The organism is Facklamia sp. P12950, assembly GCF_050409465.1.
In the GTDB taxonomy this organism is placed as follows: Bacteria; Bacillota; Bacilli; order Lactobacillales; family Aerococcaceae; genus Facklamia.
Map to the genome: position 1 here is coordinate 1 of NZ_JBNUPK010000005.1, position 57671 is coordinate 57671.

A 57671-nucleotide genomic window follows, 5' to 3' on the forward strand; every position below is an offset into this window, starting at 1 on the left:
ATAGAATTCTTTTAATATCAAGATTATATGTGTCAGGAAGAAAAGAAAAGGAGACCAAGCAACCGTTAATTGCTTAATCTCCTTAGATAGCATAACCCTATTTGACATAGAGCCAAAATCAAAAGACTAGTTACTAACTCGCCTCTTACCTCAATCAGGGGTTTGTTCTTTAACTAGTCTTTTATTTTCTTCTATTATTCTTTATTCCCAGTGGTTAGCCACTATTTATAGCATCAAAACAGTATCATGAACCACTCGTACCCTTAGAGTAGTTAGTAAAATCAAGGGTTACAAAATCTCGGGACCTATTCCCACTCAATCGTTCCTGTCGGTTTTGGTGTGAAGTCATAAAGTACACGACTCACACCTGGCACTTCGTGGGTAATGCGATCAACAATCTGTTGCATAAGATCGAATGGAATGTTTTCGACGGTTGCTGTCATTGCATCTTTGGTATTGACAGCACGCACAATGACTGGCCAATCGTAAGTACGCTTACCGTCTTTGATACCAGTTGATTTAAAATCAGGTACCACGGTAAAATACTGCCATACTTTTTCAGCCAGACCGTTCTTAGCAAATTCTTCGCGTAAAATTGCATCTGATTCTCTGACTGCTTCTAAACGGTCACGAGTAATTTCGCCCAAACAACGAACGCCTAAACCTGGTCCTGGGAAGGGTTGACGGTAGACCATCTCATGAGGGAGTCCCAAAGTTTCACCAACTATACGCACTTCATCCTTGAAGAGAATCCGCACAGGTTCTACTAATTCAAAGTTCATGTCTTCTGGTAAACCCCCCGCATTGTGGTGAGCTTTGATGCCGTCTTCACTTTCTAAAATATCGGGCCAGATAGTTCCTTGAGCTAAGAAGTCTACGCCTTCTAACTTGCGCGCTTCTTCAGCAAAAACTTCGATAAATTCATTACCGATAATCATCCGTTTTTCTTCAGGATCAGTTACGCCTTCTAATTTCGTTAAGAAGCGCTCCACACTATCTGAATAAATTAAGTTGGCATCCATTTGGTTTTTAAAGACTTCAACCACTTGTTCTGGCTCGCCTTTACGCAATAAGCCATGATTGACATGGACACAGATTAATTGTTTGCCAATGGCTTTAATTAATAATGCAGCTACTACAGAGGAATCCACGCCTCCCGATAATGCTAATAGAACTTTCTTGTCGCCTACTTGTTCTCTGATTAAGGAAATTTGTTCTTCAATAAATTTCTCAGCCATCTCTGGGCTTGAAATACGTTCCATAGCTTCAGGTCTTCTTACTTCTACCATTGTATTCCTCCTAAATTTTATCTCTTGCGTTTATTCTATCATGCTTCAGCGAATGAAAGTATGTTTTTACAAGTTTTTATTCGGAATTTATCCTTTTTGTTCGCCTTTTAAATCTATTCGGCCAAAAGATAAGTTTTAGTATTTTTTAACGTGAATATGGTCAATATAGTGATTAACCGACTTATGCAAGACCACATCCGCTCGTGAACGAGTTGGCTTAATATGTTGGATTAAGTTAGGCAAGTTGATGGTAAACCAAACATTATCTGCATAAGCGATGGCTTCTTCTCGACTCATATTACTCATTTTATGATAATAATTAGAAGAATCTGTTTTCGCCATTTGTAAGTGAACCAAGAATCGCTCAACAAACCACTTATGGATTAGTTCTTGTTCAGCATCCATATAGATCGAAAAATCAAAGAAATCACTGACATAGATTTGTTGATTGGAAGGAAGTTGCAAAACATTAATCCCTTCCACAATTAAAATGTCCGGATTATTGATGATTTGATACTGACCTTTGACAATGTCATAACATAGATGGGAATAGGTCGGTACTGAGAAAGGAGAAGTCTGCGTCTTAATATGAGTCATAAATTCTAAGAGTAAGGACATATCATAGGACTCTGGAAAACCTTTACGGTGTAGCATCCCTCTTTGTTCTAGAACCTCATTTGGATAGAGAAAACCATCGGTAGTGATTAACTCCACTTTCCGTTTAGGGAAGGTCTCACTTAGCAATTGATGGAGCAAACGAGCCGTCGTTGATTTGCCAACAGCTACTGAACCTGAAATTCCAATGATGAAAGGCACCTTGCGGTATGCAAATGGGTCCACTTCCCCCATGGCAAAAAATTCCTGTTTAGCCATATTGTATTTCATGGTATGTTGAAAATCTGCTTCAATATAATGTAATAACGGACCATAAATTTCTCTAACATCTGTTTGCGTCAAACGGTCTTGGAGCGACACTAAACTAGCCAGCTCATCAATCGGTAAAATCTCTAAATTTTCCGATTGGAAAGCTTGCCATTCTTTACGATTATAGGTGGCATAATAATCATTCATTGCAAAATACATATCTTCCTCCTACTGAAGTCTCATAATGAATTAATACAAACTTCTTGTAATATGTGTTAAAATACTCCAATGAAACAGTATTTTTTAATGGTTAATTTGGCTCTTATTTTAGCATAAGCGCTACCATTAATATATATCTTTTACAGAAAGGAGCTAGTTCATGAACCATTCATTCGGTAAACCTCATTATTCTTTGAAATCAACTTCAAGCAAAAAAAATAAGCTGGGCCTTGGATTTGCTCATTCTAAAATTATTTTAATGGGTGAACATGCCGTGGTTTATGACTATCCGGCCATTGCCATTCCTTTCAAACCCTGTCAGGTAAAAGTCCAAGTGACACCTTCTGCTTACGCTTATTCAACCATTGACTGTCCTTATTATAAGGGAGCTTTTGAACAAGCACCGGATCATTTAAATAATTTAAAGATGGCTTTAAAACTAACCTTAGACTCCAAACAACTACCCAAAAGACCACTTCATATTGAAATTCTATCTGAAATACCACAAGAGCGTGGTATGGGATCTTCAGCAGCTGTTTCTGTGGCTTTAATTCGAGCAGTTTGTGACTATTATGGTAAGACCATCAAGGATTATCACTTACGCATGATTACAAATGAAGCAGAAGTGATTGCCCATCAATCAACATCGGGGATAGATACCCTAGTAACTTCTTCCAATCGATCTATTATATACTGTAAGAGTCAGCAAGCTCGTGATTTTGATTTGGGCTTAGAAGCTTATTTAGTAGTGGCTGATTCCGGTCAAGTTGGCCAGACCAAATTAGCTGTCAATCACGTTGCCCAACTAAGACAAAGTAAGGCTAGCTTTGTTAATGGCGCTATGGAAACGATTGGGTTTTTTGTTCGTCAAGCCTTCCTAGCGATTCGTAAAAAAGATCCACTTGAACTAGGGCGTTTAATGACTTACAACCACTATTATCTCAACCAATTAGGTGTTTCCAACCCTTCCCTTGACCACATCGTCAATGCCGCTTGGTTAGCTGGCGCTTTAGGAGCTAAATTAACCGGTGGTGGCATGGGCGGTTGCGTGATTGCCTTGGCTAAAGATCAAACTCATGCCCAAATGATTGCTGAATCGATGGAACAAGCCGGTGCAGAAAAAACATGGCTACTTAACCTTTCAAAAGCAGAACAAGCAAAGGAGTCACATCATGACTAAAGATTTTATTGCTAATTTTCAAGCCCATACTAATATTGCTTTAATCAAGTATTGGGGCAAACGCAATCAAGACTTGATGTTGCCAGTTACCTCTAGCCTTTCTTTAACGCTAGAGGCTTTTTATACGCAAACACAAGTGCATTTTTCTAAGAGTTATGACGAGGATCAATTTATCCTAAATGATCAAACTCAATCTATCCAAGAGCGGCAAAAGATTTCGCGCTTTTTAGACCCGTTTCGTCAAATCAAGAACACGGATTTAAAAGCACGAGTAATTAGTTACAACCACGTCCCCACTGCAGCGGGTCTAGCTTCATCGGCCTCAGCCTTTGCTGCTTTAGCCTGTGCCTGTAATGAGGCCTTAAATCTCAATCTATCTCAAGAAGAACTTTCAATCATGGCCCGCTTTGGTTCAGGCTCTGCCTCTCGCTCTTTATTTGGCGGCTTTGTGGAATGGGAAAAAGGACAAGGTGAGGACTCTCAATCGAGTTTTGCTCGTGCTTTTGATGATGCCGATTGGGACATTGGCATGATTGCTTTAGTAGTCAATCATAAGGCTAAAAAGTTTTCCAGCCGTCAAGCCATGCAACACACCATTGAAACTTCCCCTTTCTACGCTTTATGGGCAGAGGAAGTAGCTAAAGATTTAGCATTAATTAAGGCAGCCATTAAGGCTAGAGATATTCAAAAAATCGGTCAAATCGCTGAACATAATGCCATGAAGATGCACGCAACCATGTTGGCAGCTAATCCAAGCTTTAGCTACTTTCAAGCGGAATCCTTAAAGGCCATGGAAGCCGTTCGCCAACTGAGAAAGACTGGCTTAACTGCCTACTTTACCATGGATGCGGGACCGAATGTTAAAATCATCTGTCCCTACAGTCAAATTCCTGCCATTCAAGAAAAGTTGAGGCAAGACTTTCACCCGCAAACAATTATTGTCTCTCGCCCCGGACCTCAACCCTTCTCAATTCCGCTTATTAATCATTAGGAGGATCGTCATGAATCCTAGGCATTGCCTTCAATCATCACAAACTCAAACCATAAAAATCCCTGGCAAACTCTATATTGCTGGTGAATACGCTGTTTTGGCGCCTAAGCAAGCAGCTATCTTGATTGCGGTCGACCAGTACCTTGAGCTGACAATCCGTCAAAGGACTAAGAAAGGCTGGCTGATTGAAAACCATCAAGGAGGCTATGCGCCCCTTTGCTTAGAAACAGATGATTCGCACTTGAGAGTTGCAGAAGACTATTCCCTAGAAGAAGATCAACTGGACCAGTGGCGTTACGTGATAGAAGCAGCTAAGGTGACCCACACCTTCTTACAAGAATCGAACTTTAATAGTCGAAACTTTCATTTACACATTCGATCACAACTATTAAGTGACTCGGGTAAAAAATACGGTCTAGGCTCTAGCGGTGCCGTAACAGTCGGTACCATCCAAGCTATACTTAACTTTCACAAAATCAAGCTTTCAGCTGAGAGGCTCTACCGCCTAGCCGTTATCAGTCAACTGCGTCTAGGAGCTTCTGGTAGCTTTGGCGATATCGCTGCTAACGCTTTTGGTGGTTGGACCTATTATATGGCACCTGATCGCAAGCTTTTAAAAGAAATGATCGCTAACGCTCCTTCGATTACGGCTTTATTAAAGCAAGAATGGCCAGATTTAATAATTGAAAACTTAGCCGTTTCTAAAGACTTGCAAGTCCTGATTGGCTGGACTCAGCATACGGCTTCTACCGACAATTTGGTCAAACAATTAAAAGACCAAATATCTGCTCAGCCACAAGCTTTCCAAGCCTTTATAGATCAAGCCCCTGCAGTCGTTCGTCAATTAAAAGATGGACTAATTAATAATCAAGCAGACCTAATCCAACAAGCCATCAGTAATTACCGTAACTTACTACTTGGCTTAGGTAAGGCTTATAACCTATCCATTGAAACGGCTGCTTTAAATCAGCTGATTGAAATTGGTAATCAACATGGCTATGCTAGCAAGAGTTCAGGGGCTGGTGGTGGAGATTGCGGTATTGCCTTAGGTTATGATATAAATACCAAGGAGATCATTCTCAAGCAATGGAAAGTTCAAGGAATTGTGCCCCTAAATCTTCAAGTGGCCCCACAATCAAGCTCAGAAAGGATTGAATAGATAATGACTTCTTCTTTATCGACCAATCGTAAAGATGACCACCTGCGTTATGCTTTAGACCAACAAAAGACTAGAAAAAATAATTCCTTTGATGACGTCCGTTTTGTCCACCATTCACTGGGTCGTCTTCATATCCATCAAATTGATTTATCCACTCAATGGGCAGGTAAAAAACATTCTTTACCTTTTTATATAAATGCTATGACAGGTGGCAGTCCTAAAACAAAAAGTTACAATCAGCATTTAGCCCAAGTTGCTGCAAGTACTGGTTTAACCATGGCGGTCGGCTCTATTTCAGCTGCCCTTAAAGACCCTCAAGTGGCTGATTCCTTTACCATTATTCGTCAAATGAATCCCCAAGGCTTTATCTTAGCCAACCTGGGAGCCCATCATGATCTGGAAAATGCCAAAAGAGCCGTCGACTTAGTTCAAGCCGATGCCTTACAGATTCATTTAAATACCGCTCAAGAGGTTGTAATGCCAGAGGGGGATCGTGATTTTTCAAACTGGAAAGAAAACATTCAAAAAATCGTTGATGACCTAGGGTTGCCTGTTATTGTTAAAGAAGTTGGCTTTGGTATGAGTCAAGAAACCCTTCAAGAACTAAAGGAATTAGGGGTCCAAACGGTGGACCTAGGTGGACGTGGTGGCACCAACTTTGTTCAGATTGAAAATCAGCGCAATGACCAGCTAGACTTTTCAAGCTTGACCAACTGGGGGCAAACCAGTGTAGAAGCTTTGCTAGAATCGCTGAATTTTCAAGATCAAATCAACATTTTAGCTTCGGGTGGTATCCGCGACTTTTTAGACATCGTCAAAGCTTTAGCTTTGGGCGCTAAAAGTTGTGGGATTGCAGGCAAGTTTCTGCATTCGGTGGACCAATTAGGTGTTGATGCGACCGTTGATTGGGTAGGTGATTGGGCCTCAGCCCTTAAACGAACCTTACTCCTCCTATCGTGTCAATCAATTGAAGATTTGCGCAAAACAGATTTAATCCTCAGTGGCGAAAGTTACCATTGGGCTACAGCCAGACAGCTTGATATCAACGCTCTTGCCCAACGCAGTCGAAAAAGCGAAACTTTCAAGACTTAATTTTTTTAATGTTTATTTTTGTTAGACGCTAAGACATAAGCATGCCCATTTTAGAAGCACCTTGTGTAACATATGTTTGACAACTCTAGAGTTTTCTTAATAGTTTTTATTCATCTAATTCCCAATATCCATTATTACCACTTCCAATATATCTTAGGTTTTCTATTTCTTTTATTCGTCTTTCAATGGTTTTTTCACTTACACCAGCTTGTTCAGCTATTTCTTTTCTTGTTATCTTATTGTTAGCTCTTATCTTATCTATAATAAAGTCTATTAAATCTTCCTTGGACTGAACGACATCGTGAACGACATCGTGAACGACACCGTGAACGACAGTCCCCCCACCCACTTTTTTCGTGGCAATTTCCTTTAGGGGAATGATGGTTTTAAAAATATCTCCTTCTTCAAAAACAGGTTCGGCTCCTGAATAAAGTTTTGCGTATTTATAGGTGTTTCTCATACCAGAGCCTAGTTCATCAGCAATTCCAATTTCTCGAAAGACTTTTGATATAGGTGGGTTTTTTGGAAAGGGTTTAAATCTTTTTATATCCAAAACACCTAAACCATGGGCTAGATTACTATTTTCAACTAAAATCTTTTCATCATCTATAATCATCTTGGCTGGAAAGCCACTAGAATAATCCCTATGGGCTAGGGTGTTGGATATTATCTCCCTTAAAATCATATCTCTTGCATTAACATTTAAAGTCCCGTCTAGAACAAATAAATCATTTAGATGTTTTTGCCCAAAGGCTAAAAGTCGATCATAGGAATCAATGAGGTTGGTTATCACCACATCTCGATCATCATAACGGTCTTTATTTACAACTCGAAAGATGGCATCTGTCTTATGTTGAGGTAAAACAGACATAATAGTAGAATCCTTGCCGAATAAAAGGATTCCTGCCAAAGTAATCCCCTCTTGGTTACTTTCAGGGTCAAGCAAGATTAAATTGGTGCTTCTTAAGAGTTCTTCATTATCCATGGTATCCCATAGGTGGTTTTGATTACGACTTAGGGCTTTTGTCCTAGCCTTGTTTATGACTTCTTCATCTAAATGCTCTAAACCTATCTTGGGATAGACCTTATTTACAAAATAAGACCCTTGCTTTCTAGCATAGAGTTTGTAAACCTGTTCTGACTGGTCTGTGATGTTGATATCTCCTTCATGTGACCTGTCCCAAATTCGCCCATTATGCCTACATACTTGAGAGCCTCTTGGTACTCTGATATAAATTAAGGTCTTACCATCGATATCCATTGTTTTGGGAACTAAATAAAGGGGTGGATTTATTTTTTGAGGATTATTGATGGCAGTCGTAAAATCCTTGATGATCTTATCAACTTTTCCTGGATTGACACCAATCATTTCTCGATTATCTTTTACCCCTAAGATGATGTAACCACCATCTCGGTTATTAAAGGCACAGACAGAGTTAAAGACATCCTTATTCAAGTCATTTTTAGCTTCCTTGAATTCAACATTTATGGTTTCTCCCTTATGAATTAGTTCTAGTATCTCATCAGGACTCATCTTCTTCCCCTCTGCTTTCTTCTTTTATCATATTTTCTTCATAGGCTAACAAATAATCCTTAGAGTTTATTATTTGAACCTTTCCTTGATTGACTAGAAAGCTAACTCGATCACCAGGAGCAATTCCCATAAGATCCCTTACTGCCTTTGGAATCGTCACCTGTCCCTTAGCCATTACCTTTGCATTTTCAATAAAATTATCCATTAGATCCCTCCTACTTTTCCTACTTTTAATTATACTGAATATATAACAAAAAACAAGAAGGTCTTATTGTTCATTAGCTTTATTTTTTCTTGTTTAACTATCTCATTTACTATGACTTCCAATACATCTACCACAATTGAATTACCAGCTTGTTTATATAAAATACTTGAAGTGCATTTTTTCTTCTTGGATGGGTCTTTTCAAGTATATCTATATCCTTATCATCAAATCCCATTAATCTTAAACATTCTCTTTCTGTTAAATACCTAAATTTTCCCTCCTATCCTTTTCATCATTTATTATAGAGGATAGTGGGACATTTTGATTTGTGTTCTCTTGAGACATTATCATTTACGTTTAACAAATAATTTTTTTAATGTTTATTTTCCTATTGACAATTCCTTTGATTCATTTTATACTCTTAACAATTTGAAACGATCGCTTTAAACATGTTCAGAGAAGCATGAAAGAAGATCCACACCCTGAGTATGCCTTTGGGCATGCTTTTATGGATATATCTTTTATGCCTAACCGAATATGTGGTTAGGCGTTTTTTATTAGAAAGGTGGACTTTATGGAACTCAATCCTCAACTACCCATTATTGCGCTTGATTTTGCCAGTGATCAAGAAATCTTAGACTTTTTAAAGCTTTTACCCCAAGGTCCCCATAATATAAAAATAGGCATGGAAGTTTTCTATTTGGGAGGCCCTCAACTTTTAGAAACCATTTCCAGTCAGGGTCATGCTGTTTTTCTTGACCTTAAACTCCATGACATCCCTAACACCGTGATGAGATCCATGCGAATTCTCGCTCAATTGGGTGTAGCCATGGTTAATGTCCATGCGGCAGGTGGACTTAAAATGATGGAAGCAGCCAAAGAAGGTCTGATACAAGGGACACCTTCTGGTCAAAAAGAACCCCTTTTGATTGCAGTCACTCAACTGACTTCTACTTCTAACCAACAAGTGGAAGAAGAACAACTGATTACTGCCGGTTTAGAAACTTCAACCTTACACTATGCCAAATTAAGTCACCAAGCAGGCCTTGACGGTGTAGTTTGCTCACCCCATGAAGCTAAGGCGATCAAAGAGGTCACTCATACTAACTTCCTAACGGTTACACCAGGAATACGCCCACAAACGATAAATTGTACGGATGACCAGCACCGTATCGCTGATGTCCAAACTGCTGTTAAAAATCTCAGTGATTATCTCGTGATTGGTCGTCCAATTACCCAGGCAGATAATCCAAAAGCGGCTTACATGGACATAGTTGAAAAAATAGCTGAAGCACAAAAATTATTAAAATAGGAGGTCATCATGGAAAACGTTCATCAAACCAGCAGTAAAGAAAAGATTGCTAATATCCTCTTGGATATTGAAGCAGTTAAAATCAGCTTAGATCCCCCTTTTACCTGGTCAAGCGGTTTAAAATCACCCATTTATTGTGATAACCGCCTAATTATTAGCCATCCGCAAAGCCGGCAGCTTTTAATTGAAGCTATGGTAGCAGCCGTTAAAGAAAACTTTGCACAGGTCGAAGTGATCGCGGGTACAGCTACTGCTGGTATTCCTCACGCTGCTTTCTTGGCACAAGAATTAAACTTACCAATGATTTATGTGCGGTCTAGTCCTAAAGGACACGGCATGCACAATCAAATTGAAGGCCACTTAAATCCAGGACAAAAAGTCCTAATGATTGAAGACTTGATTTCAACCGGTGGGAGCGTCATTAAAGCGGCTCACGCCGTTCAAAATGCTGGTGGTCAAGTGATTGGGGCCCTAGCTATCTTTAATTACTTATTAGATACCGGTCGTCAAAATTTTGCTAAAGAATCTTTCCCGCTAGTCACCTTGAGTGATTATGCCACTCTGATCGATACGGTTACCCAAAAACCTGATTTTGCAAGTCATAAGCAAAGCTTAGCCAATTGGTACAAAGATCCTCAAGCTTGGAGTCAAGCTTTTAACTAAAGTCAAAATATTAATTAAAAAAGTCCGTGAACTTTTATTAAGGAGAGTTGTTATGAAAACTATAAATTATGATCGTCGTGCCCTCATTACTTCAATGATTGCCTCTGGTTTAGATGATGTCAATGTGATGTTTTTGGCCTTTTCCCTATCCTCTATTATTGCTGATTTGAATATTTCCTCTACTCAAGCCGGTTGGATTGGAACCATTACTAACTTCGGAATGCTGTTTGGGGGACTTGTCTTTGGGGTCTTAGCAGACCGCTATAACAAATATAAAGTATTAAAATGGACCGTCGCAATTTTTTCTGCAGCCACAGCCCTTATCTTCTTTAGTCAAAGCATCAATAGCCTTTTAGCTTTACGCTTCTTAGCTGGTATTGGAGTTGGTGGTGAGTACGGTGTTGCCTTAGCAATCATGGCGGGTATTGTACCAAGCAACAAAATGGGTCGTATCTCCTCACTGAATGGTGTCATGGGACAAATCGGTTCGATTACATCCGCTGTTTTAGCCAGCTTAATTGCACCCGTCTTTGGTTGGAGAGGACTTTTCGCTCTAGGTGTTCTGCCGTTAATCTTAGTGGCTTACATGCACTTTATGATTAAAGAAGATCAAATCACTGATCGTGGTAGCCAGAAAGTCGACCGTCAACAAGCAGGTAAAATCTCTGACCTCTTCAAAACACCTGCTCTAGCCCATCAAACCATTGCTTTAATGGTGATGACTTCTGTTCAAATTGCTGGTTACTTTGGAATGATGAACTGGTTACCAACTATGATGCAAGGTAAATTAGGGATCAGCCTGGGTAACTCTAACCTTTGGATGATTACTACTATTGTAGGAATGTCGATCGGTATGTTAGTCTTCGGTTATTTTCTAGATATGTTTGGTCCACGTTTAGTTTATGGCATTTTCCTCATCCTATCAGCTATCTCGGTTTTCGCTTTTACTTATGTCCATTCTGCCTTAAGCCTTTTACTTGGCGGTGCTTTAATGGGCTTCTTTGTTAATGGAATGTTTGCCGGCTATGGCGCCATGGTTACGCGCTTATACCCCCTTCAAGTCAGAGCAGTAGCTAATAACATCATTTTAAATGTTGGTCGTGCAATCGGTGGTTTCTCTTCTCTCATCATTGGAATGATTTTAGAAAACTATGCGATGCGTGCAGTTATGTTTTTCCTAGCCAGTCTATATATTATATCCTTCTGCTTTATGATTTCGATTAAAAACCTCAAGCAAGAGAGATATCAAACCATCCATACAAACAGCCCTGCACTTGAACCAGCTAAAGTTTAAGACAATTTAGTAAAGCCCTCGACTTAAAGCGTCGAGGGCCATTAAATTTTACCAATTAAAAAGGTTCAGCCTTAAAGACTGAACCCCAAGTGGTAAATTTACTCACCAATTGTATGATAGCGTTGGAAAATTTTCTTTAAAGGGAAATATAAAACTGGCACTAAAATTGCTGTAACAAGTCCTGTAAAAAGACTGGCTGGCATGGCTGAAATCGCCATCGCAATTGCTGCAGAAGATGTGGCTCCTAAGATCATTTGATTGATAATATGCTTACCAAAGATTAATACAATCTTAGTTAATGCTCCTACGATTCCTAATGTCACAATATGACTCATACTATCCTTTTTATGGAAGAATTTATTATATATGAATGAGACCATAATCAAAACCAAGAGGTTTTCTAAAAGGGTAAAATGAACGACATAGAAATAACCATTCAAGCTATCAAAGAGGAAAAGCCCTATTAAAGCAGCAGCCGTACCACGTTTGAACCCCATTAGTAAAACTGCTAAAATCACCAAGGCATTCCCTGGATGAACAAAAGAATTAGAGATGGCGGATGGCATCGGGACACGGATAAAGGTAATCGCAGCGATGATTAAAGCAGCATAAATCCCGATTTGAACATACTTAAACGTTTTGTTATTTGACATAGTAACTTCCTTCTTCTTGCGTATTTTAATCAATTGTTTTATAAATTAGAGGTAATTCTTTAGCTGTATCAGCGATTTGAATAGCTTGGTCTAGTCGCTTCAAGCAGTCATCAATATCTTCCCGATTGGAATGGATGATTGCGAGTGGATCTCCTTCTTGAACAGGATCTCCTACCTTAGCTTTTAAGACAATGCCTACTACTGGATCAATTTCATCTTCTTTAACCGCACGACCCGCTCCTAAAACCATCGCTGCTTCACCCACTAAATCGGCTACCCAGTGACTAACTACACCTGATTTTTTAGCTAAATACGGAATTTGATACTTGGCTTTACCTAATTGTTCCGGATTATCAATGAATGAAGCATCTCCTCCTTGAATCTCAATAAATTCACGGAATTTTTCTAAGGCTGCTCCTGAGTCAATCTGCGCTTGCAACATTTCAATACCTTCTGGCAAACTTTTTACTTTCTCAGCAGACAAGAGCATTTGTGCTCCAAGATTCAGACAAAGCTCCGTTAGATCTTGCGGACCTTTACCTTTTAAGGTTTCCACAGCTTCATTGACCTCTAAGGTATTACCAATTGCAAAGCCTAATGGCTGATCCATATTAGATAAGATGGCTACTGTTTTACGACCTAAATGATTGCCTATTTCAACCATGGTGTTGGCCAACTCTTCGGCCATCTCGATTGTCTTCATAAAGGCGCCATCGCCTACTTTTACATCTAGGACAATTGCATCAGCACCCGAAGCAATTTTCTTAGACATAATGGAAGAAGCAATTAAAGGAATAGACTGGACAGTAGAAGTGACATCTCTTAAAGCATACAGCTTTTTATCAGCTGGGGTTAAATCGCCAGTTTGTCCGACCACGGCCACTTGGTGTTGGTTTACTTGAGCAATAAAGGCAGCTTCAGCGATTTCAAAATTAAAGCCCTTGATTGTTTCAAGTTTATCCAGCGTACCGCCCGTATGGCCTAAACCACGCCCTGACATCTTAGCCACCGGAACACCACAAGAAGCTACTAAGGGAGCTAGGACTAGAGTGGTTGTATCTCCAACACCTCCGGTCGAATGTTTATCTACTTTGATGCCTTTGATAGCAGAGAGATCGATCTGATCGCCTGATTCAACCATAGCCATGGTCAAATAACTAACTTCTTTAGCATTCATGCCATTAAAGTAAACTGCCATATTCAAGGCGGCCATTTGGTAATCAGGAATTTCTCCCTCAGTAAATCCGTTAATAATATATTGGATTTCAGCTTGGGTCAATGCTTGATTTTCTTGTTTTTTATGGATTAAATCTACCATTCTCATACTTCATCATCCTTAATATTGTCTAATTTACTTCACCACTACGTTCGATTTTAATAATTTCTCCATCAGCTTGGGCAACCAGAATGATATCGGCATAATTTAAGAAAAGGCCATGCTCAACTACTCCAACCTTAGACTTAATCTCGGCTGCCAACACTTGGGGATTAGGAATCTCTTCTAAATGGAGGTCAATGATATAATTGCCGGAATCGGTAATGAAAAGCCTGTCATCTTCAATTCTTCTAAAGCTTGGTTTCATCCCAGCGCTTTTAAAAGCATCATAAACTTTCCATGAGCCAAAGCGAACTACTTCTACTGGAAGAGGAAATTTCCCTAATTGGTTAACTAATTTACTCTCATCCATAATCCAAATAATCTTATCACTGTTTTCAGCAATAATTTTTTCATGCAAAAGCGCACCACCACCGCCTTTAATACCGGCGAATTGACGAGTTGTTTCGTCCGCTCCATCTACTAACAGATCGATGCGATTGACATCTTCAATTTCTTTTAAGGGTAAGCCTAATTTTAAAGCCTGTTCAGAAGAGCGATCAGAAGTAGAGACTGTTAAAATATTATTGAGTTCTCCTGCTTGGAAACGGCGTCCTAGCTCTTCAATAAACCAATATGCCGTTGAGCCAGTCCCTAATCCGACCACCATACCATCTTCAACATAAGAGGCTGCATATTTGCCCACTCGTTTTTTTGCTTCTTCCATCTTATTCGATTCCTCCATTATCCAATGTATTGTACAATTTCACGTATATACTCTACCATATTCGCTATTTGCTTTAAATCCTCTTTTTCAGCCGTTCCTCCATGATAATCCAACAAATGCCATTCCTCGGGGCCCAAAATCACATCATCCAGGCTAGTGCCTGGTTGACGCTTCATTCTTTTGGAAGCTAAGTACATTAAAGAAAAGCGCTTAGAGGCAATTCGACCACGATAATGAAAGGTTGCTAATTGTTGATAGACTCTAGCTGTAAAGGTTTCTTTTAATAGTTTCGTAAAGTTGGTAAGATTTGGGGTAGAAATGCCCACAGTGAATAAGACCCAACTCGGTTCGCGGTAGCGATTCATCAACTGATTAATCAAAGTCGACTTAAAAATCCTTCCGGAGAAAACAAAGGTGCCTACAATAATTAAATCATAGTGGTTCAAAGTAGTTCGATCAACCTCACTTAAAGCTACCATCGGAAAGTCAAAGACTCTTTGGAGGGCTCTAGCATAAATTAAGGTAGATCCATAAGGTGATTCATAAATAATTAAACTTTTCATATATTCCCCCCTCTATACCTATTACTTTAGCTATTATAGCACAGTTTAAGACAATGTGTTAATCGCTTACAAGATTATATTAATGATTCTTTCGCATCTTTCCTCATTTTTGATATACTAGAATTATTAATCCGATAAAGGAGGCAATTGAATGCCACAAACAATCCACTTAGAGTGTCCAGTATGCCAAGCTAAGCAGGAACATATCATCGAAACTGCTATCAATAGTCAAAAACACCCCGAATTAAAACAACAACTATTAGAAGGTCAGCTTCTAGCCTTTGAATGCGATCAATGTGGGGCCAAAAGACAAATAGAAACTCAAATTCTCTATCATGATCCAAAACTCAAGCTTTTGATATATTTAGCACCTAATTTTAAAGAAAATCGCGAAAAAATATTAAAAGGTCTTAGCTTAATGACAGCTGAGGAAGGGATTGATATTAGTGATTATCATTTAAGAGTTGTAACTTCAGCCCCTCAACTGATTGAAAAAATCCAGATTTTTGATCGAGGATTTAATGATCAGGTAATGGAAGTTGTAAAAGTATTAACAGATGGCCTATTTGCTCAACAAGAACCGAATCGAAAAGTACTTAACCGCTTCTTTATTCACAAAGATAATCAAGATAAATTCCTTTATCTTACAGAAGATGAGCAGCTTATGGTTGATTACCATCCATCGCTTACAGACTTCATTCTTGATAAGTTTGCTAAAGAATTAAAAAACGATTATCTCGGGCAATTTATTATGGTGGACTATGAATGGGCAAGCAATATTGCCAATCACCAACCCGGACCAGGTCAGCCAATGTTAGATGAAGAATAGGTCTTATCACCATTCCCCAACAATTTACACACTCAAATCAAGAACAGCCTACACAAGCATGTGCAGGCTGTTCTTTTATATTATCAGACTCATTTTTAAATAATTATCCTAGTCATCTTCTTCAAAAAGCTTCTCTTCTCTCACCAAATATATAGGTCGTCGTTTATCTTCGGTAAAAATTTTAGAAATGTACTTGCCAATAATACCTAAGCATAAAAATTGAAAGCCACCCATAAATAATATTAATAAGGCCAAGAGACTGATCGCAGAAGCGCTTACTTGATAAAGTAAAAAAGCCACTAGTAAGTAGATACCCCAAACCAAAGCTGTGCCAATACTGAAAAGACCTAAGAAACTAGCAATTGTTAATGGAAAGTCCGAAAAAGAAATTAAGCCATCGATAGCATAATCGAACAAACTTCTAAATGACCATGAGGATTGACCAGCAATGCGTTTAATATTAGGGTATTCTAAATATTTCACTTTAAAACCAACCCATGAGAAAATCCCTTTTGAAAAGCGATTATACTCACCCATAGATACAACGGCATCTACGACTTGTGCCTTCATCAAACGATAATCTCGCGTACCTTCTGCTAACTCAAGGCGCGAAATTAAATTATTCAATTTGTAAAAAAGGCGGGCAAAAAAAGAACGAACAACTGGTTCGCCTTCTCTAGAAGTCCTTCTGGTTGCTACCACATCGACATTTGGATCTAGAATCATTCGATACATATCTACTAACATCATCGGTGGATCTTGTAAATCCGCATCCATAATTGCAACATACTCACCTTTGGCGTGTTTCAAGCCGGCATAAAGACCTGCTTCTTTACCAAAATTGCGTGAAAAAGATAGGTATTCAATGCTGTCTGGATATTGCTGAACCACTTCTTTAATAGCATTTAGGGTTTGATCGGTTGACCCATCATCTATTAATAGTAATTCAATTTCAACTTCTTTTAGGTCTTTTTGAACTTTTAAAATTGCCTCAATAAACGGCTGGATTGTCTTTTGTTCATTATAACAAGGAACAACAACAGTCATTACATTTTTTCTAACCAAAAAGATTCCTCATTTCTTAATACTTGCTAATTAAATTTGCAAGTCACTTGTCCTATTATTATATATCAAATTCACATCAAACTGTCTATTATTAAAATTTTTTCATAAAACAGTCGATCCCACGGTGCCCTTTTAAAAAAATAAACTTAAACACCCATAAATAAATTAGTGTTTAAGTTTATTGTTAAAGATTAAAACCATCTTAATTGCTAAGAACAGTTAGATGTTTTTAAGTGATGGCTGACTCAACTCTTTGGCTTCAATGGAATACTCGAACAACCACTCGCACTTGGGTATGGGGTCAGCCAATTTAAATACTAAGATCCACTCACCTGATGGAAGAATGCCTGGACGTGTTCCACTGCTTGATTCTAACTCATCAAGACTTAGAATAATCCGTCGACCTTGACAAACATTTTGAATATCGATTCTTAAATTATAGTGTGAATCATAAGCCATTAATGAGTCAATCGCATAATCCCCCAGATAGGTATTGAATTCAAACACTAAATAACTAATAGTAGCTGGAAGCTCTAAGCGTTCAATGATAAAAGAAGCTGATGGGTCTTCATAATCTTTAATAGTTAACCGCTTATTAACAAGTTGCAAAACGATCTCTCCCTTCCAATCATAAATCCTTAATAAGTTTAACCGTTGATTATGAATTTTGTAGCCTATTTACTGTTAAGTTTATGTAAATTTATACTCTCAATAAAGAATTAACGCGGTTCTAATTTAATACGTAAATATTCATCATTATATTCGATCAATTTTTCTTGACCAAGGTTACGATAAATTTCTAAATGATCAATAATTTCTTGCGGAGGATAAAAGGCCGGATCGGCAATTACTTCTGGATCCATTAAATCAATGGCATCCTTATTAGGGGTAGCGTATCCAATATATTCAGCATTTCTAGCTGCTATATCTGGGCGCATCAAGAAATCCATTAAAGCGTGTGCACCTTCGAGATTTTTTGCACCTTTAGGAATGGCCAAGGTATCAAACCAAATGTTAGACCCTTCTTTCGGAACCATATAGGCTAAATTTTCATTGTCATACATAGCCATGGCAGCTTCGCCTGAATAAGTAACGGCTATTGGGGCTTCTCCGATTGTCGCATACATTTTAATTTCATCTGCAAGTAAAGCCAGGATATTAGGCATTAATTGTTTCATCTTTTGAGTGGCCTTAGCAATAAGTTCACTATCTGTTTCATTAAGTGAATGCCCTTCTGATTGCAGACCAATCCCAATCACTTCACGGGCGCCATCAATTATCATAATCTTATTACGATATTCTTCTCGCCAAAGGTCATTCCAACTGATAATTTCGTCTTCCGCAATTTGACTGCTATCATAAAGAATACCTAAAGTACCCCAAAAATATGGCACTGAATATTGATTGCCTCGATCAAAAGGCTGGTCCAGAAATTCTTCATCAATATGTTTGAGATTAGGTAAGCGTTTATGATCAATTTTTTCTAATAAATCCATTTCCATCATTGTTTCTACCATGTATTCACTCGGCCCAATTAAATCATAATTGGTACCAGCTTGTTGAATTTTTGTGAGCATGGCCTCATTAGAATCAAAGGTTTCATAAACTACCACATAACCCGTTTCTTCTTCAAACTCATCGATTAAATCAGGATCAATATAATCGCCCCAATTATAAAAATTGACAATATTACTCTCGCCCGTTAATCCTTGACTAGATTGTAGGTAGTAACGCCCAACAAACATCACAGCCACTGCAAGTAGAATGGCAATCATTACTTTTACTAATGCTTTCATTACTAACCTCCTCTAGCTTGACGCATTTTAAGTGCTGCTTTTCGCTGTTCTCCGACCCTGAGCGTGTAATAGCCAAAGACTAAAAGTAAAGCTAACAAGAACATTAAAGTAGAGAGCGCATTAATTTCCAAGCTTACCCCTGTTCTAGCACGTGAATATACCTCAACTGATAACGTTGAGAAACCATTCCCAGTTATAAAGAAAGTAACAGCAAAATCATCTAAGGAATAGGTGAAAGCCATGAAGTAACCGGCTAAAACACCACTTTTAATGGAAGGTAAAATAATTCTTGATAGAATCTGATTCTGGTTGGCTCCCAAGTCTTGAGCTGCCGTAATCATGGCTGGATTCATTTCATAAAGTCTTGGCAAGACCATTAAAACCACTATCGGCACATTAAATGCAATATGTGATAACAAAACAGTGGTGAAGCCAAATTCAAACTTTAATAAGAATGAAAACATCAAGAGAAAGCTAGCTCCCATCATGACATCGGGTGTAACCATTAAGACTGAATTTAGATTAAGAATAGCTTGACGACTACGATTAGAACGATAGTAATAAATAGCTATCGCTCCTAGAGTGCCAATGATGGTTGCAATTAAAGCGGATAAAAGAGCGATAATAAAGGTGTTTAAGATGAAGGTCATCAGACGTTTATCTTCAAAAAGGGTTTGATAATGCTCTAGCGTAAAACCAGAAAAGTTAGTCATGTCTCCACCAGCATTAAAGGAATAAAACATTAAATAAATCAAAGGTGCGTACATTAATAAAAAGACAAACGCAATATAAAGGGTAGAACCCATTCTTTTTTTAGTTTTATGCATCTTGACCACCTCCTGCCTTAGAACGATCCCTAGTAGTAAATAGAATGATGAACATAATCAACATTAAAACTACACCGATGGTTGATCCCATCCCCCAATCCTGGGTAACTAAGAAATGCTGCTCAACAGCCGTACCTAAAGTGATTACACGGTTTCCTCCAATTAAGCGGGTAAGCATAAAAAGAGAAAGAGAAGGAATGAAGACCGCTTGGACACCCGAGCGCACTCCTCTCAGTGATAAAGGAAAAATCACACGCCGAATGATGGTCATCTTAGATGCTCCCAAGTCATAGGCCGCTTCTAATAGACTGGGTTGAATCTCATTGATTGAGTTGAAAATCGGCAAGAACATAAAAGGCAACTCAATATAAGCTGCTACTAGAAGGAAGGAAACATCAGTAAACAGCAACTGTTGTCTACCGAAACCAAGCGCTTCAAAGAAATTATTTAAAGGACCCGAATTACCTAAGATGCCTATGAAGGCATAGGTTTTAAGCAATAAATTAATCCATGTTGGTAAAATAATCAGCATCAACCACAAGTCTTTATTTTTGCTTTTAGAAAGAATATAAGCTAGTGGGTAGGCTAATAAAAAAGTGAATAAAGTTACAAGAAAGGCATACCAAAAGGAAGACAGAGTCATTCGGATATATTCCATTGAAGTGAAAAAATGCTGGTAGTTAGCTAGGGTAAATTGTCCATCAATGCCTATAAATGACCGTTGAAAAAGCACTAGTAAGGGAGTAATCACAAAGATGGCTAACCATAAATAATAGGGGATAGCCAACAAATGAATATTAGTCTTCTTCATTTTCCCCCTCCTCATATTGCTCTAAACGAGCGTCAAATTCCTCCTCTGTTTCATTAAATCTCATAACATGAATTTCATCCGGACCAATTTGCAAGCCAATTTTTTGTCCAATATCAACCTTCTCTGTTGTGTGAATCATCCATTCGTTTTGCTCATCATCATAGGCAATAATTTCATTGAACATCCCTCTAAAGAGCATAGTATCAACTGTTGCGTTAATCTGACCCTGATTAGGAGCAGTGATTTTTACATCTTCTGGTCGAATAACAACCTCTACTGCTTCGCCTTTAGGAATCCCTGCATCCTCACAATCGAATTCATGACCGACAAATTTAACCCGGTAATCAGCCATCATGGTTGCATCAATAATATTTGATTCTCCAATAAAGTCAGCAACGTATCGATTAATCGGCTCATCATAAATATCTGAAGGCGTACCCGATTGCACAATTTCTCCTCTATCCATAACAAAAATCCAATCAGACATAGCTAAAGCTTCTTCTTGATCATGAGTGACAAAAACGAAAGTAATCCCTAGACGCTGTTGTAATTCACGTAATTCATACTGCATATCGGTTCTTAATTTTAAGTCTAAAGCTGATAAGGGCTCATCTAAAAGTAGAACGTCCGGCTCATTGACCAGTGCGCGTGCAATCGCTACCCTTTGTTTTTGACCACCTGACATTTCATTAATATTTCGTTCTTCATACCCATCTAACCGCACCTGCTTAAGCGCAGCTTGAACTTTGTTTTTAATGATTTGTTTGTCAACATTTTTGACAGATAAACCAAAGGCAATATTATCAAAAACATTCATATGTGGAAAAAGTGCATAATCTTGAAAAACGGTATTAACTTTACGTTTATTAGCAGGAATGTTGGTTACTTCATTTCCTTCAATCGATACTGTCCCTTCACTTGCTTGAGTAAAGCCTGCGATAATTCTTAAAATTGTTGTTTTACCGCATCCTGATGGTCCAAGCAAAGTATAAAACTGTCCTTGTTCCAACTCCATATTAATATTTTTTAATACCATTTGATCATCAAAGTGCTTTGAAACGTTCTTTAACTCGACACTTAGTAATGCTTCACTCATGCTTGACACCCTCTTTTGTATTTTTTGAAGGAAACCTTCCGCCCGATTATATCATGTTATACTCACGCTTTGTAAGTTAGATTTTAAAATAAAAATCGACAAATATTAATATTCAGTAATCTATCTGTAAACATTAAAAAAGCCACATGTGCACATGTGACTCCTAATCTATAAATAAATTATTCGACATCCTCACCAATAATACGGACTTCTGTTTCTAGACGTACTTGGTTCTTTTCCCAAATAGTTGCTTGGATAAAAGCAATTAAGTCAGTATAGTTTGTTGCCGTTGCATTATCCACATTGACAATAAAGCCTGCATGCTTCTTAGACACTTCAGCTCCACCGATACGATAGCCCTGTAGACCAGCATCTTGGATTAACTTCCCTGTATAATAACCTTCAGGTCTCTTGAAAACAGATCCACATGAAGGATATTCTAAAGGCTGCTTGGATTGGCGTAAATGTGTTAGATGATCCATTTCTTCTTCTATATGTGCAAAGTCACCAGCTTGCAATTTAAAACGAACAGATAAAATCAAATCATTTTGCTCTTGAAAAACAGAATGGCGATAAGAAAAATGACAGTCTGGATTTTTAAAGGTTTTAATTAAGCCATCACGACTGATTACATCGACTTCATCAATGACATCTTTGACTTCTCCGCCATAGGCCCCCGCATTCATATAAACAGCCCCACCGATCGAGCCTGGTATACCACAAGCAAACTCCAGGCCTGTAAGTGAATGTTCGAGCGCTAAGTGAGTTAGTTTAATCAATGACGCCCCTGATTCCGCTTCAAGGATGTTAGAATCGATGCGTCGCATCGACTTCATCTCAGTCATCATGATGACAACGCCACGAATGCCACCATCTTTTACTATTAAGTTGGAAGCATTACCTAAAACCGTTAAATCTAACGGCTGATTTTTTACATAGTTCACAATGGTTTCCACTTGAAAGCGATCATGAGGAAAGACCAAATAATCTGCCTTACCACCTGTTTTTGTATAAGTATATTTTGATAGAGGCTCATCTTTTAATATTTTGATGTTAGGAAATTTTTCTAGTAAATTCATTTTATTTTCCCCTTCAGTATAATCGTCATTCCATTCTAGTTAAAAGGATGTCACTTGTAAAGTGGCATCCTTTTATGTAAGCGATTTACGCAAGATTTTTTCCATAGTATAGACATCGTAATAAAAATGACCATGTCTTAAACGCTGACTTAAAGTTCCTTTGATATCAAATCCAAACGATTTATAAAGTCGGACAGCCCGTTGATTTTCAGTGACCACTTCTAAAGTTAAAATTTTTAAATCAACTTTTTTGGCAAAATCAATTAATTCTTGCACAATCATTTTGCCAATACCATAGCCCCAATATTCTTTCACAATCGATACTCCTATTTCAGCGATATGGTCTTGCTTGTGACTTGAGAAATTAGCTAAATTACCGATTCCAATAACTTGATCGTCAACTTCAATAATTAATAATAATGATTTTTTAGCCAACAGGTAGTTTCGAATCAATTCTTTTTCTTGCTGAACATCCAGAGATAATCCTTCAGGTCCGGTTGTAAGATAATTGGTATCTTTACCGATATGTCTCATTAATCCTAAAATGGCGCGAGCATCTTTGACTTGGGCTTGACGAATTGACAGTTGAATCTCTTCTTCGACCATTTCGACTTGTTTTTCTTGGTCTGGATTTTCTCGATAAGACATTCTTTAATCGCCCCTTTCTATATGATCTCTAAACTTTTGAAAGATGATTTGATGCTTATTATCTGCTTGTGGCGATAAACTTATTTCTATTTGACGTTGGTTTTGATCCAATAATTTGAAAGCTATCTCTATATGACTTTTCGGTAAATAATCTGTAATAAATTGTGGCCATTCAACCAGACAAATAGACTGTTGATCGAAAAACAAATAAAAATCAACAGTATCCGCTCCACCTTCTTCTAAGCGATATGCATCAATATGGACCACTCGCTCAGCTACTTGCTGAAGTTCATATTCTTTAACTATGGTATAAGTCGGACTTTTAATGGCTCTATCAATTCCTAAAGAACGCCCAAAAGCCTGAGTAAAAGCTGTTTTTCCCGATCCCAATGGACCTGAAAGCAAAATAAGACTTCCTGGTTGAATGACTTTAGCTAATATTTTAGCCAGGCTTTTTGTATCCTCTAAGTTATGACTTGTAAAGTTTATCATCTTTTTTCCCCATTCACTTGCTGATAGGTTAAGTATAACGAAGATTCCGGCAAACATCGAATTATTTGACTTTAGAGGTGATTATTGCTAATTTTATAGTAATAGAAAACGAGGAGGTCAGTTGATGAAAAAAATACTACAAATATCCACAGCACTTATCTTAACCGTTTTTTTAGGCGCTTGCGATATGTTGCCTGGAAATGATAAAGCAAAGGTAGAAAATGCCCCTACCGAAGAGGTTACTACTAATGAAGAAGAAAAAACAGATACTACCATGGCTGCTGAAGAAACCACAATGGAAGAAACTACTGTTGAAACAGCTGCTAATGATGCTGAGGGACTAGAAGGTACTGCAACAATCATTATTAACCAAGAATCGGGAGCCCCTCTTGAATATGAAGTAAATAATATCGGTGGTGTGAGTGTTCTAGAGGCTATGTCTGCGATTGAAGAGTTAGAATTCAACTTCAATGAAGATGAAGGTGTTGTTGATATTATTGATGGTGTAGAAAATGACTACGCTCCAAACACTTGGGTGTATTTAATTAACAAGCAATTTGCCGAGCTGGGTGTTGTTTCTCAAAAATTAGAAGACGGTGATGAAATCGAATGGTATTATGGTACTATCGATGATATTCCTGTTACAATTATTCCAGCAGAATAATCAAAAAAGCTATTAAATGCTATAAATGTAAGAAAACCACTCTTCTGGAAGAGTGGTTTTAAATTGCCTTATTTTTTACGAACGAAGTAACCGGCGATGCCGAATAAAGTAAGGCTTATACTGTACATGACCAGCTGATCACTTTCCCCAGTGTTTGGAAGTGTATCCTTCGCTGAATCAGTGGCTTGAACTTGATGATCCTTTACGACTGGTTGTGAAGAAGGGCTATTGGATAAATGATTGTCTTCAGCCTGTTCTTCAATATTGCTTTGGTCATCCAAGTCCTCAATTTGAGTATCTGCCCCATTTCCTACTGTTTCATCCGCTCCCGGAAATGGATTTAAGATGTTGTCTGTATCTGGCTCCACATCTGGATTTGATTCCTTATCATCACTCGGACGATTATAGTAGGTAATAAAGCGATTGCTTTCTTCTAACAGTTTCCCAATTTGTAGTAAACTGCGGTCGTTTTTAGCAAATGTGTTGAACATTACACCCATCGGCAGTCCTTTATCTGTCAAATATGTTGGTAAGCTCAGTGCAGGTGTACCAGTTAGATTAGCCAATTGAGTGTAAGGAGTCAAAGTCCACGCTGGTAACCATTGATCATAAATTACTTGTAATTTTTCAACTTTACTCAAACCAGACATGTCTTCCATTACTTCAGCCAGCTCTGGACTAATATGATTATAATCAGCCTTTGGAGCTGGGTAAGCATTAGTAGCTGTTAATAAAAATGGATATTTTGAATAGAAAGCGTTCATATCTTCTGTCACTTGATGGATATAGTCCCAAGCTCCAGCTACATCTTCTTTAGTTAAATCCTTTGATGTTTGGTATAAAGCCCAAGTTAGCAATTCCACATCTTCTCTTTGAATTGGTCGACCAAGTGGTCTCTTTGCTATGTAGTCCAAAGAGCCAGCAGCCGAAGAAGCAAGAATGTAGTATTGCTCCATTAATTTTTTTCCATCTACTGGATAAGCTACTTCCTCGACTAAATAACCTTCACCTTTTAAGAAATTGGCTACCTCTCGAACTGCTTGAATAGCATCTTCTGATATCGGCGTTCCAGCAGGAGTCATGGTTGTGTAGGCTATGGGAGTGGTCTTGTCAAAGCTTCCTTGCAGTACATGTTCACGCGTCTTTTCTTTTAATAAGGTCTCAAAAAGTGTAATTGTATCTTGCATTGATTTAGTCTCTGCAAAGTGGGTGGTTTGATTGTTTATTGAGCTGCTATCCCATGTTAAAATTCCTCTCGATGGATGTAAACCAATTAAACCAGACCAAGAAGCTGGAATTCTAGTAGAACCACCGGCATCACTGGAACTTGCGACTGGTACTTGCCCAATTGCGACAGCTGCTGAAGATCCCCCTGAAGATCCTCCCGGATTATGGGCTAAATTCCAAGGATTATGTGTGTCACCATACAATTCAGAATTAGTTACATTGATCCAACCCATTTGCGGATAAGAAGTTTGACCGATTACAATAAAGCCTGCTTCTTTAAAAGCTTTTACTTGGCGACCATCTCTAGAAGATGTTTGATCTTCCAAAAACTTGAAGCCGAGTGTATTGCTACCCTCTTCCACAGAGTGACCTAGACCCTTCACTAACATCGGCACACCATAAAAAGGCTGACCAGTATCTTCCATCGCTTCAGCTTCAGCTAAAGCAGCTTCTTTGCGTGTTGAAATAACGTTATTTAAATCAGGATTTGTTTCTTCGATTACTTGAAAAGCAAATTCAATTAATTCTTTACTTGTTGTTCTTCCACTTCTGACCATTTCAGCAAGTGTTGTGGCGTCCAACTTTTTATATTCTTCAATAGTTAAGGGAGTTTGTGAAGGTGTTTCGCCTTCACCTTGTGAATCAACTTCCATTCTAGCAGGTGTTTCTTGTGGTTCTTCTTCACTTTCACCAGGAATCACAGCCTTGTCAGATTCTATCTCTGGATTTGATTTTACTTGAATAGATTGCAAGCTGGAATTTAAGCTTTCTACATCTGATTCCATAGCGTTTACATTCACTGCAAGTGGCGTGAAACTATTTAAGGCAAGGGTTGACAACAATAAGAGTCGCTTCATTAAACTTTTTTTCATTGATTTCCTCCAATAAGTAATTTTTCACAAAATCCATTGTAACATGTTCTTCACAAATGTGAAAATGATTCTCATTAGATTTGCATGAGAAAAGCTCCTCAATCAAAAATCTGCTTGAGGAGCTTGGTTTATAATTTATTTAGGTTAGTTATTTAGAGCCTGGTTGGCTGTGATAATCGCTACTTTAAACACATCTTCTTCTACACACCCTCTTGAAAGGTCTGAAACGGGTTTATTCAGTCCTTGTAAAATTGGTCCAACAGCTTGGAAATTACCTAAGCGTTGCGCAATCTTATAGCCAATATTTCCAGATTGAATTTCTGGGAAAACAAAGACAGTCGCTTGTCCATCAAGAATAGACCCAGGAACCTTTTGTGCAGCCACCTCAGGAACAATAGCCGCATCAAATTGCATTTCACCATCAATGGTCAATTCGGGTGCTAATTGCTTCGCAATTTTAGTCGCTTCTGCCACTTTATCTACTTCTGGTGATTTGGCTGATCCATAAGAAGAAAAACTTAACATCGCCACTTTAGGATCAATACCAAAGATTTCAGCTGTTTTAGCACTTTCTACCGCAATTTCAGCTAAAGATTGTGCATCAGGATTAATATTAATAGCGCAATCTGCAAACACTAATTTTTGACCATTGGTATGAGGTGGAACCATGATAAAGGCTCCTGAAATTAATTTTACGCCTGGTCGTGTTTTGATAATTTGTAAAGCAGGCCTTACTGTATCTCCTGTTGAGTAAACGGCTCCACATACCATTCCATCCGCTTGATTGGTATAAACCAACATGGTCCCAAAGTATGCAGGATCTTTTAGGAGTTCAATAGCTTCTTCTCTAGTATTCTTACCCTTACGTCTTTCAACAAAAGCTTCAATCAATTGATCCATTGCTTGATATTCTTCAGGGTCATGGAGAGTAATCCCTTCAATCACCCAATTTTTTTCATTGGCTAGTTGTTTAATTTCTACCTTATTACCCAAAACAATCGGTTCCACAATATCTTCGGCATGCAAGCGTACTGCTGCTCCTAAAACACGTGGGTCAGTCCCCTCAGGAAACACTATTTTGATGCCTTTTCCTTTTATCTTTTCTTGTAACTGTTGAAACATTGCTCGATCACTCCTTAATATTCACTGTCACTCTTAATGATACACTTTTATAAAATTGTTCTCAATATTTTTATTTAAAATTGTATCTAGTCTTTGGGATAAGGTATATAATCTGATTCATTTACTTTTCATCTGTTTCACTTGGATGGAAATTCTGTTTGATATTCTGTTCATGTTTAGCACGATTTAACATTCGATTTTCTTTCTCATTTTGAGGATAGTATTTACGGTAATTATCGGCAATCTTTTTAAAAAATAAGCGATACAATAAATAGATTGCCAAACAAATCATTAAGAAGGGTAAAGATGCTACCAATAATAAAACAAGATTTTCTAGCATCCACTTGGTAGAAATCAAAGCTTCTTTAAAAGTATTAGCTATACGACCTATAAAGGAATAATTTTGATTGCGTTCTTCTGCTAGAACATAGCGCTCACTCAAAGTAATATTGATAGTGGCTTGTTCTATTTGATTTTCCAAGTTAGCTTGTTCGGCTAAATATTGATCTCTTTGAATAATAGCATTTTCAATTTCAGTTTGAATTTGGACAATTTCTTCAATTTTTTCTGCTTGATCTAATAAGGCATTTAACCGGTCTAAACGATCCTCTACGGCTTGTAAACGGATGTCAATATCATTGACCGAGCGAGTGACATCTTGGGACCCTCTACTTGACGATTGCAAAGAAACATCCGGCAGGTCTTGGAGTTTCTCAACTGTTTGATTAAAGTTCGCCTGTGGAATACGCGCAGTCAAAATTAACTCACGCAACTCTTGCTCACTATCAGAAAATTGTCCGCCATCTATCAAATACTCATTTTGATAGTGAATGCTGCCTTTGCTTTTTTCAATCACTTCAAATAAAGCTTGTTTGGCCTCCTCATATTTTAAGGTCTCAAAATATAAGTCTGCCTTTTGAATCAAATAGGCTTGGTCAGCAGCTACTTCTTCTTGATAAGTTTCATTAGTCATTCTCATCTGTTGATTATCCAAATTGATGGAATCATTAAGAATTTGGTCTGGGGTTTTTTCTGACTTAAAAGAGCTTTGATTAAAATTTTCACAAGCTGCTAAACTCATTGTAACTGCTACTACTAAAATCAATAATTTGTAGTACTTTTTCATTTTATTTACTCCTTCAGATATTTTTCTTTATTATACTAGTAAATTTAATGAAAGACTAAGTTATGACTTGCAATTTGATGTCTACAGTTGTAAACTTTAAGTGAAGTTACATGTGTAATCAGAGAGGAGTTTTCTTATGCAAGAAAGTCTTTCAGTCCCATCGATCACTGATGCAGAATGGGAAATTATGCGGATAGTCTGGGCCCATCATTCACTTACTTCACGCCAAATTATCGATACTGCTAGTCAATTTTCTGATTGGAAAGAAGCTACTATAAAAACTTTAATTAACCGCTTATTGCAAAAAGAACATTTGACTCTTGAAGGAGAACATAAACCCTATCAATATCAAGCAAATATTTCTGAAAAAGAGGCTGTTCATGCAGAAATAAGTAAGCTACTGAACCGCATTTGCAATAAAGATAAGGCTCCTTTTATTCATCAAATAATTAATGATGTCATCTTATCACAAGCTGATTGTCAACAGCTGATAAAACAATTGCAGGATAAGGGCAAGCAGGCTCCAAGCCAAGTAAAATGTAATTGCCCAGTCGGTCAATGTCAATGTCACTCATGGTCTCATTAATTAATGGAGGAATTATCATGAAAAAACAAGATTTTAAAGTCCAAGGTATGTCTTGCAGCCACTGCGCTCAAACTATTCAAGATTTGCTTTTATCAATGGATGGAGTTGAAAAAGTAAATATCCAAGTGGATACTAAAGAGCTTACTATTGAGCATCAAGACTTTTTAGCTATGGAAGATTTTAATCATGTGCTTAAAGATACTCACTATCATTTAAGCAAATAATCGATCCCTAAAGGAGGGCTAAAATGCAATCAAGTACTTATACTATTGATGGAATGTCCTGCACTTCTTGTGCAATGACAGTCGAAAAAACGCTTAATCAAACAATGGGTGTTGAAACAGCCGAAGTAAATCTACTGAACCACTCTGTAAAAGTCAATTTTGATCCACAAAAGGTCACATTTGAGACACTGGCTGATCGAGTAGAAAAGGCAGGCTATCAGCTATTACCTTCGATTAATGAAGCGCTCATTCAAAACTTTCGGATTGAGGGAATGTCTTGTGCTTCTTGTGCGCAAACAGTTGAAAAAGCAGCCAATCAACTGTCGGACGTTCAGTCTGCTCAAGTCAATTTTGCTACTTCAACATTGAATGTTGAGTGGGATCATAAAGCCCAGCCAGATAAAGCGATTGAGGCGGTGCAAAGAGCGGGTTATAATGCCAGTTTAATTATTTCTCCTGAAGAACAATATCAAAAAGATTTAGAGCGAGAACAGCAATATTTAAAAAAGTCCAAGCAAAAAATTATGGGTATGGTCCTGTTCACTCTGCCACTCTTTCTTTTAGCAATGGGTCCAATGATTGGCCTTCCTATTCCGGATTCTCTTTCAATAAAGCAACATCCAAGCGTTCATGCCCTCATTCAGATGATTTTAAGTAGTGCTGTTTTATATTTAGGTAAAGATTTATTTATTCGTGGATTCAAGAGTCTTTTGAATGGCCACCCCAACATGGACAGCTTAGTCGCAATAGGTAGTGGAGCCGCTTTTGTTCAAGGTCTAGTCGTAACGCTCTTTCTATTCATCAATCCTCTTCAAAATAGTCAAGAGATTGAATTATACTTTGAATCAGCTGCAGTAATTGTCTCTTTAATGACAATCGGCAAGTATTTAGAAGACATTGCTAAAGGACGAACTTCTTCAGCGATTAAAACCCTAATGGATTTAGCACCTAAAGAGGCACGTAGAATTAAAGAGGATGGCTCCATTGAAATTGTTCCAACCGAACGCATTCAACCAGGAGATCATTTGCAAATTAGACCTGGAGATACCATTCCAATGGATGGAATCATTCTTGAAGGTCAATCCAGTGTCGATGAATCGATGTTAACTGGTGAAGCCATGCCGGTTAATAAAAGCAAAGGCGACTGCGTAACTGGAGCTAGTTTAAATAAAACCGGTGGCTTTACCCTGGAGGTAGAACGAGTAGGGCAAGACACTACGCTTTCTCAAATTATTCAATTAGTTAATGAAGCTCAATCTTCCAAAGCTCAAATTGCTAAATTTGCTGATGTGGTAGCTTCTTATTTCGTCCCAACTGTTATGGTGATTGCCTTAATCAGTGGTTTATTCTGGTTCTTTATAATGAATCAATCCTTAACTTTCAGTTTACAGATTTTTATTAGTGTTTTAATTATCGCTTGCCCTTGTGCGCTTGGTTTAGCCACTCCAACAGCTATCATGGTGGGAACAGGTAATGCTGCACAAAAAGGGATCTTAATTAAAAGCAGTGCCAGTCTAGAAACTACTCACCAAGCAGATACTATTTTGCTTGATAAGACAGGGACTATCACCCAAGGTCAACCGAGTGTGACTGATTTTTATCCTGTTGATGAAAAAGATAAAGCTATTCTATTAAGTAAGTTAGCAAGTGTTGAAGCCAACTCAGAACACCCTCTTGGCAAGGCAGTTGTCGATTATGCCGAAAGTTTCGGCATAGAATATCAGGCTTTGAAGCAAATCCAATCAATTACAGGTAAGGGAATTACTGCTGAGATTAATGGCGAAAACATAGATATTGGTAACCAGCGTTTAATGGAAGAAATATTAAGCCAACCCATCCCTCAAGATTTTCTCTCACTAGCAGATAAACTGAGTCATGAAGCCAAAACTGTTATTTTCTATGCAATTAACCGCCATTTCCAAGGCTTATTAGCCATTTCAGATCCGATAAAAGAATCGAGTATGGAAGTAATAAAAACTCTCAAAGCAATGGGTCTTAAGGTGATGATGGTGACAGGTGATAATCAAGCCACAGCAGAACATATCGGTCAATTAGTAGGAGTGGATAAAGTCTTTGCCGAAGTTTTGCCTGAAGATAAGTCACGTATTGTAAAGGAAGTACAAGCAACCGGCAATAAAGTGATTATGGTCGGTGATGGCATTAATGATGCCCCTGCTTTAGCACAAGCTGATATCGGCATGGCGATCGGGTCTGGGACCGACATTGCGATTGAATCTGCTGATATTGTGTTAATGAATAACCATTTAACCACCATTCCGACCGCTATTAATTTGAGTCATGCGACTATCCGCAATATCAAACAGAACCTTTTCTGGGCTTTCTTCTATAATGTGATAGGCATTCCTTTTGCGATGGGCGTTATCTATCTATTTGGTGGTCCCTTACTTAACCCAATGATAGCCGCCTTAGCTATGAGCTTTTCTTCTATCTCTGTTTTACTTAATGCTCTACGCTTAAAATTTTTTGCTGAATAATTAACAACTCATTCGAGGAGTGGCTCAAGTTGAGCCACTCCTTTTTTGTGAATCAATTAATTTTCATGGAATTCCTAGAATTGATACACCAAACTAAAAAAATTTACTATAATAGAAGTATCAGCAATTAAAAAACTTACTTAAAGAAAGGATTTAATCATGACTAAATTATATTTTGCAAGTCCCCTTTTTAATGAAATGGAACTAGCCTTCAACCAAAAAGTTGCTAATGAATTAAGACAAGCCATACCTTCTTTAGATATTTTCTTACCACAAGAACAAGCTGAAATTAACGATAAGCAAGCCTATGCCGATTCAAAGATGATTGCTCGTTTGGATACGGAAGCAGTGCTAGCAAGTGATATCGTTTTGGCCGTCTTAGATGGACAAACCATTGATCCAGGTGTAGCCAGTGAAATTGGTATTGCCTACCAAGCCGGCATTCCTATTATTGGTCTATTTTCAGACTCCCGTCAACAAGGCGCGGATAACCCTCAAAAAATTGAAGCACTCAAAGAAGTTGCAGAATCACAGTTCGCCTATGTTAACTTATACACTGTGGGATTGATCAAACTTAACGGAAAGGTTGTTTCTCACTCTTCCGAGATTGCTGCTGCCATTGAAGAAGTCTTAAATAAAAAATAAAGACCAAGATGTTACTAAGTCACAATAGATGGGTGGAAATATATGTATTCCAATAAAGTAGGTTTAATTGATATCGGTTCAAATACTATTCGTATGGTGATTTATGCAATCGATCAATATTATGATGTTCATGAAATTACTAACCTTAAAGCGCCTGCACGTTTATCTCAATATTTGAATAAAGATGAAAACGACCAGGTAATGATGTCTGATAAAGGGATTCAGAAACTAACTGAAACGCTAGCTAGTTTTAACTATGCCGCTCGAGCACATAAAATTGAGGAGTTAATTGTCTTTGCTACAGCAGCTATTCGTCAATCAGCTAACCAAGAGCAAATCATACAGCGGGTATTAGAAGAAACTGGCATTGAAATTCGCATCTTATCAGAAAAAGAAGAGGCTTCGCTGGGCCAGTACGCTATTTCGCACTCCTTACCTAATCGTAATATGGTGACTATCGATATGGGCGGAGGGTCTTGTGAAATAACCTTGTCAGAAAACAAAGAGATTAAACAATACCATTCCTTTCCATTTGGCGTAGTCAGCTTGAAGGAAAAGTTCTTTAAAGATAAAGACCATAATGATTCAACAGCCATTGAAAAGACAAGACGCTATTTACAAAAAACTTTTAAGTCACTGGATTGGCTAAAGAAGGTTAAGTACCCGATCGTTGCGGTCGGTGGTTCTGCGCGTAATATCGCTCAAGTTCATCAACGCCTACAGAATTATCCCATTGCTGGCTTACATGGTTATCGACTCTCTGAAAAAAATCTAAACACCACACTCGACCTATTCCAGTCAACAAATTACCAAGATATGCAAGATATTGACGGTTTAAGTTCTGATCGAACTGACATCATTATTCCAGCTAACTTAGCATTAATTGAGCTTTTTCAAATCGTCAATGCGCCTACCCTATTCATTTCTAGACAAGGGCTGAGAGATGGTGTTATTACTTACTACTTGAATGATCATTTTAACCAGCCTATTAATCCTGAGCATATTCACGTTCGAAGTGTCGCCAAAGTATGTCGTGATTTCAAAGTGCATCCAAAGGTTGCAGAAATTCGGAGTAAAATAGCGATCGATCTTTATAAACAACTGACTGATTTAGGACAAATGGATTATTCCTATGCTCAGCAAGTTGAATTAGAAATGGCAAGTTATCTCTACCGATGTGGCCAATTCATCTCTAAAGAAGCTGATTCCCAGACAACTTTCTATCTTTTATCCAATATGGATTTGGCCGGTTTTTCACATCGCGACCGTGTCCGCTTAGCTTTATTAAGCAGTTATCGTAATAAATCTTTACTCAATCAATATTGTCAGTCTTTCAGCAATTGGTTTAGTAGTGAAGATATAAAAGAACTACAAGCTTTAGGAGGTATTTTAAAATTTAGCCAATCATTAAACGATTCTAAAACTTCTCCGATTAAAAATATTAAATTAGAAAAAAAGAAAAAAGACTATATCCTAACCCTTTATCACAATGGCCCTGTGGTAGCCGAGCAATATCGAGCAGATCGTCACGCCAAACATATTGCTCGTAGCTTAGATGGAAGCTTAAAACTAAAGTATGTTGACTTAGAGGCTTAAAGAAAACTGAGAGGAGAAATGAAATGACTGAGACCAAAAAAAAGAAAAAGAAAACAGTGAATAAGGATAAGCGCATTTCTAACTCAAGAAAAAATCGCGGACAATTTGATAATCCTGACTTTTATTTTAACCGCGAATTATCTTGGCTAGACTTTAATTTACGTTGTATTGACAATGCTTATGATATGACCAATCCTTTACTGGAACAAATAAATTTCTTAGCCATTGCCTCTTCAAATCTCGATGAATTCTTTATGGTCAGAGTTTCGGGAGTTTACGATCAATACCTTGCTGGTGTGGAGGTTTCTGAAAATAAAACCTGCCAAACACCCGAAGAATTATTAGAAAACATTAGTCAGCGCAATCAACGCAATGTCGCTAAACAATACCAACGCTACCATGAATTAATGCCTCTCTTGCCAAATACTGGCTACCAAATGAAGTCCATCGGTGAATTATCCGTATCTGAACAAGCAGAAATAGACTATTACTTTAAGACCTTACTCTTACCGACTCTTTCTCCTTTAGGAATCGATGCCTACCGGCCTTTCCCTCACCTTGTCAATAAAGTTTTAAATATTATGGTTAAGCTGGAAAAGGATGGCAAAGAGCATCGAGCGATTCTTCCTATTCCTCAGCTGATTGAACGTTATTTCATTATTGAAGGACAAGTCCATACCATCGTCTTAGTGGAAGACATTATCATCCACCACCTTGATCGTATTTTTGAAGGCTATGAAGTTGTGGCTGCTTATCCTTTTCGAATTACACGTAATGCAGATTTTTCAATTGCAGAAGACGGTGCTTCCGATTTGTTAGTTCTAATTGAAGACTATGTCAAACAAAGAAAAAATGGAATGGCTGTCCGGCTTGAAATTGACCGCTCACGCTTAATGAATTTTTCTGAACAAAACCTTACTTATCTACAAGAAGTTTTTGAGTTGGAAGAAAATGCTGTTTACTTAATTGACGGGCCGCTCGATTTAACTTTCCTTTTTGCCTTAAGAGAAGAAATTGGTGAAAATAACCCTCAATTCTTATTTGAGGAGCATATACCCTACCTGAATCCCAAACATTTAGGAGAAGACCTATTCACCCAGGCCAAAGACCATGACATCTTCCTCCACCACCCTTATGATTCGTTTGATCCGGTAGTTAACTTAATAGCGTACGCTGCTCAAGATCCTCAAACCATTGCCATTAAACAGACCCTTTACAGAGTTTCTAAAAACTCTCCCATTATCTCAGCCTTAAAAACCGCTGCCGAAAACGGAAAAGAAGTTACCGTGTTGGTGGAACTAAAAGCACGTTTCGATGAAGAAAATAATGTTTATTGGGCCAAAGAATTAGAAGAAGCAGGCTGTCACGTTTTATATGGTGTTAGTGAACTAAAGACCCATTCCAAAATTTCACTGGTCATTCGCAAGGAGGATAATAAAATCCAACCTTACCTTCATCTAGGAACAGGTAATTACAATGACAAAACAGCAAAAATTTATACCGATATGGGCTTATTTACGACGCACCCTGGTTTAACGGATGATGCTACTGATTTCTTCAACTATTTAAGTGGTTATAGCAGCTTGCCAGATTATAAACATTTACATGTTTCACCTTTTGCCATTCGGGATTCTCTAATGGATTATATTGATGAGGAAATTGCTTTTCAAAAACAATACGGTAATGGTCGTATCATTGCTAAAATGAATTCCTTAACCGATCTTCCCCTCATCCAAAAGCTCTATGAAGCCAGTCAAGCGGGTATTTCAATTGATCTAATTGTTAGAGGTATCTGCTGTTTGAAACCGGGCATTCCTGGAATATCTGATAATATTCGTGTACGTTCAATTGTTGGTCGCTTTTTGGAACATTCCCGTGTGTATTACTTTAACCATAATAGTGATAACCACCTATTCCTCTCTTCAGCTGATATGATGACGCGCAATATGATTAAGCGTGTCGAAATTGAATTCCCGATCTTAGATAAGGATATCGAGGCCGATATAGTGGACTATTTAGAGCTTCAATTAGCTGATAATATGAAAGCACGTGAACTGCAAGTAAACGGCGAATATATCCGCCCAGTTATCATTGAAGACCAAAAAATCAACTCGCAAGAAATTTTAATCGAGCAAGCCAGCCAACGTCAAAAAGATCTCGATGAGCGCTTAGCTAAAGAAAAACAGAGTCGCAAAATTCGACTCAGTAAACTAAATCCCGCTCGTGATAATCAGACTAAACTGTCAAGTCCGCAAGATCCTTCTATAATCAAACGCTTCTTAGCTTGGTTACGCAGTCTATAAAATTTTGACTCTGTCCCTAAATGGACAGAGTTTTTTATCTTCTAATAAGTTTATCAATAAACTATATTTCTTAATGCTTTTTAGTCCTTATCATGCTAGAATGAAGGCGTATGTCTATGAATCTAAGATGGAGGTTATGTTTGTGATCAATGTATCGAATGTTAGTTTACAATTCCCAGACCGGAAATTATTTGATGAGGTCAATATTAATTTTACACCTGGCAACTGTTATGGTGTGATCGGAGCCAATGGTGCTGGTAAGTCAACCTTTTTAAAAATTTTATCAGGTGACATTGCACCTACAACGGGAAATGTGTCCATGGATCCTAATGAAAGATTAGCTGTTCTTAACCAAAACCACTACGGATTCGAAGACTATGAAGTGATCGAAACCGTGATGATGGGTTATAAGGAACTTTATGAAGTAAAGAAAGAAAAAGATGCCATCTATATGAAAGCTGATTTTTCTGATGAAGATGGGGTGCGCGCTGGCGAATTAGAAGGTTTGTTTGCCGAAATGGGTGGTTGGGAAGCTGAATCAGAAGCTTCTAATATGTTACAAGGCTTAGGAATCCCTACTGAACAACATACAGCCAAGATGAGTGAGCTTATCGAAGCTGATAAAATCAAAGTTTTACTGGCTCAAGCACTTTTTGGTAAACCGGACAATCTGCTCCTAGACGAGCCAACTAACGGTCTAGATGCTCAAGCTATTGATTGGCTAAGTAACTTCATCATGGACTTCCCAAACACTGTCATCGTTGTTTCTCACGACCGTCACTTCCTAAACACAGTATGTACTCATATGGCGGATGTCGACTTCGGTAAAATAAAAATTTATGTGGGAAACTATGACTTTTGGTTACAATCCAGTCAATTAGCCGCTAAATTGCAAGCGGATCAAAATGCTAAAAAAGAAGAAAAAATTAAAGAATTACAAAACTTTATTGCGCGCTTTTCTGCTAATGCTTCTAAATCAAAACAAGCGACCTCTAGAAAGAAACTTTTAGAAAAAATTACCCTGGATGACATTCAACCTTCCAGCCGTCGCTATCCATTTGTCGGCTTTTCACCTGAACGTGAAATCGGTAATGATTTACTTAGCGTAGAAGGACTGTCAAAATCAATTGACGGTGAAGCCCTCTTTGATAATGTTACTTTCACTTTGAATCGTGATGATAAGGTGGCTTTTGTCTCCCGCAATGACAATGCCATTTCAGCCTTTTTTGAAATCTTGATGGGAAACTTGGAAGCAGATAAGGGAAGCTTTGAATGGGGTGTTACGACTTCACAAACCTATCTGCCACGTAATTCGGGCGATGAATTTGATGGAGTCGAGTTGTCAATTGTCGATTGGTTAAGACAATATGCTTCTAAAGAAGAAAGTGACAATACCTTCTTACGCTCCTTCTTAGGACGCATGCTCTTTACAGGAGATGATGTCTTAAAACCTGTCAACGTCCTTTCTGGTGGTGAGAAAGTCCGCTGTTTACTTTCAAAAATGATGCTATCGAAAGCCAACGTTTTAGTGATGGATCAACCAACCAACCACTTAGACCTTGAATCCATTACTGCTTTAAACGATGGTTTAATTAAATTTAAATCCGCTATTCTCATCGCCTCACATGACTACGAAGTCTTAAATACAACAGTCAATCGTGTAATTGAAATTACTCCAACTGGGGCCTTTGATCGCATGAATACCAGCTATGAGGAATTTGTCAATGATAAAGATTTACAAGCGCGAATAGATAAAATGTATCCAAAAGATTAATTTTAAGCGACTCAGCAGTCGCTTTTTTTCTTTTGCTATCAAAAGTTTGACAGAAATCTTGCAAGCTAAAAATTTTTGAAAAAATTCTATAAATGAAGCTTGTTTTTCGCTATAATACAAACAGACTATAATGAAAGTGAAGTGAATTAAATGGGTCGTAAATGGATGAACATTCGCGAAAAAAAAGCGAAAACCGATCAACAAACCTCAAGAATTTATGCAAAATTTGGCATTGAAATTTATGCAGCAGCCAAATCAGGAGACCCAGATCCGGAGACCAACCAGAAACTAAAATTTGTTGTCGATCGTGCTAAAACCTATAATGTACCATCTCACGTCATCAACAAAGCCATTGACAAGGCCAAAGGCTCGGCCGATGAGACCTTCCAAGAATTGCGATACGAAGGTTTTGGCCCGAATGGTTCAATGATTATCGTGGATGCTTTAACAAACAACGTAAACCGCACTGCCGCCAATGTTCGCATGGCCTTTAATAAGAACGGTGGAAATATGGGGGTTGCTGGATCCGTTTCTTATATGTTTGATCATGTGGCTGTTTTTGTGATGGAAAACCAAGATGAAGAAACCATTACGATGGCTTTATTGGAAGCAGATCTCGATGTCAAAGATGTTTATACTGAAGAAGGATCTGTGGTTGTATATGGTCAACCTGGTGATTACGGCACTATTAAAGAATGCCTGGAAAGTATTGGTATTACTGACTTTTCAGTGGCTGAAACTGAAATGATTGCCCAGACTGAAGTGGACCTCAACGCAGAAGACTTGGAAACTTTTGAGAAGTTAATTGATGCATTAGAAGATGATGAAGACGTGCAAAAGGTTTATCATAATGTGAATATGTAATTAATTCACGTAAATTTAAAGGTCTATATTCCTATGTTAACAAATAGCCTCCTATCCGTTGAATAGGAGATTGTTTGTTAACATCCGTTTAAATATCAATCTTATTATTTATATTTTTGTACACGATACGATCATAATACAATAAATAATTCCACCAAATAAAAGGTATTAATAAAGGAATTGCTCTTCATAAATAAAAATAATCCGAATAGTTATAGAAAGAACATTCAATCCAACTATTGATGCTCTCTTATAGATTAAACGTTTAGAGAAGCATCAGTGGAGTGAGTAATAAATCCATTGATTTATTTGACAATCTTTCTACATACTATTCGGATTTTTTCATAAGACTAATTTATTAATCTTTCTACTAATTATAGATCTTTAACCTTCATCATACGAGTGATACTTGCTCGCTCATTTTCTTCTAACTTCATTGAAATATAGTTGATTGTCTCTTCGGTATCCGGAATCATTCGATATTCAAGAGCGTTAACACGTCTTCTTGTTTTTTCGATTTCATCGGCTAAAAGCTGACAAGTCTTTTCAATTTCGACTAAATCTAATAACTTGGGCAAAATGGACCTTAAACCTTCTAAAGCTTCATCTAATTCCGCATTGGAATTCAAATAACCATAGCGTAAAGGCTCATCATCAATATCATCATCTAAATTAAAATCCATTTTAGGAACATTGACACTCATAATATTTTTAAGGTCAATTGAAAGATCAATGTTTTCACCTGAAATGGCCGCTATCTCTTCAATAAAATGATCGCTCATTAAAGACTTCGCTAATACAAATGATTGTAAGGCATTTGAAAGTTCTGCTTCCACTTGATCTCTTAGTTCATTGTTTTTACGAATCAAATCAATAAAATGGCGCATCAATTCATCTTGCTTATCTTTAAGTAACTTATGCCCGCGACTAGCCAGTGCGTGCGTACTCTTTAAAGCTGACAGCTCCATCCGGGTGGGCTTTACCCCTAATACGTTTGCCATAGTGCATTACTCTCCTTTCGGTAAGTATTGCTCGATCATTGGATCCTTGATCCGTTTCAATTCGCTCTTCGGTAAAATCTTTAATAAGTCCCAGGCAATATCAAGCGACTCAAAGATGTCACGGTTCTTATCAAAGCCTTGGTTAACATAGCGTTTCTCGAATTCATCAGTAAATTTAACATACTGTTTATCGATATCTGAAAGGGCTGACTCACCCAATACAATCGCTAATTCTTTTGCTTCTTTACCTTTGGCATAAGCTGCAAATAGCTGGTTCATTGTCGGTGCATGATCTTCACGTGTTTTTCCTTCACCGGTTCCCTTATCCTTCAAACGCGATAAGGAAGGAAGAACATTAATAGGCGGCTTAATACCTTGGTTATCTAATGAACGGTCTAAGATGATTTGTCCTTCAGTAATATAACCGGTTAAGTCAGGGATTGGATGAGTAATATCATCTTCAGGCATGGTAAGAATTGGGATTTGAGTAACCGATCCCTTAGATCCTACTAAACGTCCTGCGCGTTCATAGAGTGTAGATAGGTTGGTATATAAGTAACCTGGATAGCCACGACGGCCTGGTACCTCACGACGGGCTGCTGACACTTCACGTAAGGCCTCACAATAGTTCGTCATGTCTGTCATGATAACTAAAACGTGCATATCTTTTTCAAAAGCCAAGTATTCGGCAGCAGTTAAGGCGATTTTTGGAGTCGCTAACCGCTCAATTGCTGGGTCATTAGCTAGGTTAACAAACATTACTGAACGATCGATTGCTCCGGTTTCACGGAAAGAATCCATAAAGTATTCAGCCTCATCATAAGTAATTCCCATGGCTGCAAAGACAACTGCAAAATTTTCATCAGAATTTAAAACAGTTGCTTGACGTGCAATTTGGGCTGCTAACTCTTTATGCGGCAAACCAGAACCAGAGAAAACGGGTAGTTTTTGTCCACGAACCAGTGTATTCAAATGGTCGATGGTTGAAATACCTGTTTGAATAAATTCATCCGGATAGTCACGCGCCATTGGGTTAATCGCTTGACCATTGATATCAGCAAACTTTTCAGGAATGATTTGCGGTCCGCCATCCATCACATTACCCATACCGTCAAAGATGCGTCCCACAATATCTTCGGATAAAGCAAATTCTAAGGGCTTGCCTTTAAAACGCGCTTTAATATTGGATAGCTTCATTGAAGAAGTACCACCATAGATTTGAACAACGGCTTTACCCTCTTTAGCTTCTAACACCTGACCCATACGAATTTCACCATCGTGGAGCTCAATTTCAACTAGTTCGTCATAGGCTATATCTTCGACGCCATCTACAATCATCAAAGGACCATATAGGTCAGAAATATTTGTATATTCCTTAAGCATTTGCTCCACCTCCTTGTTCTAATACTTGTTTCATGTAGGTAGCAATTTGCTGATCAATCTCATCCAAGCGGTGAATTTCTTCTTCTGGAATAAATTTAGCTCGAGCAATTTGCTCACGAACTTCTTGAGTACCTTCCATAATTTCATTATAGTAAGCACCCAGTTTCATTGCTTCTCTTGCCTCAATTTCAAAATCAATAATTAAATTCAATAATTTCAATTGTTTTTCTTCAGAGGTTGTCGTATCAACATCGTCAAAAGCATTTTGTTGTAAGAAGTCTTCACGAATCATCCCTGCGATGGCAAGCGTTAATTTATCTTTTTCAGAAAGTGAATCTAAACCAACCAAACGAACAATTTCTTGCAAGCTTGATTCTTCTTGAAGAAGTGATAAGCAATGACGTACTTTCTCACCCCAACTTGGGTCAATGTGTTCATCATTATGTGCTTGAACATCGGTTGAATATTGAGAATAAGAATCTAGCCAGTTAATAGCTGGGAAGTGACGTTGTTGTGAAAGTTTAGAATCTAAACTCCAGAATACTTTTACGATACGTAAAGTATTTTGGGTAACGGGTTCTGAAGTATCCCCACCTGGAGGTGAAACCGCTCCAATGGCAGAAACTGAACCAACGCGCTCATCTGATCCCAATACTTGGACCAAGCCGGCACGCTCATAGTATTCTGCAATACGTGAACCTAAATAAGCTGGATAACCTTCATCCCCTGGCATCTCTTCCATACGTCCTGACATTTCACGTAATGCTTCTGCCCAACGTGAAGTAGAATCCGCCATGATGGCCACTGAATAGCCCATATCACGGAAGTATTCCGCAATAGTGATACCTGTATAGATTGAAGCTTCACGAGCCGCCACCGGCATATTGGAAGTGTTAGCAATTAAAATAGTACGTTGCATGATAGACTCGCCCGTTTTAGGATCAATTAATTCTGGAAACTCGTTAATAACGTCCGTCATCTCATTTCCACGTTCACCACATCCTACGTAAACCACTACGTCAACATCAGCATACTTAGCGATTTGGTGCTGAACGACCGTTTTTCCAGCCCCGAAAGGTCCAGGAACAGCAGCTACCCCACCCTTAGTGATTGGGAAGAATGTATCAATTACACGTTGTCCTGTCTTTAGTGGTGCTTTGGGAGTTGATTTAGCTTTATAAGGGCGTCCCAAACGAACCGGCCATTTTTGAACCATATTTAATTCATGTTCGCCTGATTCTGTTTCAACCACACAAACGGTATCTTCAATTTTGAAAGAGCCAGATTCGATGGATTTAATTGTTCCTTCAATGCCAACAGGAACCATAATGCGGTGCTCAATAATTTTGGTTTCTTGAACGACCCCAATAATATCGCCAGCTACCACATGGTCACCCACTGCTTTACGGGCTTCAAATTCCCAAACCTTGTCTCGATCTAAAACATCAATGTTACTTCCTCTTACTAAAAAATTACTCTCTGTTTTTTGCATGAAATCTTCTAATGGTCTTTGAATCCCATCAAACATCTTGGTTAATAGACCTGGTCCTAATTCAACTGAAAGAGGATGTCCTGTAGGTCTTACGATTTCGCCCGGTTTCAACATCGAGGTCTCTTCGTATACTTGAATGGATGCAACGTCTTGGTGCATTTCAATAATTTCGCCAGTAAGTTGCATTTCTCCAACCAAAACAATTTCACGAATTGAGGAGTCTTTCATTCCTTTAGCCTTCACTAAAGGTCCTGAAATTTCTTGAATAATTCCAGTTGTCATTTTTTTCCTCCTTTTATAATATGTTCTGTCCGATTGCTTTTTCAACGTTGTCATTGACTTTGGCTTTACCTATTCCAAGAGATCCTTTATGAGTTGGAATTAGAATAACCGCAGGGGTTGGTAAAGTGTCAAAGTGACTAATCGTATCGGGTATTTCATGAGCTAGATTTTCTGTCAATAATACGACACCAATATTTTCTTCTTTTAAATCGTGTAGAATTTTTCTAGCTTCCTCGCCACTACTTGCTGGATAGACTTCAAATCCTAATAGTTTAAAGGCTAATACGACGTCACGGTTACCGATTACTGCTATTTTATATGCCATGAATAGGTCGCATCCTTTCTTTAATTAGTTGATTGTCTAAATTATTTTCTTTCCCAATTAAGATGAGACGTACGTTGTCACTCTCATTTTCCAAGAAATATAGATAAGTAAGTACTGGCATCGGCCCGAAGGCATCAAATGAGAATGATCTTAAAATCCGACTAAACTCGCCTTGAATTAAAGCATTTAGTTCAGTTGGGTTGACCTTTTCATCATTCAATTGATCCCAAACAGGGTCTAAATTAATCATGTATTCAGCTGTTTGATAAGTTTCAACTAAACCGTTCAAATCTTTTTCTCGCCAATTTTCAATGATATCATCACGACTCACTGCCCCTTGACTTGATAAAGAGGTGAAAATAAATGATGTACTTTGACCTTGTTTAAAAGCACGGACAAAAGTTAATAAATTTTGAAAATCAATTTTCATTTTTACAAATCGACTGAGTTCTTCATGCTTCATTGCATCGGCATGAGATCGGATATGTCTTAGATAGGCTGTATCCAAAATGACATCAATCGAATGGGTATCGCCTGTGTCTTCTACTGCTGTGATAGCGTCATAGACAGCTTCTTCTAATACAGGATGAAGGTCTTCATTTTGTCCTTTTGTAGACACAACTTGAGCAAGTTCCTCTTTTGAAAAACTGCCAATCGGAATGTACAAATGAGACAAATCTTCATCCAGATATTTTTCTTTAATTAAAAGCTTCAAATTATGATAAGTATATCTTAATGAGAAGATTTCGATTATACGCCTATCAGGTGATGCCTCAAGTAATTCTTCATATACATAAACCAAACGTTGTTGAATGATTGGCTCAAAACTACGATTTAAACGCACTTCCTCCGGAATAGAATAAGCCGTCTTACCTAAGTAGTCTAAAACAGCATCAGAATGGTCCATTTGTAATAACGTTTCATAGTCTGATTGACTGAGAAGTTGAGCTTCATAGAGGCGCAGGGTCGTATTTAAACCAGCATACTCTAATTCTTTCATTATAAGCCCCCCTTATGCTTTCAGTTGTTTTTCAAGTTCAATAAGCAGTTGAGGCTTCAGTTCATTAATAATATCTTCAAATAAATAATTCATATTCATCCCTTTTTGGGTAAGAATAAAACCAGATTTATCCGCAACGTTTTCGCCCCATTGCATCATATTATAATCTGCATGAAATTTATTCGCTTGATCATCAGAAATAAATTGACGTGATTTTTCACCGATTCTTAGTTCAAAAGCTTGATTTGAATCCAACTTTTGCATTGCCGCTTGAATCATTTGACCCAAATTATTAGCTATCGAATGGTTTATTTCTTCAGGAACGTCTTGGATAATTTCTTCTAATAATTTTTGCTTATGAGTAAGCTGTGAGTTGCGCAATTCATTAGCCAATGATTGCTTACGAATTTCAAATTGTTGCTCTTGCTTACGAATAAAGTTTTCTTTATCATGCTCAAATTGTTTATTAATCCGATTTTTGTAATCGTCCATTGCTTGGGACAACTCATTTTGAAGATCTTGAACTTGTGCTTCACCTGTGGCTTGAACTTTCCCTAAGATTTTATTTTGTAAAGTTTCAATGTTTCCCACAAGTTTGACCTCCTATCCTTGAACAAGTAAGAATGAGAATACGAATGCTAAAATTGCATAAGTTTCAACCATTACTGAATAAATAATTGCATTAATAACTTTTTCAGGACGTTTAGCCAAAATCTGCATACCTGCTGCAGCTACTTTACCTTGGTGAATACCTGATACCCAACCTACAAAACCAACAGGCATAGCAGCAATTAATAGATTAAGTCCTGTTTGTAGTTCCATGCCTTGTTGTAACTGTAAGAAAATTAAGAAGCCAATCGCAAATCCATAAAGGCCTTGTGTACCTGGTAGTAACTGTAAGATTAAAGATTGAACGAATTTTTCAGGTTGATCTTTAGTTAAAGCTGCAGCGGATGTACCTGCAGTACCAACCCCATTAGCTGAACCAAAACCTGAGAAAATAACTGCCACTGCTATCCCTAAAACGGCGAATAAATAACCACCATATTCTTGTAAAAATTCCATTATATTACCTCCTAGTAAATTTATTTAATATTAATGTATTTGCCTAAGTATTTTAATGGGGCAAAGGCTTGACCCCCAGCTTCATAGAATTTACCGAAGAACTCAACGAAGATTAAACGTGCAGAGTGAACATAAGCACTTAAGACCGTTAAGCCAAAGTTAAATAACTGTAAAGCAATGATTAATAGAATACCCACTGAAAATCTTGCTGCAGGAGGTAAATATGCCACCAAAATATTAAAGGCTAAGGCAATTGATCCTCCAGCTATACCAAGGGCCATTAGTCGACTATACGATACTAAATCTCCTAAATAAGAAGAGATGCCATACAAATCGTATAAACCGGCTCCGAAACCGGCAAATTTATTTTTACTTTTAATAATAGCTACTACCAAAATTGTTATGGCTGCAAACCCAGCTAAATATAGGCCTAATTGTTGTAGACTTTCAATGTTTAATAACATTGGTCCAAGGACTGCAATTAAAAAGCCAAATAGCATGATAATCCATGATAGTCCATCCTTAATTGCATCTAATCGATTACTTTCCCAATTTAGGAGTGTGTTTAGGATGAGTCCATGAATGATTTGGATAAATCCTAAACCAATCGACAAGGCCAATACCTGAATGACGTCTTCAGTAGGTGATAGCAACTTGAAAGGCAAGGATTCACCAAAAAACGACCCGTAAATTAAGCCCCATAGCAAAACAGCATATGATAAGAGATGGAAGAAACGTATGTTTTTTTTCATCCCTTTATCGATCGTAAAGAATTTTAATGGGATAAAGGTTCCTAACCAGAGTAAAATTCCATAACCTAAATCGGCAATCATCATTCCAAAGAATGTCCAATAATAAGGCGTTAAAGAGGATGTCGGGTCAAACCCCTTATATCCAGGTAGACCATACATTGAAGTAACTGTTTCAAAAGGTTCAACCAAAGGGTGATTTTTTAATTGAATGGGTACTTCTTCGCTTTCTTCTTCAGTTGGTGTCACATAGTCTAAATAAACTTCTCCATTTAGCGCTTTTATAACTTCTTCTAAGCTTGCTTGAGCTTGTTGCTCTTCAATCCAACCTTCTAGAGCGAACAACTCCCCTTTGTTTAATCCTAATTCTGTTGCTTTTTGTCTTTCTACTTTGGCATAAAAAACTTCTTCAGCGATTTTTAATTGGTTATATTCTTGTCTGAAACTTCCCAATTCTTTTCTTAGATCTCTGGCTTTGTTTCTTAAGTTTTCCGCTTCTATATGGGATTCTTCTAGCAGTTTAACCGGAAGGTCTTTGAAGCGATAATCTAAGATCTGGAAGCGGTTTTGATTAAGAAATTGATTCACTTCGAAGGCATCATCCTTATCAAAAGCAACTGCCAGGCCAATTTCTTCTTTAGACTGATAGACCTCTTCCAGTGCAATTCGGTCTTCTTCTTTCAAAGCATTGTAATATTCATTATCCGCTGTTTGAGGAATTGTCCCTAATAACAAGCGTGTATAGCGATAATCTTTAGCGTAATCTGGAAGTGCTTTTAGATTGCGCCACTTATGATAAAAATCGGCTTCATTCTCGCAAATTTGAATTTGGGAATCAATTTCTTCTAGCATCTTTTTCTTTTCCCATACTTTATCAGTAATCTTCTTGGCTTGCTCATCCATTTGACTTTCTTCAATTTCAGCCATACTCATTTCTGGTAATGGCGTTAGATACTTGTCTTTAAAGGATTCAGCTGTTAGATAACTTTCTAAATATTTTTTTGCTGATCGGACATTTTCTAACTGATCGAGATATTCTGTCAGTTGTTTTGATTCCATTTTTGGCTCTTGGTCCAACAATTCAGAGTTAATTGTCTTCACTTGAATGTTTTGCATTTTTTGAAATGCCTGCATCAAGTCGTCACGATTTTCTTTCTCAACAATTGCTAAAACCTTAGCCATTTTAGCTATTGCCATATTTCTTTCACCACCTTTTCAGCAATTTTTTGCGTCAAATCCTCACGGCGGTTAGCAATATCGGATTCAATTTGAACAACCGACAATTGATTTTCATTTCTTAAGTCATTTTCAACCTCAAGAAATTGATGATTATATTTTTCTTTAGTCGTTTGTTTAAATTGAGCGAATTCCGAATCAACCTGCCTTTTAAATGTGAGTTTTTGATCTTCAAAGTTTTCTTGCATTTCTTGCAATTTTTTTTGATAATCAGCAACTTTTTCAGCACTTAATGCCTCTAATTCGTTAACTGTCTCAATTAAATTTGCCATTCGTTCACCACCCTTCTTTTCCTATTTCAAATAGGAAATAAATAATTAGCGACACTGATATTATAACATGAATTTTGATTCCGTTTCCAATATTATTTAGTTTGTGAAAAAGTTACTATGTATTAAAATGCTGTTTATTATCTCTGTTTACTCGTATATAATTGATAGATGAATAAAATAACGATTAGAAAGAAGGGTTCTAATGATCAAGTTGATTGCAACAGCTGAATCGATAGGACAAGCCAAAAAACTAATCGATCTTGGGATCGATCAAGTTGTTATTGGTGAGGAAGTATTTGGTTTGCGCTTGCCGGCTTATTTCTCCTTTGACGAAATGAAAGAGGTTATCGATTACGCCCACCAATACAAAAAAGAAGTCATCATTGCCATGAATGCTATTTTGCATAATGAACAAATTAAGCAAGCACGATCTTTTCTAAAGAAGATCAAAGAAATCGGTGCAGACCAAATTATGGTTGGCGATACTGGCTTAATTCAAATTCTTAAAGATGAAGACCTCTACTTACCATATATTTATAATGCTTCTGTTTTAATGACCTCATCCGGTCAAGTAAATTTTTGGGCCAAATATGGCGCAAAGAGAGCCTTTGTCGCAAGTGAAGTGCCATTTGTTGAATTAAAGGATATGTTAGCTGAAAGTCAAATTCCTCTTGTTTATCAAGTCTATGGCTCTACTTGTATTCATCAAAGTCGAAGACGCTTATTGAATAATTACTTTAACTATATTCATAAGGATGTTGAGGAGTTAACCGATCGTGATCTTTTCTTGTCTGAGCCTAATAAAAAGGATAGCCATTATTCGATCTACACCGATCAACACGGTACACATATCTTTGCCAATAAAGATTTAAATTTAATTGAATATTTACCCGATTTAGCAAATGTTCAACAAACGCATTGGTATTTAGATGGATTATTTACACCCGAAGAAGCGTTCAAACAAGTCGCAAGACATTTTATACGTGTGAAGGAATTAATTGAACAAGACCAAGTGACTTTAGAAGGACTAAAACTACATCGTGTAGCGGTTGAACAATATCACACTAAAAATCGGGAATTGGGTACAGGTTTCTTCTTATATGAAGCAGACCAGGTACAATAGGAGGCGCTTATGGAAAACTTAACTTTTAAAAAACCAGAATTATTAGCACCCGCAGGAACGCTCGAAAAACTAAAAACTGCGATTCACTATGGAGCAGATGCAGTATATATTGGCGGTAATGATTACGGACTTCGTAAAAGAGCCGGTAATTTTTCTTTTGAGGATATGGCTGAGGGAGTCGCTTTTGCCCATGCAAGAGATGCGAAGGTATATGTCGCTGCTAATATGGTTACTCATGAAAATGATGAGATAGGTGCTGGTGATTTTTTCCGGCAAGTAAGGGATATTGGCATTGATGCGGTCATTGTGTCTGATCCGACTCTTATGCAAATATGTGCCAGTGAAGCTCCGGGACTAGACATTCACCTTTCCACCCAGCAATCAGCTGTCAATTATGAAACCTTGAACTTTTGGCAGGAAGCCGGACTGACACGTTGCGTTTTAGGACGTGAGGTCTCTATGGCAGAAATTAAAGAAATCCGTGCTAATACGGATGTAGAAATCGAAGCTTTTATTCATGGTGCTATGTGTATATCTTATTCCGGTCGTTGTACTCTCTCCAACCATATGGCTAATCGTGACGCTAATCGAGGCGGCTGTTGTCAATCTTGTCGTTGGCACTATGGCTTATTCGAACTGCCTGAGTTGGACCAAAAAGTAATGGTGGGGGCAGGTGAACCGGGTATTAAAGAACCTTTCTCGATGTCAGCTGTTGATATGGGGATGTTAGACCATATCCCTGAAATCATTGAGGCAGGGATTGATTCGCTGAAAATTGAAGGCCGTATGAAATCCATCCATTATATCTCAACCGTTGTTAACGTTTATCGTAAGGCTATTGATAGCTTCTTTGCTGATCCTAAAAATTATGAAGTAAAAAAAGAATGGTCTGATGAATTATGGAAAATTGCTCAACGCGAGCTTTCAACTGGCTTTTATTACGACGCACCAAGTGAAAAAGAGCAATTGTTTGGCAAGCGTCGACGTCGACCAGAGTATTCCTTTATAGGGGAAGTTTTAGATTATGACCCTGATACAACCATCGCTACTATTCAACAACGCAATAACTTTAAAGTTGGTGAAACCATTGAATTTTATGGTCCTGGCATGCGCCGTCATCAAGAAACATTAGATCAAATGTGGGATGACACAGGAGCTGAAATCAAAGTGGCTCCTCACGCTATGCAAATTGTTACTATGAAAGTCAGTCAACCTGTTGCTAAGCACGATATGCTTCGTAAACACTTAAAATAAAACGAAAGCAACTCATAGATGATACCTACCACTTTTGCTGGATAAACAGTCAAAGGGTAGGTATCTTTCAGAGTTGCTTTTATTTAGCTATTATTTTTTCTAAGTGCTCAATGAAGTATTTCAAGACTTGAATACGGGCATAGCGTTTATCATTGCTGGCTACGATATACCAAGGAGCATATTCGGTATCTGTGCGAACCAACATTTCATTCATAGCCTCTAAATATTGTGGCATTTTCTCACGATTGCGCCAATCTTCAGCTGTTATTTTATAGTTTTTGGCTGGATCTTCTACCCGATCTTCAAATCTTTCATATTGTTCTTGACTATCAATATATAAGAAAAACTTCATGACAGCCGTGCCGTGGTCGGCCAAGGTTCTTTCCATTTGATTAATTTCTTCATAAGCGCGTTCCCAATCTCTTTCAGGGGTGAAATTTTCTACCCTCTCAACTAAGACCCGCCCATACCAAGAACGATCAAAAATAACCATCTGACCATCTTCGGGCATTTCTTTTTGAAAACGCCATAAATAATGAAATTTTTCTTCTATAGGGTCTGGTGCGTTAATTCCAAATATTTTATAAGAACGAGGATCAATGTGCCGGGTCAACCGCTTAATTGCCCCACCTTTACCAGCTGCATCCATTCCTTCAAAGGCTAAAACAATGGGGATTTTCTGATCATAGCATTGGTAAACCAATTTAGCCGCTTGCTCTTGTAAGTTAGCTAACTCCTTGTGGTAATCATCTTTTGAAAGACTCTTACTTAAGTCAAATTGGTCAAGAACATCGTAAACCTGATCACGATCTCTTTTAATCGCTTCATCCCTAGTCCGGCACTGAACGATCCGTTCTATACCACGATGAATTTCATCAATTACCGTCCCTAAGACCATTTTAGAAGCATATTTTTTGTCCTCAGCTGCAACGATATGCCAAGGTGATCGTTTATTATTAGTTTGGGTAAGAATCTTTTCAAACCATTCTTGGTGGTCTTGGTAGTTTTTATTTTGTTCATAGTCTACCTCAGATAACAAATGCTTTCCTTCAACTGTCTCTTCAAGTTTCTTGATGCGTTTTTTTTGTGTTTTTTCCGTTATATTTATGAAAAACTTAATAACAATCATACCGTTATTTATCAAAGTACTATCTAGTTCTGTTAATTCACGAACACGCTGCTCTAGTTTTTCATCATTTTTTTGATCATGATTAAAGACTTGATAGTAAAAGGAACGATCATAGACAACTATTTCTTGATTAGAGGGAATTTTTTGCCAAAAACGCCAAACAGAAGGATGCGCTTTTTCCATTTGATTGGCCTTGTCAAAGACTTCTACTCTCACATAACGTGGATCGAGTTCACGCGTTAAATCGTTGATCACATAGCCTTTACCTGCCGATTCCCAGCCATCAATTAAAATTAAAACTGGAATTTCAAGTCCTTTAACTGTTCGTTGTAATTGATCGAGCCTTTCACCCAACTCTGATCTTTTATAGTTATCAAAGCGTTGGTCAATTTTTTCAAAATCAAAGTCTTTTAACATGGATTCTCCTTCTTTCTGTAATATTGGTAAGCATCTCTAGGATCGCCATTTTCTAAAAAAATAATGCCACAAAACTGAAATCCTAGCTTTGCTAAAATATGTTTCATTGGTTGATTTTCCTCATGTGTGTCAATTCTGATATTCGAATAATGTTCCAAGGTCCAGTCTAATAATGCTTGCCCACTACCTTTTGCTGATGGTAAAGATGCTAGTCGATGAATAGTCACATACTCTTCATCATTCAGCCACTGTCCCTGAATGTTTTTATAAATAGGGTCTTCCCCTGCTAGCAAAGCCATCACTGCTAATATTTCATGATCGAGCCTATCTTCTACTATATAAGAATGTGCTGAACGATAATCATTTAGAATGACCTCTCTGCCAGGATAGCCATCAATCCATTGATTGAGATTACCAGTAGCCAATTGAAATCGACGTGCTTGATCATAAATGGCTTGCAACTTATCGATATCTTTTAATTCTACTCGACGAACCTGCCAGTCACTTGTTTTTTTTATCTTACTCAAAAGGATCCTCCTCATATTCTACATGCATTAAATATAAACCTTGTGGAGGCGCTGTAGGACCTGCCTGGTTGCGATCTTTTATATCTAGAAGTCGTTGCATCTCGATAGGTTCTTTAAGGCCGTCACCTATTTGAAGGGAAGTTCCCACAATAATACGGATCATATTGTATAAAAATCCGTTCCCTTTAAAATCAAAAACTAACTCTTGATTAGGAACGTCTAGATTAGCCTTTACTTCATATAAGTTTCTCACTTTATTCTCTTTATCTGTTTTAGTAGAGCAAAAACTTGTGAAATCGTGTTCTCCTTGTAGATAAGCTAAACCTTCTTGAATGCGCTCAATTTCAAAAGGATAACCATGGTGAGTGGTAAAATTTCGTTTAAAAGGATCTGGGAAAGCTTGAGTATCCACGCGATAGCGATAGGACTTTCCAATAGCATGGTAGCGGGCATGAAAATCTATCTTCGTCTGGTTACATTGAATAATACGAATGTCTTTTTCAAGAATAGAATTCAAAGCACGCAAAAGATTGATAGCCGGAATCGAAGCAGGAAAATCAAAATGGATCACTTGCCCCATGGCATGAACCCCTGCATCTGTTCGACCGGAACCTATAATTTTAATAGGGTTTTCTGGGCTTTTTTTAGCAATAAGAAGCAAGGCATTTTCAATTTTCTCTTGAATAGATATACCATTTTTTTGAATTTGATAACCGTGATAGTGACTTCCATCATATTGAACTTTAGCTACATAACGTGGCAAACTCCCACTCCTTTCCATCTCATTTAATTATAGACATTCTTTTCTTCATTATAAAGGCTAATGGTTGCCTAACAAAAAAACTCTCTCATTCAATTTGAATGAGAGAGAAAAAAGTAATGTGTTATTAATCTTTTAATTTTTTCTTTGAATACGCAAGGCTGCCTAAACCTAAGAAGGAAAGTATTGTTGCTACGATAGGATAAGCATGCTGACTCGTTTCTCCAGTAGCTGGTAAGACGCTAGCGCCTTCAGCATCAGATCCTACACCTTGATTCTTATCAAAACTTTCACCTTGCTGTGGTCTTGAACCAGCCTTAGGCTTCAAGTCTTTAGAATATCCCATTACAAGATTTTGCAATTCTAATAATTGAGCTTTTGTTAAATCGTTTAAGTTACTTGCCTCAATTTCATTCACTAAAGCTTGAGCTTTCTTAAGATCAAAATCTTTAGGCTTACGATAATCTTCGATATTCTTTAACTTATATTTAAACATTTCAAAGTAAGCATTGAAGTTTTTAATTTCTTCTGATAATTCGTCTTCTTTTGCTTGTTCTGGTTTTGTTGGATCAGTTGGACTGGATGGTTCTTTCGGACTTAAATGCTCATCATTTACCTTAGTACCCATTAGAATGATCTCTGTTTGAGCCGGACGAATAACTTCTCCGGTTAACGGATTCAACAACCCTTTAACTCCTTCTTGAATAGTTAATTCGATTCCTTCTAATAAATAAGAGTCTGATTTTTTATCCGTTTCAAAATCAATTTCTACTGGACCATATTCCACAACTTTATCAGTCGCGTCTATAAGAATAACTAATTCACCATCTTCATCGATATTAGCTTTTCCTTCTTGACCTTCTTGGACAACGTTCATTTCACCCACAGCTAAATCTGCATTAAAACGTTTCACAACTTTAAATGGAATAGCTTTTAAATCTCTTAATTGAACTGGGATAGATGTTGCTTCACTTTCATTACCAAAGTCATCATAAACAGTAAAGGTTAGCTCTTTTCCTAACTTAGATTTAGGAATAGTATATAAAACTTTTCCTTCGACTGGGATAGGATTTAATAGTGAATCGAATGTCTTATCTACGCGACCGATCATGTCATTATCCGCCCATAATTCAACATAGTTCATGTTATCACTGAAGTCGATCTCGAAGTATAATAAATCCTTATCTGGACCAAAGACTTGGTTAACTTTAAGTTTTGGCGCTTCAATATCTCGTCTTATTCTTTGAGCCACTTGCTGCTTAACTAATTTATCGTTAGGACTCTTAACATAAGCAATCATTTCAATACTGTAAACTTTATTTTCGGTTAACTTCTCAGTAGATATATCTTCCTTAAAGTAGATCATACCCTCTATTTCTTCAAAAGCGACTGGGTGATTTTCTATAATGATATTTCCGTCTTCGTCACTCACTCGATACTCTAAATAATGAAGCTCATTATAATTTGAGATTTCACCTGAAAGGTCAATGAATTCTTGATACTCACCATATGGCTGGAAGTACCAAGGGCTATTAGTAACAATTGATGGTAAGTCGGTTGTATCTAAGCCTTTTTCTGCAATATATTCTTCTGGATTGCTCGGAGCCTCACCATAAGCTTTGTTCTCTTCAGTTACCTCTGCTTCTGGTTCTTCTCCTGGTTTAATATCAGATCCTCTTTCGACTTCTTCTAAAGTACCATCAGCTAATAAGCGATATTGTTTAATATTTCGAGCGTTGTCATATACCCAAATATCTAAGTCTTTATCTTCAAAACCTTCTTCTAGATTAATTGTAAATGTTTCTTTTAGTAATTGTGGATTATCATTCTTATTAACTTCTTGCCAAGATACAGGTTGATCGCCACTATAAACCTCTACTGCAAAAATGCCAGATAAGTTATCTTCTACTGATAAAGTTACTTTGTTTTGTTCACGTTTGGCTTCTAACATAGCATCACTATTATCTAGTACAAACTTATACTCATAACGCTGTCTTTCAGCATCTGGCGCATCAATTTGTGCTTCGATTACATAATAATATTCACCTTCATCTACTTTCTCACCAAATGTATCGGTGAAATCCCAGCCAGTTCCCCAAGGATCTTGTAAGAATCGATATTGATCTTGGTATAAACGAGCAACTTTAAACATACGATTGATGATGGAAAGATCACGTATTTTTTCTCCAGCAGCATTTTCCACGTGGAAAGTTACATCGACTGCGTCACGTAAGAAAGCTAATTTCGGCGTTACTTTGTTTTCAAAGCCATCTTTCTCATTACTATTAACAAAAATCACCTTATCATCTTCAACTCGCCATGCATTAAAGTAATCCCAACCCTGTTCTAAACGCTTACGAACAAAGGCTGTTTTGTCGACACTACCATCCTCGTATTCAATCGGTAAGAAGTTGACATCTTTAGCGTCGGCAAAATCAATCATTTCATCAATAATCGGTAATTTATCCCATTCCCCCTTGAAACCAAAGAAAGGCAATGACAATTCAGTGGCTTTAGAATCAACTGGCTTGAAGAAGAAGTATCCTTGGACGTATTGATTTTGATCGATACCCATAGTTGAAATGATTTGTTCCATTGTTGCTGTTTGACCAGCTTTAACAGTAATTTCACCTAAACTCTCTTCTTTAATCGTTTCGGTTGTTTCTGTATAGCGACCTTCTTCATTAATCTTATCTTTTAATAAAACATAAGAAACAGTATAGGTCTGATCGTCTTTACCATAGTTTTTCAGTTTTAGATTAGCTACAAATTGATCTTGAACTTCTTTTATTTCAAGCTTTCCGTCTTCTTTTGTATCTGTCTCATTAGTTGCCACAACAGTCACAAGATTATCTAAGGCTTTTTTGATATTCGCAAGACCTGCACCTTGTTGAATAGGAGTGTAATAAGAAGCACCCTCTTCAAGTGTATTTAACTTTGGAACGGCTGTATTCATTAAAATCAGCATTGCTAAGTCATCCTGTAATGGATCTTTTTCTTTCCCATTACGGACTAAAATACCTTCATCATAAAGTCTTTGCATTACAAGAGCAGCCATGCCCGATAAGTGAGGTGTTGCCATCGATGTTCCCGACATATTCTGATAACGATCATCACTCATTAAACTATAAATGAAACCACCTGGTCCGGCGATGTCCGGTTTTAATAGTAAGTCTGTAGAAGGCCCCCAAGAAGAAAACTCGCTGAGATTACCTGCCGTGAAAGCATCAAATGCTTGTAGTTCTTTAGAAATTTTGAAAAGGGCATCTTGATTAGAACTAGCAATTTCCTTAAGCTTCTGTCCAGACTCCTTAGTCACAAACATAATTGGAATATCTAAATTCTCTAAACCTGTCATTTCCATAGTATAAGGGCTTTCTAAATTATCATAAATAATTAGTCCTGCCGCATTGCGTTCTCTAGCTAACTGATATTTCTCATTAAATGAAGCATCCCCACGTTGGACCAGAACAATTTTCCCAGTAAAATCGACCTCTGCATTGTTGGTATCTTTATACAGTTCGTAATCTTCTACATTACCTTTGCCAAATTCTACAAGTGGTAATTCTTCACTGAATCCTTCAGGATAGGTAAAGGAGCCTGGGAAGTATTTAACTTCTTCTCCTGCTTTTACTTGAACATAGCGTTTCATTTCTTTTAAGTTATCGAATGAAGCAATCGACATGGAAGGATCCACACTGGCTGGATAGCCCATCGTGCTATTATCTGGATTTTTACCTAGTTGAGTATAATCTGTCCCCCAAGTAGCGTTACGGTCATTACCTGCTGCAATCATTGGAAGAATTCCTTTATCGCGAGCGTTTTGAACGGCTTTTGCCATTGGAGTATCACCCATAATGTTAAAGCCACTTGACATACCTAGAGACATATTAATGATATCAGCACCTAATTTAACCGAATCATCAAACGCTTTCATCCAAATGTCTTCATAAACTGTTGCGTTTACTTGATCTTCTGAGAAGGCTTTCATTAATAGTAATTGTACATGTGGCGCGATTCCACGAATACCACCCTCTTCTGGGTCACCATTTGCTCCAATCGTACCAGCTACGTGGTTTCCATGCTCATCTTTAGACTGTAAAGTGTCTACATTGTCAGCATAATTATAACCATATGCAATTTTATTAGAGTACCATTTACCTGGTAATCCTAATTTTTGAATCATTTCATTCATTTCTGCTTCATCATAACGTTTTTCGATATCATCAGCTAAAATGAAATCACGATGATAAGGATCAAAGCCTGTATCAATAACTGACACAACAATGTTTTCACCCTTATATTCTGTTTGGTAATCAGCTAATAAATCCATTCCAATTAAAGGACCAGAATTAATCATATTAGCTTCGGCTACTGGGCGTGTGTAACTTTGCGATACATTTACAGACAAGACTTGAGTCATCGACTTAAGTTGATCAATTGTAGCTTGGTTAG

General features: G+C 37.7%; 51 protein-coding genes and 2 pseudogenes (1 of these 53 running past the window's edge). 19 read left to right on the plus strand and 34 right to left on the minus strand.

Features of this window, described 5'->3' with window-relative positions; all coding sequences use genetic code 11:
* Positions 1–305: 305 nt before the first annotated feature.
* Together guaA and coaA are read right to left on the minus strand one after the other, a co-directional pair.
* A pseudogene (gene guaA, locus ACQV2Q_RS05220) lies at positions 306–1232 on the minus strand (glutamine-hydrolyzing GMP synthase); the annotation flags it as partial.
* Positions 1233–1424: 192 nt separating this feature from the next.
* Positions 1425–2372 carry a type I pantothenate kinase gene (gene coaA / locus ACQV2Q_RS05225; protein WP_428873339.1) on the minus strand — a complete coding sequence of 316 codons (948 nt, stop codon included), beginning with the start codon at positions 2370–2372 and terminating at the stop codon, positions 1425–1427.
* A 160-nt stretch (positions 2373–2532) separates the two neighbouring features.
* Here coaA and mvk point away from each other — a divergent pair, with 160 nt between their 5' ends.
* The 4 genes from mvk to fni are packed head-to-tail and all read left to right on the plus strand — an operon-like array spanning position 2533 to position 6794.
* A complete protein-coding gene (mvk, locus tag ACQV2Q_RS05230; RefSeq protein ID WP_428882139.1) occupies positions 2533–3552 on the plus strand; it encodes a mevalonate kinase in 1020 nt (339 codons plus the stop codon).
* Positions 3545–4543 carry a diphosphomevalonate decarboxylase gene (gene mvaD / locus ACQV2Q_RS05235; RefSeq protein ID WP_428876170.1) on the plus strand — a complete coding sequence of 333 codons (999 nt, stop codon included), beginning with the start codon at positions 3545–3547 and terminating at the stop codon, positions 4541–4543. The genes mvk and mvaD overlap by 8 nt, the downstream gene beginning before the upstream one ends.
* A gap of 10 nt (positions 4544–4553) precedes the next feature.
* Positions 4554–5702, plus strand: coding sequence for a phosphomevalonate kinase (locus tag ACQV2Q_RS05240; protein ID WP_428882142.1), 1149 nt, complete (start codon positions 4554–4556; stop codon positions 5700–5702).
* 3 nt (positions 5703–5705) lie between these two features.
* Positions 5706–6794 carry a type 2 isopentenyl-diphosphate Delta-isomerase gene (gene fni / locus ACQV2Q_RS05245; protein ID WP_428882144.1) on the plus strand — a complete coding sequence of 363 codons (1089 nt, stop codon included), beginning with the start codon at positions 5706–5708 and terminating at the stop codon, positions 6792–6794.
* A 106-nt stretch (positions 6795–6900) separates the two neighbouring features.
* On the opposite strand, the gene ACQV2Q_RS05250 is transcribed toward fni, so the two are convergent.
* The 3 genes and pseudogenes from ACQV2Q_RS05250 to ACQV2Q_RS05260 form a co-directional block, all read right to left on the minus strand.
* Positions 6901–8328: an RNA-binding domain-containing protein gene (locus ACQV2Q_RS05250; protein WP_428882146.1), complete on the minus strand. Its 1428-nt coding sequence runs from the start codon at positions 8326–8328 to the stop codon at positions 6901–6903.
* Positions 8318–8533 carry an AbrB/MazE/SpoVT family DNA-binding domain-containing protein gene (locus ACQV2Q_RS05255; RefSeq protein ID WP_428873331.1) on the minus strand — a complete coding sequence of 72 codons (216 nt, stop codon included), beginning with the start codon at positions 8531–8533 and terminating at the stop codon, positions 8318–8320. Before ACQV2Q_RS05255 ends, ACQV2Q_RS05250 begins: the two co-directional genes overlap by 11 nt.
* A 29-nt stretch (positions 8534–8562) precedes the next feature.
* A pseudogene (locus tag ACQV2Q_RS05260) lies at positions 8563–8810 on the minus strand (DNA cytosine methyltransferase); the annotation flags it as partial.
* A 297-nt stretch (positions 8811–9107) separates the two neighbouring features.
* Between ACQV2Q_RS05260 and pyrF the strand changes: the two are divergent.
* The 3 genes from pyrF to ACQV2Q_RS05275 are packed head-to-tail and all read left to right on the plus strand — an operon-like array spanning position 9108 to position 11802.
* A complete protein-coding gene (gene pyrF, locus ACQV2Q_RS05265; protein WP_428876586.1) occupies positions 9108–9845 on the plus strand; it encodes an orotidine-5'-phosphate decarboxylase in 738 nt (245 codons plus the stop codon).
* Between the two features lie 9 nt (positions 9846–9854).
* A complete protein-coding gene (gene pyrE / locus ACQV2Q_RS05270; RefSeq protein WP_428882148.1) occupies positions 9855–10508 on the plus strand; it encodes an orotate phosphoribosyltransferase in 654 nt (217 codons plus the stop codon).
* Between the two features lie 52 nt (positions 10509–10560).
* Complete coding sequence (locus ACQV2Q_RS05275) at positions 10561–11802, plus strand: MFS transporter (protein ID WP_428876584.1); 1242 nt, start codon at positions 10561–10563, stop codon at positions 11800–11802.
* Positions 11803–11900: 98 nt separating this feature from the next.
* Here ACQV2Q_RS05275 and ACQV2Q_RS05280 read toward each other — a convergent pair whose 3' ends face one another.
* Genes ACQV2Q_RS05280 through ACQV2Q_RS05295 form a run of 4 tightly spaced genes read right to left on the minus strand, consistent with a single transcriptional unit; the run spans position 11901 to position 15060 of the window.
* Complete coding sequence (locus tag ACQV2Q_RS05280) at positions 11901–12455, minus strand: ECF transporter S component (protein ID WP_428875110.1); 555 nt, start codon at positions 12453–12455, stop codon at positions 11901–11903.
* A gap of 25 nt (positions 12456–12480) precedes the next feature.
* Entirely contained in the window at positions 12481–13779 is a 1299-nt protein-coding gene (locus tag ACQV2Q_RS05285) for a pyrimidine-nucleoside phosphorylase (protein WP_428882149.1), read from the minus strand.
* A 22-nt stretch (positions 13780–13801) separates the two neighbouring features.
* Positions 13802–14497 carry a ribose-5-phosphate isomerase RpiA gene (gene rpiA / locus ACQV2Q_RS05290; RefSeq protein ID WP_428875107.1) on the minus strand — a complete coding sequence of 232 codons (696 nt, stop codon included), beginning with the start codon at positions 14495–14497 and terminating at the stop codon, positions 13802–13804.
* 17 nt (positions 14498–14514) lie between these two features.
* Positions 14515–15060, minus strand: a complete 546-nt coding sequence (locus tag ACQV2Q_RS05295; RefSeq protein WP_428873323.1) for a flavodoxin domain-containing protein — start codon at positions 15058–15060, stop codon at positions 14515–14517.
* 151 nt (positions 15061–15211) lie between these two features.
* Here ACQV2Q_RS05295 and ACQV2Q_RS05300 point away from each other — a divergent pair, with 151 nt between their 5' ends.
* Complete coding sequence (locus tag ACQV2Q_RS05300; RefSeq protein ID WP_428873321.1) at positions 15212–15889, plus strand: CpXC domain-containing protein; 678 nt, start codon at positions 15212–15214, stop codon at positions 15887–15889.
* Positions 15890–15997: 108 nt separating this feature from the next.
* Here the strand turns inward: ACQV2Q_RS05300 and ACQV2Q_RS05305 are convergent, their stop codons facing one another.
* The 9 genes from ACQV2Q_RS05305 to tsaE form a co-directional block, all read right to left on the minus strand.
* Complete coding sequence (locus tag ACQV2Q_RS05305; RefSeq protein WP_428873320.1) at positions 15998–16954, minus strand: glycosyltransferase family 2 protein; 957 nt, start codon at positions 16952–16954, stop codon at positions 15998–16000.
* Positions 16955–17173: 219 nt separating this feature from the next.
* Complete coding sequence (locus ACQV2Q_RS05310) at positions 17174–17563, minus strand: hypothetical protein (protein ID WP_428873318.1); 390 nt, start codon at positions 17561–17563, stop codon at positions 17174–17176.
* A 110-nt stretch (positions 17564–17673) separates the two neighbouring features.
* Entirely contained in the window at positions 17674–18750 is a 1077-nt protein-coding gene (locus ACQV2Q_RS05315) for an ABC transporter substrate-binding protein (RefSeq protein ID WP_428882151.1), read from the minus strand.
* 2 nt (positions 18751–18752) lie between these two features.
* Complete coding sequence (locus ACQV2Q_RS05320; RefSeq protein WP_428873316.1) at positions 18753–19577, minus strand: ABC transporter permease; 825 nt, start codon at positions 19575–19577, stop codon at positions 18753–18755.
* Entirely contained in the window at positions 19570–20388 is an 819-nt protein-coding gene (locus ACQV2Q_RS05325; protein WP_428873315.1) for an ABC transporter permease, read from the minus strand. The genes ACQV2Q_RS05320 and ACQV2Q_RS05325 overlap by 8 nt, the downstream gene beginning before the upstream one ends.
* Positions 20375–21484, minus strand: coding sequence for an ABC transporter ATP-binding protein (locus tag ACQV2Q_RS05330; protein WP_428875104.1), 1110 nt, complete (start codon positions 21482–21484; stop codon positions 20375–20377). The genes ACQV2Q_RS05325 and ACQV2Q_RS05330 overlap by 14 nt, the downstream gene beginning before the upstream one ends.
* 179 nt (positions 21485–21663) lie before the next feature.
* The gene (murB, locus tag ACQV2Q_RS05335; RefSeq protein ID WP_428882154.1) at positions 21664–22563 is read right to left on the minus strand and encodes a UDP-N-acetylmuramate dehydrogenase; all 900 of its coding nucleotides are present in this window, start codon (positions 22561–22563) and stop codon (positions 21664–21666) included.
* Between the two features lie 72 nt (positions 22564–22635).
* Positions 22636–23211, minus strand: a complete 576-nt coding sequence (locus ACQV2Q_RS05340) for an N-acetyltransferase family protein (RefSeq protein ID WP_428882156.1) — start codon at positions 23209–23211, stop codon at positions 22636–22638.
* A 3-nt stretch (positions 23212–23214) separates the two neighbouring features.
* Positions 23215–23703 carry a tRNA (adenosine(37)-N6)-threonylcarbamoyltransferase complex ATPase subunit type 1 TsaE gene (tsaE, locus tag ACQV2Q_RS05345; RefSeq protein ID WP_428882158.1) on the minus strand — a complete coding sequence of 163 codons (489 nt, stop codon included), beginning with the start codon at positions 23701–23703 and terminating at the stop codon, positions 23215–23217.
* Between the two features lie 124 nt (positions 23704–23827).
* Here tsaE and ACQV2Q_RS05350 point away from each other — a divergent pair, with 124 nt between their 5' ends.
* On the plus strand, positions 23828–24367 hold the full coding sequence (locus ACQV2Q_RS05350) for a DUF4430 domain-containing protein (RefSeq protein ID WP_428873308.1): 540 nt from the start codon (positions 23828–23830) through the stop codon (positions 24365–24367).
* 68 nt (positions 24368–24435) lie between these two features.
* Here the strand turns inward: ACQV2Q_RS05350 and ACQV2Q_RS05355 are convergent, their stop codons facing one another.
* From ACQV2Q_RS05355 to ACQV2Q_RS05365, 3 genes are all read right to left on the minus strand, one after another.
* Positions 24436–26466: an amidase family protein gene (locus ACQV2Q_RS05355; RefSeq protein WP_428873307.1), complete on the minus strand. Its 2031-nt coding sequence runs from the start codon at positions 26464–26466 to the stop codon at positions 24436–24438.
* 144 nt (positions 26467–26610) lie between these two features.
* Positions 26611–27588: a phosphate acetyltransferase gene (gene pta / locus ACQV2Q_RS05360; RefSeq protein ID WP_428873305.1), complete on the minus strand. Its 978-nt coding sequence runs from the start codon at positions 27586–27588 to the stop codon at positions 26611–26613.
* A 121-nt stretch (positions 27589–27709) separates the two neighbouring features.
* The gene (locus ACQV2Q_RS05365; RefSeq protein WP_428873303.1) at positions 27710–28714 is read right to left on the minus strand and encodes a DUF4349 domain-containing protein; all 1005 of its coding nucleotides are present in this window, start codon (positions 28712–28714) and stop codon (positions 27710–27712) included.
* Between the two features lie 136 nt (positions 28715–28850).
* Here ACQV2Q_RS05365 and ACQV2Q_RS05370 point away from each other — a divergent pair, with 136 nt between their 5' ends.
* The 8 genes from ACQV2Q_RS05370 to ACQV2Q_RS05405 all read left to right on the plus strand — a co-directional run bounded on the left by ACQV2Q_RS05370 (position 28851) and on the right by ACQV2Q_RS05405 (position 39201).
* Entirely contained in the window at positions 28851–29300 is a 450-nt protein-coding gene (locus tag ACQV2Q_RS05370; protein ID WP_428873301.1) for a CopY/TcrY family copper transport repressor, read from the plus strand.
* 17 nt (positions 29301–29317) lie between these two features.
* A complete protein-coding gene (locus ACQV2Q_RS05375; RefSeq protein WP_428873300.1) occupies positions 29318–29524 on the plus strand; it encodes a heavy-metal-associated domain-containing protein in 207 nt (68 codons plus the stop codon).
* A 23-nt stretch (positions 29525–29547) separates the two neighbouring features.
* Entirely contained in the window at positions 29548–32019 is a 2472-nt protein-coding gene (locus ACQV2Q_RS05380; RefSeq protein WP_428882159.1) for a heavy metal translocating P-type ATPase, read from the plus strand.
* Positions 32020–32178: 159 nt separating this feature from the next.
* Positions 32179–32664: a nucleoside 2-deoxyribosyltransferase gene (locus ACQV2Q_RS05385; RefSeq protein ID WP_428875100.1), complete on the plus strand. Its 486-nt coding sequence runs from the start codon at positions 32179–32181 to the stop codon at positions 32662–32664.
* A gap of 42 nt (positions 32665–32706) precedes the next feature.
* Positions 32707–34260: a Ppx/GppA family phosphatase gene (locus ACQV2Q_RS05390; protein WP_428875099.1), complete on the plus strand. Its 1554-nt coding sequence runs from the start codon at positions 32707–32709 to the stop codon at positions 34258–34260.
* Positions 34261–34283: 23 nt separating this feature from the next.
* The gene (locus ACQV2Q_RS05395) at positions 34284–36563 is read left to right on the plus strand and encodes an RNA degradosome polyphosphate kinase (RefSeq protein ID WP_428882160.1); all 2280 of its coding nucleotides are present in this window, start codon (positions 34284–34286) and stop codon (positions 36561–36563) included.
* Positions 36564–36705: 142 nt separating this feature from the next.
* Positions 36706–38337 carry an ABC-F family ATP-binding cassette domain-containing protein gene (locus tag ACQV2Q_RS05400; protein ID WP_428873293.1) on the plus strand — a complete coding sequence of 544 codons (1632 nt, stop codon included), beginning with the start codon at positions 36706–36708 and terminating at the stop codon, positions 38335–38337.
* Positions 38338–38487: 150 nt separating this feature from the next.
* Positions 38488–39201, plus strand: a complete 714-nt coding sequence (locus ACQV2Q_RS05405) for a YebC/PmpR family DNA-binding transcriptional regulator (protein ID WP_428873292.1) — start codon at positions 38488–38490, stop codon at positions 39199–39201.
* Positions 39202–39575: 374 nt separating this feature from the next.
* Here ACQV2Q_RS05405 and ACQV2Q_RS05410 read toward each other — a convergent pair whose 3' ends face one another.
* From ACQV2Q_RS05410 to ACQV2Q_RS05450, 9 genes are read right to left on the minus strand one after another with little or no spacing between them, the layout of a single operon-like run.
* Positions 39576–40202 carry a V-type ATP synthase subunit D gene (locus ACQV2Q_RS05410; protein ID WP_428873290.1) on the minus strand — a complete coding sequence of 209 codons (627 nt, stop codon included), beginning with the start codon at positions 40200–40202 and terminating at the stop codon, positions 39576–39578.
* 6 nt (positions 40203–40208) lie between these two features.
* Positions 40209–41585, minus strand: a complete 1377-nt coding sequence (locus ACQV2Q_RS05415) for a V-type ATP synthase subunit B (RefSeq protein WP_428873289.1) — start codon at positions 41583–41585, stop codon at positions 40209–40211.
* Positions 41578–43359: a V-type ATP synthase subunit A gene (locus ACQV2Q_RS05420; protein ID WP_428873287.1), complete on the minus strand. Its 1782-nt coding sequence runs from the start codon at positions 43357–43359 to the stop codon at positions 41578–41580. The genes ACQV2Q_RS05415 and ACQV2Q_RS05420 overlap by 8 nt, the downstream gene beginning before the upstream one ends.
* Before the next feature lie 13 nt (positions 43360–43372).
* Positions 43373–43684: a V-type ATP synthase subunit F gene (locus ACQV2Q_RS05425; protein WP_258436826.1), complete on the minus strand. Its 312-nt coding sequence runs from the start codon at positions 43682–43684 to the stop codon at positions 43373–43375.
* Positions 43674–44684, minus strand: coding sequence for a V-type ATPase subunit (locus ACQV2Q_RS05430; protein WP_428873286.1), 1011 nt, complete (start codon positions 44682–44684; stop codon positions 43674–43676). Before ACQV2Q_RS05430 ends, ACQV2Q_RS05425 begins: the two co-directional genes overlap by 11 nt.
* A gap of 12 nt (positions 44685–44696) precedes the next feature.
* Positions 44697–45275 (minus strand): hypothetical protein, encoded by a 579-nt coding sequence (locus ACQV2Q_RS05435; RefSeq protein WP_428873284.1) that lies wholly within the window; start codon positions 45273–45275, stop codon positions 44697–44699.
* 12 nt (positions 45276–45287) lie between these two features.
* Complete coding sequence (locus tag ACQV2Q_RS05440) at positions 45288–45752, minus strand: V-type ATP synthase subunit K (RefSeq protein WP_428873344.1); 465 nt, start codon at positions 45750–45752, stop codon at positions 45288–45290.
* Positions 45753–45769: 17 nt separating this feature from the next.
* Positions 45770–47695: a V-type ATP synthase subunit I gene (locus tag ACQV2Q_RS05445; protein WP_428873283.1), complete on the minus strand. Its 1926-nt coding sequence runs from the start codon at positions 47693–47695 to the stop codon at positions 45770–45772.
* Positions 47686–48006, minus strand: a complete 321-nt coding sequence (locus tag ACQV2Q_RS05450; RefSeq protein WP_428873282.1) for a hypothetical protein — start codon at positions 48004–48006, stop codon at positions 47686–47688. Before ACQV2Q_RS05450 ends, ACQV2Q_RS05445 begins: the two co-directional genes overlap by 10 nt.
* Positions 48007–48208: 202 nt before the next feature.
* On the opposite strand from ACQV2Q_RS05450, the gene ACQV2Q_RS05455 reads away from it, so the two are divergent.
* Both ACQV2Q_RS05455 and ACQV2Q_RS05460 read left to right on the plus strand, forming a co-directional pair.
* Positions 48209–49129: a peptidase U32 family protein gene (locus ACQV2Q_RS05455; RefSeq protein WP_428873281.1), complete on the plus strand. Its 921-nt coding sequence runs from the start codon at positions 48209–48211 to the stop codon at positions 49127–49129.
* 9 nt (positions 49130–49138) lie between these two features.
* On the plus strand, positions 49139–50383 hold the full coding sequence (locus tag ACQV2Q_RS05460) for a peptidase U32 family protein (protein WP_428875097.1): 1245 nt from the start codon (positions 49139–49141) through the stop codon (positions 50381–50383).
* 79 nt (positions 50384–50462) lie between these two features.
* On the opposite strand, the gene ACQV2Q_RS05465 is transcribed toward ACQV2Q_RS05460, so the two are convergent.
* The 4 genes from ACQV2Q_RS05465 to ACQV2Q_RS05480 form a co-directional block, all read right to left on the minus strand.
* Positions 50463–51929, minus strand: a complete 1467-nt coding sequence (locus ACQV2Q_RS05465) for a phosphate:AMP phosphotransferase (RefSeq protein ID WP_428876133.1) — start codon at positions 51927–51929, stop codon at positions 50463–50465.
* Positions 51923–52456: a GNAT family N-acetyltransferase gene (locus ACQV2Q_RS05470; protein WP_428882162.1), complete on the minus strand. Its 534-nt coding sequence runs from the start codon at positions 52454–52456 to the stop codon at positions 51923–51925. The genes ACQV2Q_RS05465 and ACQV2Q_RS05470 overlap by 7 nt, the downstream gene beginning before the upstream one ends.
* A complete protein-coding gene (truA, locus tag ACQV2Q_RS05475; protein ID WP_428873274.1) occupies positions 52449–53219 on the minus strand; it encodes a tRNA pseudouridine(38-40) synthase TruA in 771 nt (256 codons plus the stop codon). The genes ACQV2Q_RS05470 and truA overlap by 8 nt, the downstream gene beginning before the upstream one ends.
* Before the next feature lie 124 nt (positions 53220–53343).
* A protein-coding gene (locus ACQV2Q_RS05480; RefSeq protein WP_428875092.1) for a S8 family serine peptidase crosses the window boundary here: on the minus strand, positions 53344–57671 show its 3' portion. Its footprint extends 643 nt past the window's final position; the window shows 4328 of its 4971 coding nt (coding positions 644–4971); the start codon falls outside the window, past its right edge; its stop codon occupies positions 53344–53346.

Bases quoted from the DNA above. Each gene is read 5' to 3' on its own strand.
- coaA (WP_428873339.1), bottom strand. From the start codon at position 2,372: ATGTATTTTGCAATGAATGATTATTATGCCACCTATAATCGTAAAGAA.
- mvk (WP_428882139.1), top strand. From the start codon at position 2,533: ATGAACCATTCATTCGGTAAACCTCATTATTCTTTGAAATCAACTTCA.
- mvaD (WP_428876170.1), top strand. From the start codon at position 3,545: ATGACTAAAGATTTTATTGCTAATTTTCAAGCCCATACTAATATTGCT.
- ACQV2Q_RS05240 (WP_428882142.1), top strand. From the start codon at position 4,554: ATGAATCCTAGGCATTGCCTTCAATCATCACAAACTCAAACCATAAAA.
- fni (WP_428882144.1), top strand. From the start codon at position 5,706: ATGACTTCTTCTTTATCGACCAATCGTAAAGATGACCACCTGCGTTAT.
- ACQV2Q_RS05250 (WP_428882146.1), bottom strand. From the start codon at position 8,328: ATGAGTCCTGATGAGATACTAGAACTAATTCATAAGGGAGAAACCATA.
- ACQV2Q_RS05255 (WP_428873331.1), bottom strand. From the start codon at position 8,533: ATGGATAATTTTATTGAAAATGCAAAGGTAATGGCTAAGGGACAGGTG.
- pyrF (WP_428876586.1), top strand. From the start codon at position 9,108: ATGGAACTCAATCCTCAACTACCCATTATTGCGCTTGATTTTGCCAGT.
- pyrE (WP_428882148.1), top strand. From the start codon at position 9,855: ATGGAAAACGTTCATCAAACCAGCAGTAAAGAAAAGATTGCTAATATC.
- ACQV2Q_RS05275 (WP_428876584.1), top strand. From the start codon at position 10,561: ATGAAAACTATAAATTATGATCGTCGTGCCCTCATTACTTCAATGATT.
- ACQV2Q_RS05280 (WP_428875110.1), bottom strand. From the start codon at position 12,455: ATGTCAAATAACAAAACGTTTAAGTATGTTCAAATCGGGATTTATGCT.
- ACQV2Q_RS05285 (WP_428882149.1), bottom strand. From the start codon at position 13,779: ATGAGAATGGTAGATTTAATCCATAAAAAACAAGAAAATCAAGCATTG.
- rpiA (WP_428875107.1), bottom strand. From the start codon at position 14,497: ATGGAAGAAGCAAAAAAACGAGTGGGCAAATATGCAGCCTCTTATGTT.
- ACQV2Q_RS05295 (WP_428873323.1), bottom strand. From the start codon at position 15,060: ATGAAAAGTTTAATTATTTATGAATCACCTTATGGATCTACCTTAATT.
- ACQV2Q_RS05300 (WP_428873321.1), top strand. From the start codon at position 15,212: ATGCCACAAACAATCCACTTAGAGTGTCCAGTATGCCAAGCTAAGCAG.
- ACQV2Q_RS05315 (WP_428882151.1), bottom strand. From the start codon at position 18,750: ATGAAAGCATTAGTAAAAGTAATGATTGCCATTCTACTTGCAGTGGCT.
- ACQV2Q_RS05320 (WP_428873316.1), bottom strand. From the start codon at position 19,577: ATGCATAAAACTAAAAAAAGAATGGGTTCTACCCTTTATATTGCGTTT.
- ACQV2Q_RS05325 (WP_428873315.1), bottom strand. From the start codon at position 20,388: ATGAAGAAGACTAATATTCATTTGTTGGCTATCCCCTATTATTTATGG.
- ACQV2Q_RS05330 (WP_428875104.1), bottom strand. From the start codon at position 21,484: ATGAGTGAAGCATTACTAAGTGTCGAGTTAAAGAACGTTTCAAAGCAC.
- murB (WP_428882154.1), bottom strand. From the start codon at position 22,563: ATGAATTTACTAGAAAAATTTCCTAACATCAAAATATTAAAAGATGAG.
- ACQV2Q_RS05340 (WP_428882156.1), bottom strand. From the start codon at position 23,211: ATGTCTTATCGAGAAAATCCAGACCAAGAAAAACAAGTCGAAATGGTC.
- tsaE (WP_428882158.1), bottom strand. From the start codon at position 23,703: ATGATAAACTTTACAAGTCATAACTTAGAGGATACAAAAAGCCTGGCT.
- ACQV2Q_RS05350 (WP_428873308.1), top strand. From the start codon at position 23,828: ATGAAAAAAATACTACAAATATCCACAGCACTTATCTTAACCGTTTTT.
- ACQV2Q_RS05355 (WP_428873307.1), bottom strand. From the start codon at position 26,466: ATGAAAAAAAGTTTAATGAAGCGACTCTTATTGTTGTCAACCCTTGCC.
- pta (WP_428873305.1), bottom strand. From the start codon at position 27,588: ATGTTTCAACAGTTACAAGAAAAGATAAAAGGAAAAGGCATCAAAATA.
- ACQV2Q_RS05365 (WP_428873303.1), bottom strand. From the start codon at position 28,714: ATGAAAAAGTACTACAAATTATTGATTTTAGTAGTAGCAGTTACAATG.
- ACQV2Q_RS05370 (WP_428873301.1), top strand. From the start codon at position 28,851: ATGCAAGAAAGTCTTTCAGTCCCATCGATCACTGATGCAGAATGGGAA.
- ACQV2Q_RS05375 (WP_428873300.1), top strand. From the start codon at position 29,318: ATGAAAAAACAAGATTTTAAAGTCCAAGGTATGTCTTGCAGCCACTGC.
- ACQV2Q_RS05380 (WP_428882159.1), top strand. From the start codon at position 29,548: ATGCAATCAAGTACTTATACTATTGATGGAATGTCCTGCACTTCTTGT.
- ACQV2Q_RS05385 (WP_428875100.1), top strand. From the start codon at position 32,179: ATGACTAAATTATATTTTGCAAGTCCCCTTTTTAATGAAATGGAACTA.
- ACQV2Q_RS05390 (WP_428875099.1), top strand. From the start codon at position 32,707: ATGTATTCCAATAAAGTAGGTTTAATTGATATCGGTTCAAATACTATT.
- ACQV2Q_RS05395 (WP_428882160.1), top strand. From the start codon at position 34,284: ATGACTGAGACCAAAAAAAAGAAAAAGAAAACAGTGAATAAGGATAAG.
- ACQV2Q_RS05405 (WP_428873292.1), top strand. From the start codon at position 38,488: ATGGGTCGTAAATGGATGAACATTCGCGAAAAAAAAGCGAAAACCGAT.
- ACQV2Q_RS05410 (WP_428873290.1), bottom strand. From the start codon at position 40,202: ATGGCAAACGTATTAGGGGTAAAGCCCACCCGGATGGAGCTGTCAGCT.
- ACQV2Q_RS05415 (WP_428873289.1), bottom strand. From the start codon at position 41,585: ATGCTTAAGGAATATACAAATATTTCTGACCTATATGGTCCTTTGATG.
- ACQV2Q_RS05420 (WP_428873287.1), bottom strand. From the start codon at position 43,359: ATGACAACTGGAATTATTCAAGAAATTTCAGGACCTTTAGTGAAGGCT.
- ACQV2Q_RS05425 (WP_258436826.1), bottom strand. From the start codon at position 43,684: ATGGCATATAAAATAGCAGTAATCGGTAACCGTGACGTCGTATTAGCC.
- ACQV2Q_RS05430 (WP_428873286.1), bottom strand. From the start codon at position 44,684: ATGAAAGAATTAGAGTATGCTGGTTTAAATACGACCCTGCGCCTCTAT.
- ACQV2Q_RS05445 (WP_428873283.1), bottom strand. From the start codon at position 47,695: ATGGCAATAGCTAAAATGGCTAAGGTTTTAGCAATTGTTGAGAAAGAA.
- ACQV2Q_RS05450 (WP_428873282.1), bottom strand. From the start codon at position 48,006: ATGGCAAATTTAATTGAGACAGTTAACGAATTAGAGGCATTAAGTGCT.
- ACQV2Q_RS05455 (WP_428873281.1), top strand. From the start codon at position 48,209: ATGATCAAGTTGATTGCAACAGCTGAATCGATAGGACAAGCCAAAAAA.
- ACQV2Q_RS05460 (WP_428875097.1), top strand. From the start codon at position 49,139: ATGGAAAACTTAACTTTTAAAAAACCAGAATTATTAGCACCCGCAGGA.
- ACQV2Q_RS05465 (WP_428876133.1), bottom strand. From the start codon at position 51,929: ATGTTAAAAGACTTTGATTTTGAAAAAATTGACCAACGCTTTGATAAC.